Raw genomic sequence first — 49,845 nt, forward strand, 5'->3', positions numbered from 1 at the left:
TCGTGATTCCATTCGACTAAGGAAATATTGTAATTTTCACCTAATCGTACAAACATATCTTTCGCGTAGTCAGATATGGCATCGTCAATCACTTTTCTGCGATATTTTACGACCAGAACAAGATGATAATACAACAAGAACACTGAATGATTATTATTGTCTGATTCCATTGATATAACAACCTTTCTTTTATCTAAGACTGATTATATCATAGTACAAAAAAAGAGACAACTTTAGGCTACGCCTAACCGAAATTCATCTCCCACTTTCACTGGTGCTGGCGCACCTTCACGTTTAGAAGTAGGAGACTTCTTTCGGAGGGAAGTTAAAGTTGAAAGGTTTAATATCATATTGAACATAAAAAAACCGTTTCACAAAAAGGAATTTTTATACATTTAAGTTTCCTTTACAACAATCCCATACGCTCTTAACACCTTCATATGCTCCTCGATAATCTCCTCTTTCAATTCTATCGGTTCTATTACACTAACACTTGCTCCCATGCTTAAAATCCACTTTTTTACTGATTGTCGCCCCTTCATGACAGCTTCAAACAAAATACTGCCATCGTCGTTATACTGTACGCTTTGATTTTCACCCCAAATCGATTCGGGAACGGATTGAGAAAATGGAGGAGAAATATGCAGCTTGACATGCAACACTTCATTTCGCATGATGCCTAGACTTGGCCACTCCTTACGAATATCGAAGGTGGCTGGGATGGTATAGCGCTCCTGTAATACGTCTACTTGCTCTATTCTAACAACCTTAAACGTTCGCAGTTCTTGTTTAGATTCACAAAAAGCTGCGCAATAAAAGAAATCATTATAGTATACAAATCCATAGGGACAAATGATTCGTTTCTTATAGGAAGAAGAATTACGATAAACAATTTGGACCTTACGCCTGCTTGCGAGCGCTTCCTGCAGCTGCATGTACTTTTTACTCTCGCCGGACTGCAGGCGGTTTGGCTTTGAGCGCTGCACAAAATGAATATAGCGATTCTGCTCCTGCTCCTTGCGCTGTGCGGCACGCAGTTTATCTAGTGCAACCTGTGCCGTTTCTGCCTGTGCGACTTCTTTTGCAAGCAGCTGCTGCACCGCAAAAATGAGAGCACTGAGTTCAGACTCCTGTAGCTTTCTTGTCGGGAAGAAAGAAGCCTGCGATAAGGAATACCCGCCATCCCTTCCCTTCTCGCCTTCTACATAAATACCCGCCTTTTCTAGATCTTCTTTATAATTGCGCACCATTCGTTCTTTGACATCTAGCTCCTGCGCTAGTTCGCTAATTTTCATCTTACCGCGCGCATGAAGGAGCTCAATCATGCGCAGGCAATTGCTTATTTTGCTCATGGAAGCACCTCGCTTTATCACTTTGTTTGTTTCATTATAAGGGGAAATCAGGTAGTATGATTGTCACTATAAAAAGAATTGGTGGCTTAATATAAAAAAGAAGAGAAGAACGCATGCCCTTCTCTTCTGCTTGTGAAATAGGATTCACAGTTATTAGGCTTCAGGTAGATTCACCCAGATGACAGCACCTTTCTTCTATTTTTTATTATAACTTACAGGCTGTCCGGTTTCTTATGGGTTCAGTATAAAAGTTACATATATAGTATATAAAAAGAGAAATTCTACTCTTCCTCTCTTTCAACTATATTTAATAACTTTCTGGTAGTCCATAGTGCAATCATAGATATGAATTTTTTTATTTTTAATTCAATGCAAATCCTTTTAAAATTTCCTCTTCTATTCTCAAATTCTTACTCGGTACAATTACACTCGAAGCCAATGACTGCTTTTCCTCTAAAATTCGGTGTACAATTTGCTCTACCGTTCCTTCCTTTAATACACCTTGTTTATCGATAACAATTGGATAATAAACCGTTACAGGTTTGTTTTGTCCTATTCGATAAACACGGTCAGTCGCCTGGTTTTCAACCGCTGGATTCCACCATCTTGTATAATGAATAACATGGTTGGCAGAAGTTATTGTTAAACCTGTACCCGCTGCCTTTGGCGATAAAATCATTACGTCAAACCCGGAATTCTGATTGAACATATCCACAACCTGCTGTCTTCTATTTGTCACTCCATTTATTATCATCGGATTTATATCGAACTGTTCTCGAATATATTTGCGCAGTAAATTTTGCATCTGTATATACTCTGTAAAAATTAAGACTTTTTCCCCTTTTTGACGCACCTCTTCTATGATTTGCAGTGTTTCTTTTAATTTTGGAACGTCTTGAGGTGTTAGATTCATATACTTTTCATTTAATAGCGCTGGATGTGAAGAAAGGGATTTTAATTTTTGAATAGCTTCCAATCCACTTAGCATTTTTTGTTTTACTAACGTTATAACTTCTTTATAAAGTTCTAATTGGATTTGTCCCATTGGAATTTCTCTGACAGCAATTGTTTTAGACGGCAACTGATCTCCAAGTTCTCCAGTTTTAGTCCGACGTTTATACACTTTTGAAATACGTGCCGTCAGCTTCTCTTCTATATCTGTTTCTGTACCTTCAAACTTATTAACAAATTCTTGCTTAAACTGACTTAAACTTCCTAAAAGACCAGGTTGCACAAAATCCATAATGGACCATAACTCATTCAAACTGTTTTCAACTGGTGTTCCTGTTAAAGCTAATCGAAATCTTGCCTTCATCGCTTTTATAACTTTAGATGCAGCTGTTGTAGGGTTTTTAATCGCCTGTGCTTCATCACAAATGACCGCTTTATTAAGGAAATATGAACGATTAAATTTTAAGACTTTGAGAGGAGAACGTATTGGAGAAGATCGTAACGTATCAGGATGTGATGAAGCAAACGGTTAATGAAACGTATACAAAGTCTTATCGTGAAAGCTTATTGAAAGCTTTAGAGCATGCGCATTACATTCGTTATTCTATGACCTGTTTTAATTGTGCAAGCAGGATAAGAGGAAGGCCCTGCTGATGAATGGGTTACAGAAGTTGTTTCGTTTTCGCCATGTAATATAACGGGGACGATCTTTAATTTTTGTTGCGGCATAGAAAAAGCACCTCCTTATATTGATACGTTTATAGTACAGGAGGTGCAGATATTTTTATAGGCTTCGTTTGAATACGGGCTTACATTTTTCGATAAAATGGATCTGTTATGCAATCAGAAAGCTCAATGGCTTCTGTGACGGTATTTTTCTTTATAGATCTTATAGATAATGATGAACTTATCCTTATCCTTGTCATTGTATTTTTTCGAACGATCACCTTTAAGTCATTACGAACTCGGTTTAAAATCAAGAGTGTATACTTGCAAAACTCCATCATGCCTTCTTCATATTCCAGCATTTCTTCATTTTTCATGTTTACTTCTTCAATAATTATTGGAACCAAAATTCCTCCATGTTGTTTTAACACCAAAGCCATTAGTGCTTCTTTTGACGTATCAAATAAATTATTTGTATTCAAATTTTTTATAGGAAAAATAAAAAATAGCAACACATCTCTTCCCCCTATTGGCAGGAGATATATCGCTTATCGTCCTAAAAAGAATTAAAAACAAAAAAAAGAAACCTTTTCTGATGCTGACGTTTATATTTTAAAGATTTTTCTTGCGTTTTCGGTTACTTTTTCCTTAATATATTCAAAAGGTTCTTTTCTAACTTCTGAAACGAATTTAGCAACATCTAATACTCTACTTGGATTGTTTCGTTTAGTCCTGTTAGGTTCGGGAGAAATATATGGACTATCTGTTTCGAGAAGCAATTTTTCAATTGGAATTTTTTCTATTACTTCTAATAAAAAACTATTTTCCTTATAGGTACAAATTCCTGATAGAGATACATACATTCCTAATGATAAATATTTTTTAGCTGTCTCCCAATCTTCATCGAAACAATGAATGATCCCTCCTGAACGTGGAATACCTTCTTTTGTTAAAATTTCTATTACTTCATTATGGGATAGCCAACTATGAACGACAATAGGGAGATCTCTTTTTTTGGCAATTTGAATTTGTCCTATAAAAATACGACGGGCAAATTCATCGTTTGCTTGACCATATTTGTGGTCAAGTCCCGCCTCCCCAATTGCCACTACTTTGGGGTGTTTGGCAAATTGTTCAATCTCATTTAACACACTTTCATCTAAAAGTTGATTTACACATTGGGGGTGAATGCCAACACTCGCATAAATTTGTGGATATTTTTCTGCTAACTGTATGGATTGTTTAGATGACTCGACATTTATCCCAATTGTAATAATTTGTTCAATTCCTTTTTCTATCGCATTATTTATTACTTTATCTTGGTCACGCAAATAAAATATATTATCCATATGAGCATGGGTATCAATCATTTTCATTGTCACTCCTATTCATTTGTTTTTAAATTATTAAATTCTCTTGAATTGAAAATAAGAGACTTGTTTAAAAGGTGTCCCAAGAAAAACAAGAAAAGAATGCCACTACTTAATAGGAATGTTGCATTTAAATTAATTTTGTACAGCTTCTCAATGAAAGGAATACTGAAAAGCAGAATAATGGACAAAGCTAATTGTCTCAATGAGGACACCTTCCCTTTTATTTCTTTTTCGCTAAATTGTTGTGTTAAAGTCATAGAAAGTGAAATAGAAGAAGCATTAGTAGCTCCTAATAAGATAAAGAGTATAGTCATAATAATTAGAGAGTAAGTCACAGAAATTAAAGCAAAAGAGGTAGCTTGAATCAAAATTGAAAGCAGAATAGTTCTATAAACCCCTATTTTTTGCTTAATTTTATATACATATAGACTAAATACACTGGCTCCCAAAGCAAAGCCTCCATCCAATAAAAACAGCCAGTTATAATGCCCACTTAATTTATTGTTAATAATAGGAATGGTTAAGAGGTTAATCACATTTACCATAAAAAAATCTCCGCATGATAGTAAAACCAGAACAAATAATGCTTGTTTGTGTCTCAATTTTTTGATAAATTCCTTCCAATCTTGAAGAAAAAAAGTGAGGGTAATTTTTTTCTTTTGATTCTCCTTCCCATGATGAACGTCGATTTTAGTAATACAATTAAGGAAAAACGCAGAAAGTAAAAATGTTAAAGCATTAATAAAAACGCCCCATAACGGATTCAACCACATTAATACGATACTGGCAATGCCACTTCCTAAAAGTTGACCTATTTGAAGAAAGGTTCCGAACACAATATTTAGTTTTAGCAATTCATCCCCTTCTTCAATTCTACTGGATACAGCAAATAAACTGGCATTGTAGAAAGGTTTTACTGTGTTTATTACTAATGTTGTGACAATTAATCCAATTATCATCCAATCATTACTCCAAAAACAGAACAATAATAACAGCAAAATAATTCCTCTTATCGCATCAGATGCGATAATGACATTTCTCGGATTCCTACTATCTACGTAGGAACCCGAAAATAATTGTAGAATAAATTTGATTAGCTGTTCGGACAATATTACAAACCCAAACGCTCCTAGCGAACCTGTTTTATCATACAGAACTTTTCCAACAGTCAATAATTGAATGCCATTTCCAATATTAGAAATTAAAACAGACAACAAAAGAAATTTAGAGTTACGGGATAAAGTCATAAAGTCGTTTAGAGGATTTAATAAACGCTTCACTATTGAATCTCCAATTCTATTGAATTAATTGCTTCTTTTGCTCGTTGGAGCGATTCTTCCGCAGTTCCTCCAGTTGCAATAGCAAATCCAAGTCGTGAAAAGGAATTTTGCAAATCTGTCACTTCATCTCCTTCTTTCACAAACAATTGAAGTTCTTTTACCCCGTCTTTTTCTTTTGCTTCCGACAACCCTGAGATTCTTTTTACTACACCTGATTTTTCAGAAATTTTATAGTAGATAGAAGCAAACACTTCTTTTTCTCCTTTTAACTGTTCTACAAATTGATCCATTACATTTTCCTGTAAAGTATGTCGTGTTACTAAATCTAAAATATCAACTTTATTATTTACTGAATAAGCATATAATTCAGGAATCATATCTCCACCCAGCCGAGTGTGGGTTTCAATAACATGAATTCCATTTTCACTTACCATAATTTCTGTATGCGTTGGACCATTCATTACCCCTAAACAAGTTAAGACGTTTTCCACAAAAGACTTGATTTCTTTTTCTTTTGCAAAAGGTAGATTAGCGGGAACAGTATGACCAATCTCAACAAATCGTTCTGGTTCCTTGTATTTTTTTGTGATTCCATAAATATAATGATTTCCGTTTTTAGAAAAAGCCTCCACGCTATATTCTTCCCCATCAATAAATTCCTCTAAGCACATCTGTAAATGTGGGAATTTTGATTGAAAGTGGGAAATTTTTTCTCTCAATTCTTTTTCGTCCTCAATCTTATAGATTCCTGAGCTTCCAGTGGAATCAGTCGGTTTGAGGATTACTGGATAAGAAACTTTTGATACAAAAGAAAGAGCTTCTTCAATATTATGGATAAGAGTGTTTTTGATTTTATCTACACCAAATGCTATCAATCTGTCTCTCATTAAATTTTTATTTTCAACCAACTTTACAACATCCACTGTATTATCAAACGGAATATTTAATGCTTCTGCAACCCAAGAAGCTTCTTTTTGTAGATAATCCTGAAAAGCCCCTATAGTCTCCACTTTTTCGATTTTATCAATAGCTTTTGCCATTTCAATCCAATCTTCTCTCTTGGCTCCTTTTTCTAAAGTTACCACTCTCTTGTATAATTTAGGATAATGTCCTTTAATCTTATCTGTTGTTGTCAAAATTGTTAAACTTGCTCCCATATTAACTAATTTTTCATGAAGAAGAGGAAATCCCCCAAAAACCATAACATGTTTACTCACTCTTCATTCCCTCCTTGTTAGTAAGTTTATAGGAAATTTTTAATGACCGTAGGAATTGTTCAAACTTTTCCAAATCCTTCGTTTTTAATCCATTATTAATAATAATAGTCATTTGATTTTCTTTATAATAACCTAATATTGGATATGACAGACTGTGAAAATTAGAGGCATTTTCCTTGTAATACCTATCTTCTTCATCTGTTAGTTCTCCTAAAAAGTTGTACGTAAATGGGCAACTCAAATAAATAACATTGAAGATTTCAGAATCATCTCTGAAACTTTTTAAAGCTATTTGATTATTGGTTAGATAGTCGTTATTGTCTTTGTATTGCTGATAATATAGTTCTCCGCTTTGCAATTTTGCATCATAGACTACAGGAATTGTTTCTGAAAAATCACCGATAGTATTATAGAAATTGAGTTTTTCATAATTTCTTTTATTTACAAAAATTCTCATTGGAATTTTCTTTAATTTGAACGCAATACTTAATAAATTTGTGCAAATATAGAAGAAATAATGAATAGGAATATTTCCAACTTTCCTATCAATCGTTCGCATATCAATTTCCAATATTTGTGTACTTGACAATATTATCGGGTTCCCTCTTGTATAAGATGGATTTTTCTGATAAAAGATATCAATTTCGTCACGAAGAGAACGATATTGAGATGAGTTCTTGTACTTTGTCAATTTTTCATTTTTGTTTAATCTATAGATTTTTTCCAAAAAAAGTCTAAAATCATCGGTTTGAATAATATAAGAATCAGAACCTGGTGATTTAAAATAGGCGTTCAAAATCCTTCCTGTTTCTGTATCTGAAATAAGATGTTCAAACACAAACAGCAGTTTATGTTTTGTATCATTGATTTTTAGTAAACACACCCGATAATACAATTGAGGATTTGCCCAATTTTGATTAATCGAATCTCTCATCTCATTCAATAGGAATTTCTCTATTTTCTTTTGAGATTCTTCATTGTAATCCGTAAGGTCAATAGAGTTTATATTCGCATGAGAGTATGAATACTCATTACAAATAAATCCTTTTCCATTTTCTTGTAATGTCGTTCGAAGAAGAGATTGACTTTCTAAAAGTTTATTGAACATCATTTGAATCTCTTGTATGGATGTGTTATCCAAGAAAATTTCATGAACAAAATGGTAAATATCAGATTTTTTCCCTTTAAAACCGTTTTTGTTTTTTCGGAAATACGGAAACGGATATTTATGTTTAATGTTCGAGTTAATCACTGTTTGAAATAGGTTTTGATTAATCTCCTGACATTTTAACTTTATTTGTTGTAAATCTAACTCAGATACTTTCCGAACAACATTGACTCCTGTTTGTTGTAAGTTTTTCTCAAACTCTTCAAAATGATCTTGTGACATCTTTTCTTTGATTAGCTTCGAAAGTCCTAATACTGTAGGATTTTCATAAAACTCTTTCATTGTAATTCTTACTTTAAATGTATCATATAGATCATTAAGAATAGCATATGCGCTTAAAGAATCACCACCAACATGAAAGAATATATCGTCTTTTTTTATATCCGTATAAATCAATGCCTTCCATACTTCTTTAATTTTTAATTCTAATTCGCTCCACTCTTCTTCCTTTTTTATGTCAGTCTTAACAAGATTATATTGGTGTAAAGATTTTCGGTCAACTTTTCCGTTTTTGTTCAATGGTATCTTCGACACTTGATACAAAAACGATGGAACGCTATAACCAGGAAGTTTTTTTCTTAAAAATGAGCGAATTTCTTCTGGATTTAAAATTTCTTTTGAAAAATAGTAGAGTGTCAAACAATTTTTATCAGAATCAAAAGTAATCGAACATTGGAGAATCCCTGGATAGAGAAGTGCTATGTTTTCTATTTCCTCTAATTCAACTCGTTGACCTCTTAATTTCACCTGGCTATCCAATCTTCCAATATATTGAAGGTTTCCGTCTTTTAAAATTCGCACCAAATCTCCCGTTTTATATATAATTTCATTTTCCTTGAACGGATTCTGGATAAACTTGCCTTCATTCAATGACTTGTCGAAATAACCGTTTCCTACACAGATTCCACCAAGATACAACTCACCAATTTCTCCTATATCGGCTAATTGATGATTCTTATTTAATACATAGGCATTTACATTAGGAATAGGTTTTCCGATAATAGTTCCTTCATCGTCTTGGAGAAACGCATATGAATTAAATTTTCTTGCGATAGAAATATCTGTGCATTCCGATGGACCGTAAAGATTGTAAACCGTTGCATGGCAATAATAAGAACCCAACCAATTTTTTAAGTTCTTTACATTAGTAGTTTCTCCATTTAAAGACAAAATCCTTAAACTTCGCAAAGGTTTAAATTTTTCTTTTTCGGACAGATACAAAATAGGATAAAAAGAACTTGGCGTAGCAATAATATGGTTTACTTGATAATCCTGAATATATTTCAATAAAACCGATGGTTCATAAGGATCAGAAGATGCCAACAATAATCTTCCGCCTGTTAATAATGCTGAAAAAATACTTTTCTGTGTAGCATCAAAACTAACAGGAGTATAGACCAGCGTGGTTTCACTCTTGTCTAATTTAATCTCCTTGGTATACCATTCGAGCAGATTTATAAACGAATTATTTCTTAATATTGTTCCCTTTGGAAGACCTGTTGTTCCTGATGTGTAAATAGCAAATAGCGAGTCATTGGGCGATATACGAGAACGAAGGTTTTCACATTCTTCTTCATTGCCCTTTTCTTCGTCTAAAAAAATAATTGGAATGAAGGAAGGTGTTTTTTCTTGATATTTTTTATACGTGAGAAACAACTTTGCTTTGCTGTTTTTTACCATGTATTCTACTCTTTCTAAAGGAGTGGTTGATTCTATTGGTAGATAAACGCCTCCTGCTTTCATGATCGCAAGGATTCCAACCAATAAATCGAGAGACCGTTCAGCACAAATTGCCACAATATCATTTGGAGCAATTCCTTTATTCCTTAATGTTTTTGCCAAGTGATTAGCCCTATTATTTAAGGATTGATACGTCAGGCTATTTCCTTCATATATAACCGCTGTTTGGTCTTGGTATTGTTGAAATTTCTTTTCCAATAATTCAATTAAACTTACTTCATTCCAATAATGCCCTTTCATATTTTATTTTACCCCTTTCTTGTTTCGTCTATAAAGTCTCTGCATTTACCCGTTTTTGGGTCTGGCTGAATAGAATCGACTATCTTAAAGTGAAGAACGATTTCATTTCCTATTATTTTTCGAATTTCTGCTTCCAATCGGTCAATAAATAATTGTATACTCTTAATGCATTCTTGATTCATACATAACTTTATGATTAATTCGTTTTCTGCTGTTTTAACGACTTGGTATTGATAAACCACTGAACAACCTTTGATATTGCTAATTCCTCGTATAATGCCAGAGAATGTAATAGCATTGATATATTTGTTTCCTGCAAGTGTAAAGTAATCAGCTTTTCTTCCTTTCTTTAGATGAAGTACATAAGAAGATGGGTGAGATTTACAACTACTTCTTTCAATTGTTCCTATGTCCCCGATTCTGTATCGAATCAATGGCCATGAAGCGTTGCTCAGAGAAGTGACAATCAGTTCATAATCTTGCAAAGATTCATTATATATAGACTCAATGAAAAGGCTTTGTTCTAATACATGTAAATGACCTTCTTCGCAACTAAAAGCCATTGCCCAAAATTCTCTGCTTCCGTAATGATTAGCTACTTTACACCGAAAGACTTCTTTAATTAAAGATAGTTGGGCATCTGTAACAAATTCTCCGTTAAGTTCTATGAATTCAATTTTTAGATCATTTATTTTTTTCGATTTTGCATGTTTAGCTAAATTAAAAATAGCTGTAGACGGTCCATGTATCCATCTTGGTTGAAATTGAGATAATTCACTTAAATATTCTTCTATTCTATTTTCACTATAATCGAAAAGAGGGATATGAAGTTCATTATCTCTGTACAATACTTTGTTAATGATTAAATGTTCTTCATTCATACGAAAAGCATAGAAACGAGCAAATTTATCATTCACTGATAGGTATGGAACAAAGTGTTTTCGTTGCTTCCAAAGTTCATTTGCTCTTTTTAACCTTTCCTTTTTAGACTTGTAGCAAATGAGAGGATTTCCTGTTGTTCCACTTGTTACATCAAATGTAAGTTCTTTTTTGTCGTATCTGGAAGAAATAAATTGGTCATTATGGGTTCTAACCTCATCTTTTTCTAAAATCGGTACATATTTTTGGAAAAAGGAATAATCAAATTTTTCTATTGAAGGTAATTCGAAACTCCAATTTTCACGATAATATGAAACGTTTTCCATTGCGTGTTTCAGGGCTGAATAAATTTTATCTTTTTTTTCATTAAAAAATACTTCATTTATCATTTGTTCCTACTCCTTTACAAACCAAATTGAACGATAGGATTTTCTTTTTGTTTGCGTTTGACAATAGATGAATAGGTGTTTGAGAGAAGTTTGATTGTCATTTCATGGTCTAATATATCTGAATGAGTTGTAACATTGTTCAAGAAATCCATCAAACAATTTTCTCTTGCTCGTTCATTGTAGCCAATAAAAGAGAAGGATTGCTCCTTCACAATATCATCGATAGAAATTTTTTCAAAAGGCTTTCCACCAATTAAATCGACATTTCGGAAAATATAAATATCAAAATGCTCTAATGCTCCTACATCATTATGGTTGAATAAGCCTCTATCCCTAATCTCTGCAGATTGATAACTGTGAACTTGTACATTCATTAATGGTCCTACTTGTATATTTACTCTCTCATGACGAACTCTTCCGTTACCTTTATAGGTGTCTTCTGGGAGATCAATCCAAGAACGACGGGAAAATCCATTTTGAATAAGGTTTATACTACATATCGAAATTGGTGTTTGAGCTTTATTGAACTGAATTAAACTATAACAATCAATTTCTCCAAAACTGTCTAAATTTAGTTCTGTTTTATTATCAAATAAGTTGTCAAATTTATTTGTTCCAAACAAACGGCTGTAATCCTCTTTATTAATAATTTCAAAAAAGTGATTTGGTCTTACCACTGTTGAATATAATTCAGCACTATCCATTTTCTTTTCTTCAATAATGTTATTCAGTGAAATCATCCAACTCATTAAGTCGAAAAAATGATACCCGCTATGAAATAACTTCCCATAACCATATTTATAAGGATGGTTTTCTCTAAATAAAAATTCATCGGGCATATTCCACATTCCATCGCAATGATATACCTCCATAGAAGTGATATGTATATGATATTTAGAAATTGTTTCTTTTAACAAATTGCGTATAAATAAATATCCTTCATGCCATCTTCGTTGGCATTGAACTTGACAGTTTACCCCCTTCTTTTTCTTTTCTTTGTAAATATTTATTATAGTGTTATAATCATCTAATATTTTATTTGCCATTATTTCATTATTCGCAACATCTACAGGCGAAGTGATTGGTTTGTCTACCAATGTGTGAATATCCGATTGTAAAAAAAATTGGATATAGGAAAAGTGAGCTTTTGGCTCTGTAGAAATAATGGCGTGGGTAATGAGGTTTTCCGACAAGATGTTTTTTAATTCGGATTGAACCTTTTCGGGCAATACTTCACTGTATTTAACGGAATCATCTACGTAATAAACTAAAGTATCATTTAATCCCTTTTGTTTTAAAAATGTTTCAACATCTTGTTTCTTAGAAGATAATTCAATGATTATTTTGGGAGCCAACCCACGTTTGATTAAATAATGAATATAGATTCGTTTAGAATGAGGTCCTAATCCAACCAACACTAATGGAATATACTGTAAAAATTGTTTTGTTTCAGTTTCATTTTTATTATTATTCAATAAGATTATTGGACTATTTTTCAAACATATCTCTCCCTCTATAAATGTTGATGTACCAAGGGTTTGAGCCCTCCGTGGGGTGTCAAAAAATATTTTTCGACACGTGTAATTAACAATATTTTTTAGATATGTGAAACTATGACAGAGCTTGGATGCGCTGCGCGGCCACCACTGGGTAAATTTGGTGGTGGGGGATAGATATGTGATGCACTGTGGATCTCTGCGCAGCTTATGATGACGTACCCTCCCATGTCTCTGGGCATCAAGTGCCTACATTCCTTCGTTCGGTCTAGTCATAAGGCAGAGGTTGACGAAGCTCCTTTAGAGACTCAAGGTCTGATGGTGTGTATATGGCCAACTTCTCCGTGTCATCCTGTTGTCTAGGGAATGGTGGGAACGGGCGTTAGACTGCCTCTCCGAGTCTTGGAATGTCCTTCACCATACGCTGGGCGTCAAAGGCCACATGCTTTGTACTGAGCGTGTGGAGCATCTTGAGGAGCTTGCCGCACAGTACTACAATAGACTGCTTCTTACGCAACGGGTTTTGAGCCCGTGTCGTGTAATACTCATGTAACTGACGAAATGCTTCGTTATGGCGTATCATTGGCATCATGACGCGGAAGAGAAGAGCGCGCAAGTGCTTTCTTCCCCGCTTGGAAATGCGCTTTTGTCCTTTGTGCTGTCCGGAAGAGTTTTCACGCAGCGTAAGCCCCGCAAGCTTCAGTAGTTGGCGTGGGTGCTGGTAGTGAGAGAAACTCCCCACTTCAGACAGTAATTCTACAACAGTGGCGTCTCCCAGTCCTGGGACAGTCGACAGCCACTCGTACTCAACTGAGGTTCTGACGAGCTCTGTCAGCTGGTCGCTCAGCGTGGCAATTTCTCTCTCCAACTGACGGTAACGGCGAACCAATGTGGCAATCTCGATACGGGCCATCACAAGTCCTTCTGTTACGCCAATTGAGATACGGGCGACTTCAGCCAGCTTTGCCACCTTCGGCCGTTGGGGAGACTTTACGCCTTCTACCTGTCGGTACAGATGTAAGAGGTCCTCCGTCGTCGATGTGACGAGTTCATGCGGAAACGGTGTGCACTCCAAGGCAGCCAGAGCCGTTTTACCGAAGGTAGGAAACACCGTGCTAAACTCGGGGAAATAGCGATCGAGCCAACGAATGAGCTTGTTTCGCACCGCACCCTGTTCTTCCACCAGTTGACTCCGCAGCGTAGCACCTACGCGGAGTTCTGCCTCCATGCCGGTCAAAATGCGAGGATAGCTAAAACGGCCATCCTTTACCAAACGGGCAATGGTGAGGGCATCCTTCGCGTCGTGTTTCGTCGGCAGGTTATCATCTAATTCTTTAGAACGCTTTACGTGCATGGGGTTGACCATGACCAGCGGTATGCCTCGTTCCGCAAGGAAGTAGGCCAGGTTCAGCCAATAGTGGCCGGTAGGCTCGATGCCTACGATGACATCTGTCTTACCAAACTCCTTCATGGCTTCCAGCACGCGTTGATAGAAGGTTTCAAAGCCAGTTCTGGACTGTGATACAGGAAATGCCTTTTGGAGTATGCGGCCGCGTACATCTGTCAAACTTGCATAATGAGTTCGTTTGGCAATATCCATCCCAATCACAAGAGTGGCTTCGGTGACTTGATTTATTTTGATATTTTGAGTAAAATCCATAGGGAGTCCTCCTTGGTTCTAGGTTAGGGGTCAATTCGGCCGAATTTGACACCCCGCATCATACCAAGAGGGCTCTTTTTGTTCAAGTCCCCGAAAAACCTTCTAACAGGAATGCTCCTTTCTTAATAATAAGAAGAGCGTGTCGCAAAACTACAATAAATATCCAATATTATGCATAAGTAAGACAAGCTGAACATGAAAATGATACCGATTATACCCGAACATACGGGGGCATTCTAGCCCTTTATCTTTTAAAGTATGAAACAAGCGTTCAATCTGATTTCGTAGGTTGAAAATGGCTGCACCCATCGCTGTTTGTAAGAAATCTGACATCACGCGGCCGTATCCATCTTTTCTCACACCATTTCGTTTATTGATCGCTGTTAGCATCTGAATCCCTAATGAATCAGCTGTTTCTCGAATTTCGCGACTGTCATAGATAGCATCGCCAAGTACACAGGCAACTTCTAGCCCAAGATCTTCAGAAGTACGAAGCAACGCTGGAGCAATCGCACTGTCATGACGGTTTGCCGGAACAAAAGCATACGTGAGTGCAACCCCTTCAACGGATACATACAAATGAAGCTTGTAGCCTTTGAACATATGAAGACGGGTAGACTTTCCATAAGCAGCTTGTGAATCATAGAGACTACTTCTCAGAGCTGTACTGTCAATGACGGCTAGCATGCCGTGCTGAAGTCCTAAGCGATGAAGCGTTTCCGTATGAATCTCCTCGTATCCTTCTTCCCGAAACCAAGCTGCCACTCGGGCAAACGTGGCAAGATGAGGAAGAGTGGGAAAGCCGCAGAGATGTTGGAAATAAGGAAATTCTCGCAGATAGCGGACCAGTTTTCGCAACGAATCCAATCGGAAGTATGTTTTGAGAAAGAAGCTTTTCAAGAATGCTTTCCGGCACAGAGAAGGCCGTCCTGTGTTCCGAACGGTTTCTGTGAGATTAAGGCTGTCAATGTAATGAAAGAAAGTTTGTAAAACATGCGTATGTGTATGAGCATTTTTGGTCACCATAATGATAGTCCGTCTTCCTTTCTATGTTGGATTGGTGTCTATCATAGGATGTTAGGAAGCGGACTTTTTTATGTACATTTTCTGCATGAAGATGAGTTTTGCGACACGCTCAAGAACTCATTTAAGAGTTCTTATTATTAGCCACATTTGTTTCTACTTTCATCTGAATAAATTTGCTCAATTTCCCAAAATTACAAATTACGTCAAAGTCAATTTCATCATCTTCAAAGACAAAATCAAAATGTTCTTCAAGGTCTGCCATTAGCTGAACGACATTAATTGATTGATAACCAAGGTCTTTCAATAGATCGGTATTTTCTGTTAATTCTATTTCATCTCCCTTATTTTTTGCGTTTTGAACAACAATCTCTTTCAGTTTTTCAAACACTCTTGCTATCCCCTTTCGTCATGATTTCTTTTAATTTTTCCTGTATAGGTTTTATCTAATGAGGAAACAATGTCGATTCTTTTCGGAATTTTAAAAGAAGAAAGGTTTTCTCTGCAGAAATCTTTCAATATTTTTTCTATTTCAGTGTTTGATATTGAACTGGAAGGAACTACTTTTGCAATGACAGCTTCTCCCAAAAGTTCATCTGATTCACTTGTTACATACATTTCTTTTACTAATGGATGATTCAAAAACACTTTTTCTATTTCTTCTGGGGATATATTGATTCCCCCACTTATAATAATGTTTTTCTTTCTTCCAACAATATATAGATACCCTTCCTCATCAAACTTTCCAATGTCACCTGTGTAAAGCCATCCATTTCTGATTGTTTTTCGAGTTGCTTCTTCGTTTTTATAGTACCCTTTCATGATGTTTTCACCGAATGCAATAACTTCTCCACATTCTCCTGCTTTCTTTTCGTTCCCGTCTTCATCTACCACTTTCACTTTAACGAAAGGAATCGGTTTTCCTACTGAACCTATTTTTCTAAGTGAGTCATGGGGAAGTAAACAGGTTAATCGAGGCGATGCTTCGGTTTGACCATACGTATGAACAAATCCAACAGTTGGAAATGTTTCGATTAAACTTTTAATGGTTTCTTCTGTAATAATTCCCCCTCCAAAGCAAACCTTTTTTAGAGAAGACAAATCATATTGGTCTTTTCTTTTAAATCGCATTAACATAACCAATATACTTGGAACCGCTGTGAAATTTGTAATTTTCTCCTTTTGAATTGTGCTTAAAAGCGATTGTGGAGTAAAAGGAGGTTCATTAATAACAACGGTTGCACCTACATATAGATGAGTGAGAAATTGAGCAGTATTACAATATCCAAAATACATAGGAAGAATAATCAAGGAAATATCCTCTTGGTTAAAACCTAAAGATAAAATGTTTGATTTAATATTGGTAATTAAATTATGGTGGGTTAGCATAACCCGTTTAGGAGTATTTGTCGTTCCAGACGTATATAACATAATAGCAACGTCATGTTTACTGGATTTAGAAGTCAAAGAAACACTGTTTTCTTGTTCCGAATTCTTATTTTTACTTAAAAGTTCTTCTATGGTTAGAATCACAATCGATTGTGACAAAGCCATTTTTAATGGTTTAAGTTTTTCTAAATTGGTGAGATTAGTAATAATTACATTTAATTCACAATGTAAAATAGTGTCTTGAATTTCCTTTATCGTAAACTCGATTGGAATTGGCACAATACATTTTTTCGCTAAAGTAATTCCAAAATAAGCTATGGCATACTCAATCGAGTTAGGTAAACAGATACCAATATTTAGTTTTTTTGATTTTTGTATTTTTCTTGAAACAAGAGTTGCTTTTTTATATAACTCTGAATAGCAAATTGAACGGTTTTTTTGTTTTATTGCTATTTTATTACTATCTTTCCACTTTGTTAAAATATCTCCAATATACATAGACATCCTCGTTCTTTTGTTAAGAGATTTTGATTTGTAAGCCTTCCATTATTTCTTTTATTGTTATAAACTTTACATCATTGGAAAACTCACAACTTTGAGAACATACGGATAATTTGTATTTTTCTTCCAAATGATAATCTTTTATATAATAGGTAAACCCGTTTGGGTCGCAGATCTGAGAACCTCTCATAGGAGCTACACTAAAATGATTAAATGGAATCATTAATCCTTTTCCAACTGCTTTGACATAGCTTTCTTTTCTTGTCCAAATTTGAAAAAAGCGCTCTAATCGTTCAGCTCCATTTTTCATATTGATGTATTCAACTTCTTCGATAGAAAAAAAACGATTAGAAATATTTGTATTTATTTCCCTAATCAACTCTACATCTATTCCAATTGGAAGAGAGCTAATTCCACAAACAACATAATCCTGAGAATGAGAAATGTTAAAATGAATACCCTCAAGACCCCAAATACAAGGTTTTCCCCAATCATTTCGAATAAAATGTAAGGGAGATAGAAATATCCCTTTTTTGTTTTGTAAAATAAATTGAAGAAGTAATTGTCCAACAAGTTTCCTTATTCGTTCGGCTTGAAGTGAAAATTGCTGAATTTCTTTTCTTCTGACAAGAGAAACGAACTCTAAGAGTCGTTCCTCTTGAATAGAAGTTTCCAGCTTTACGACATATACTTCATTCATCTTTACTTAAACACTTTCGTTAAAAGAATATTTCGTATATCATCGTGAAGCGTTCCATATCTTGGATTGTTGAGTTCTTCTTTGGTAATCCAAGATAACTCAGAGTGTTCATCATTCAGTGTGAGTGAAGAAATATCATTGTTTTTAGGTTTAACAAGATACGTAAAAACAACTCGATAGATATCTTCATCTTCACTTTTACTTTTTAAATTTCTAACTGATAGTTCTTCCAGCAATTCCACATCTAAATTGATTTCCTCTTTTGCTTCTCGATACAAACCCTCAGTAGGAATTTCCTCATATTTTATTTTTCCTGCAGGAACATTCCAGACATTCGGGGCAACCTTACAATGTTCTGCACGTTTGGTCAAAAGAACTTTGCCCTCATGCAACAAAATGATTTCAACAGAAATTCGATAATTAGGATACATAAAAAAACCTCCTGTTTTATTTGTTTACCTTACCTCATTGATTATATTGGAGAATACATGTTTTCAACACGTTCACTCCAAAAAATTGAACCCACTAAATCTGTGTATTTTCGACCTTTTCTTGTAAGAGAGATTTCATTGTCTGCAATCTCAATTAAATCATTTTGAAGCAAAGCACCAAGCTCTACAGGAAAATCTTTCAATGCATCTGTACCGTATTTTTCGAAATAAATTTTTCGGTCAAGTTTTCCCATAAAGAAGGCATAAATCATTGTTCTTCGTTTGTTTTCATCTTCGTTCATTTCAAACCCATATAATTGAAGGTCTTTATAATCTTTTTCGATATATTCGTCTATAAAATTACGAGCAATAAGACCATTTTTGGTATACGCTGTTGTGTAATGCACTTGTTCATTGTAACTTCTTGCACCACAACCTAATCCTAAAGTTGGAGTTCCTTGGTATTCATAGATTTTTTGTTGGTGTGTTGAATGTTGATTTTTCTTTATAAATTTAACGTGAGATTCACAATCGTAACCATTATTGGTCAAATAATCATAAAATACGTCAAATAGTTGGTATTTTTCTTTCGTGGTCATTAAATTATCCTTCTTTTTAAACATACTACTCTTTGAACCCGCTAATGGATATACAGAGAAGGTTTCGGGAGCTAATTTTACCAATTCCTTTAACGTATCCATGAAAGTTTCTTCTGTTTGTCCTTCCAATCCATACATGACATCGAAATTAATATTCATGTTGTATTTCCTTAAAATATCAACAATATCATAGATGTTTAAGTTTTCCTTACGGTTGATACTATTTCTTAGTTCCTCTTTTAAACTTTGAACCCCAAGACTTACCCGCTTAATTCCTATATCTGCCAATCGTTTGATATACGGCTCGTCAATAATCTCTGGGGATATTTCCATCGAAGGCTCTAAATCTTCATGGAAGATAACATTTCCCTTTCGTAAGGTATCGAATATTTTTTCGTATAAATCAACAGGGATGCTATTTGGAGTTCCTCCACCAAAACAAATAGATTTTACAATCATAGGCTTTTCAAAATAAGAATTGATAAAGTGAAAATGTTCATTTACTTTATCTATATACTTAGCAGAGAGCTCATCATCATGATTAAGAGTCATAAAGAAAGTGCAGTAAGAACATTTCCATTTGCAAAATGGAATATGATAGTACAGATTAACTTCTCTCACCTTTCTCCAAGAGTTAAAATCGACATTCATTGACTTGTAAGCAAATTGACTTGGATACATTCCAACTACAAATCCATACCAAAAGCCAGTTTGAATCATTTTGTCGATTTTTTTTGATAACGCATTTATTTTTGTTTCTAAACTCATGTTATTCCTCCTTTTTATAAACAAAATTATCATTACAACATTTTTTATTGGTTTCAAATATAGATGAGCAAATTCACTAACATAAATTTACATCCGAACAAAAAAGGAGACATGAACCCGATTCCTTGGTTAATCAACACGCCTGGTTCATCAGTAATGTATTCCACAAACCAGTTGTAATACGACAGCAAAGATGCATCAAGTACTTCCCATTGTTTTTCGTATTGTACTCTTTGCATAATGTGGTGGTAGATGTTTTCCGCTGTTTTGGCGCCTAGACCGCGAATGCGCATAAGCTCCTCTATGCGGTTTGGCAAGTCTTTGTAGTATACATATCCCTGACGAATGAGTTGCTGGGCCATTTGGACACAGGTTGCAAATTCAAATGGATGAATGTCGACAATTTTCCGCTTCCTTTATCTGTCGGTCCTGAAAGTAAAATCATACTCGCTATATCTGCGGATTACCTTGCTTCCCAAATCATTCACTGCAATTAAATACTGAAACAAACGCTCAATCTTACCCGCGCTCATTATTTCACCTCATTCTAACAATATCTCTTACTATATCAATATATTATAAAATTTATTTTACAGATTTTTATGAAGTTTCATTATCGAATTTTGTCGAAACAAAAAAATTGATATTATTCCCAATGGTATGTATAAAAATAAGCATGTTACCTCAAATGAAGAGATATACAATCTTTATCCTATGATGACGCATATTCTTGCCAGTTCTTTCTTATTTGAAGTACAAAATCGTCATGTTATGTCAATTTATATTTTTAAAAGAAAATTCGCCACCATACTGAGGTAGGAAAAAGTGAATCTAGCGAGTTTCAAAGATAATCTGGCGACCGCACAAAAAAGAGCCGATGACTCGGCTCTCTTTTGCTATTCGATTGCTTGAAATGTTGCACCGCCGTGCGTTTCGATAATGTCACCGTCTGCGAGGTCGGCGACGTAGCTTTCTATGCCCCACTGGCTACCGAGGATGGTGTTTACTTTTAATTTGCCAGATGCGCTGAATGTGACAAAGTTACTGTTACCAGTGATTTTGTAGCGTCCTGCGGGGATATCTTTGCCAGCGTACCATGTGCCGGCCCCTAATTTTTTCGGCTCCTGCTTTTTAAGCGTGATGCCGTCTGTCAGTTTTTGAAGTTCGGCTTGCTTGGCCTCGACTTCACTTGCAAGCTTCGTGAGTTCCGCCGCTTTGCCGCTCACTTCATTTTGTTTTGCGGTAATTTCAGCTTCTAAGCTCGCTTTACTCGCCACTAATGCTTTGGCATCTGCAAATTCCTTTTCACGCTGCTTCCATTCGATATTAAGTCCTTCTAGTTTATCCGTTGTTTTCGTAACTTCTTGTTTCAAACTAGCGAGTGTCTTTTCTTTTGCAGCTGTATCTGTAAGTAATTCTTCGTACGTAAATGTGGCGTCTTTTACTTTTACATCGGCCGGAATGGTGCCAAGTTGATAAGCGATACCCGATGAAAGTGCGACAGCTCCAATTGCTCCCCAAAGTGACTTGCTTTTCCATATACGCATAGCCTCTCCTGCCCTTCGTTAGAAGTATGTTCACTAAAAGCGTAACAGAGATTGCGGCAGTATATATGTCACATAAAACAAATGGTTACTGGTGCATTGCACTGATTTTAGTGTATGCGGCATTTGTATCGAGGATAACACGTTATTCTCTCTTTGTTCCTTGTATCACTACCTATCGTTTATCCTTTCAACAAACTCCTTCATCACCCGATAATATCGCTTGTGTGCACCATTCATCCAAAAGTGGCAAGTGTGTGTGACTCTGTTCGAAGCCATCCGCTTGGTAACGAGCCCTCTGTAAACTCCAGCATTTCATCCCACGTTGCACAATCTACGTTTGTCCATATTTTTTCGTTATCCAGTCCATTTAACAAGCCTTTTGCAAGTAAACTATGACAAGCCGTTCGGAATATAACTCCTGCCGCTACAGCATCTTTTCATGGATTTCGGCTACTTTTGAGGATATTCCGGTCACTTTCAGAGTTATTTCAGCCACTTTTGTATATAATCCGGTCACTTTTAGAGATATTTCAGCCATTTCGTTATTTCATGCGCCGCTACCTACAAATGTAAAAGAGCCATGCGACGCATGGCTTTTACGAATTCCGCATCCTCTTTTCCATCACCACCGCTAATATTTGCAGGATAAGCCAAAAGAATACGCTGATGGTGAAAAAGACGCATCGCTGGGCACCTTTCATAGGAACAAAGATGGATAGAATAATAACAATAAGAATGGTAATTGTTGATAATATTCTCGTTGTTTTAAACAATGTAGATTCCTCCGTACGGGCTAGTTATATATTGTGATTGTACGGTGCCTTGCGGCAGTATATCTGTCAGTTTTGCAATTTTTTCATGTGCGCGGCAATAGTTTGTTCATTTTCGCGCGGTATTTCCTCGAGTGCCGCAATTACGCGCTGCTTTCGCTCCGATGAGTGATTTTGGCTGAGCTTTGCTTTTCCTTCTATAGATGTAATAGGGATTTCGAAGTTGACGATGCCCTTTTTCAGATCTTCTATGTAGTCTGTTGGTACGTTATGAAAATGGTAGTCACCTGTCTCGTACTTGTCAACGAGTGCCGCAAGTCCGCTTTGGATGCGCTCGTTGTCTTCGACGATGGTAAACGTACCATACACATGCACGGCAAGATAATTCCATGTCGGAACTGTATCTTGTGTTTCGTACCATGACGGTGAAATATAGCAGTGCGGCCCTTGGAATACAACAAGTACTTCTTGACCGTCAAGCTCCCGCCACTGCGGATTACCGCGGGCGATATGACCGCGCAGGCAATTGTTTTCCTCATCAAGAAGCAGTGGTAAATGCGTTGCTACCGGCTTATCAGCATGTGTGGAAAACATGACTGCAAAGCTGTACGCATGAATGATATCATACATTTCACGCTGCTCCGTGATACGAAACGATTTAGGTATGTACATAATCTCTCTCCCTTTTTGTTCTATTATATAACGTGCATGTTCTTAGTAAAAGAGAATATGCTAACAAGAAAAATGGAGCCGACCGTTTAACACAAGACTGTATCTTTTACCACCTGAGCGCTACTCATGCGTTTTTTAGTTTCTTTTTACCAGGATTGTTGCATGCGCCTTGGCACATGTAAAGGCGGGATGACGGTGGTAATGTGTAAACTTACCAATGCCATTGAGGAGCGTGGCGTCTTGATAACACAAGGATAAGGAAACAGCGGAAAACATATTGTTGGCAAAGCATGTTGTGGTGGCGATAACGCTACTGACGGTTACTACAAAAAAGACCGCCCCAGCAAACGCCGATTAACGGTCTCTTTCTTGCTGAGTGCGGTGCTAGGCTACTGCTTGGACTCAGCTTCCGCCACCTGCTTGACGCGCTCTGTGAACGCAGTGACAACAGTTTCGCTCGCAAAAAATAGCATAAGTCGTACAAACCATTTTAATGGCTTATTGGTCGCTGTATATGTGAACTTTGTTGTGTTTACATCCATTTTTTCTAAATCGTATTGCGCAGTAATTTCAAACATGTTCGCTAGCGTAAAGCCGACTTTAAGCCTTTTGAAATGTGGTTTGTTTTCATACGCTAACGTTTCTACATCATATTCCTGCACGCGGCTTCCTTCTTTATATTGCTGGCGGTAGATACTCCCTACCTCTTCTTCCGTCACTGTAACCGGAATATGTGAAACGACCTGCGGCATAATTTTATGTAAATGTTCAGGCTCAAATAAGCGCCATACTGTTTCAATTGGGGCAGAAATTGTTATTTCTCTTGTCCATTGCTTCATGGTATCCCTCCTAAACAAACGTATGTTCTTCTATTATACGGTAAACAAAGCGCCGTGGCAATGGTACAATACAGATACCCGATTTTTCACATAAACATCTCGTACAGCTACATCCAAAGGTGTTCATGTTGTTTTTATGTCGCATTCTGTGAGTCAATCCTGGTTATGTGAGAGTCTACATCAGTAAACAAAAAGAGGTATATACAATGGAATTTTTTATCGTAATGGATATTGAACGTAACTTCCGGCCGTACGAGTCGGATGCACCGTCCGATATTATTGACATCGGCGCCGTGAAGATAGAGGCCGCTTCTATGAAAGTGATGGATACATTTTCTTCCTTCGTAAAGCCAAATGCCTCCATTTCACGGCACACCACAAAGCTGACCGGCATTACCAAGGATGATGTAAAAGGGGCAGAGCGCTTTCCGCAAGTACTGGCACGTTTTCGTAAGTTTGTTGGTGAGGATGTGATATTTGTAACATGGGGCAAAGAGGATTATGCCTTTATGGAGGCTGATTGTAGAAAATATGGCTTATCTTTTCCGATGAAGCAGCGTTTTGATTTACAACGCTTTATTTTTAATGCCTATGAAGAGGTGTTCCCGCAGCAGCCAAACTTAAAGCTTGCAACCGAACAGCTCGGCCTTATCTGGGAAGGCGAGCAGCATCGTGCTTTGTCTGATGCGATAAATACAGCAAATTTACTCATGCTGGCCGCAAAGCAAAAAGACTTAAGTAAAGTGTATAAACGCACTATACCGTTCGTACTGGTAAAAGATGCAAAATTAACTGATAAAGGCCGAAAAACAGTGAAGCGCTGGGTGTTTAAAGCGATGAAGCGCAAAGAGTTCCGCAAGCTGTCTTGGTCTGATTTTCTCGCTTCGAAAACGTGGGTCCTCATTGAGGAGCAGTATGAGTTTGACGAGATAGCCATGAAACTAATTGAAGCGTATTTTCCGGTCGCTTGGAAAAAATCTAAACAACAGCTCGAAGTGCTCGCCCAACAAAAAAAAGACGCAAATGCGTCTATTTCCACCACACTTCATTCGGATACGTCTCATCAACAATAACCGTTTGTCCGATTTTTGGTGTTGTGATGCTTACGCCGTGCTGCCGTGCAGCTGCCGTGGCGCGTTCGATTGGGTCAGTCCAGCTGTGTAGCGACAGCGTAAAGCCGCCCCAGTGAATGGGCATGAGCACCTTACCGCCTACGTCCATATGCGCTTGCACCGTTTCTTCCGGCACCATATGAATACCGGCCCAGCGCGCATCATACTGTCCGCATTCCATAAGCGTTACATCAAATGGACCGTACTTGGCGCCAATTTCTTTAAAATGCGGGCCATAGCCGCTGTCACCGCTAAAGAAAATAGATGCGTCATGTCCGCGAATGACCCAAGAGCACCAAAGTGAGGCATTGCGGTCAAATAAGTTGCGGCCGGAAAAATGGCGTGCTGGTGTACAGACAAATTGAATATCAGCAACCGTCAGCTCCTCCCACCAATCATGCTCCGTAATGCGCGTCGGCTCTACACCCCACCTTATCAAATGATCACCCACACCAAGCGGGACGAGAAAGCGCTGTGTTTTGCCTTTTAACTTTTGAATTGTGCCGTAGTCTAGATGATCATAATGATCATGTGAAAGGACAATCACATCAATGTCAGGTAAATTCTCGATTTCGACCGGCAATGTGCCGTAGCGCTTGTTGCCAAATGGAAACGGCGTCGGCGCCTTACCGAACATCGGATCTAACAGGAGCACTTTCCCGTCCAATTCTAGCAAGAAGGCGGAGTGACCGAACCACGTGATACGTGTTCCTGCCCCTTTTGTCCAGCGCTCTGCTTGTATGCGTGCAGGCGGACGACGCGTAGGATCGCCTTTGATGAAGTCGCGAAGCAGGCCAAAACTTGTTTTGATGTCCATCTGCATTGTCGTCTCTATTTGATTTTGAAATGTGCCGTCCTTAAAGTTTCTAGAACGGGTATGGTCACCGCGAGTTTTCCGTCCAAGCGGCGGGTAAAATCGTACCACAAGTATGGTAAGTACAAGTATTGCAAGCAAGAACCACATAGAATATACCTCTATACATAGATTTTACCTTAAGCTTATCTCGCATCCGTGCAGAAATCAACTGATTGGCTTGCGCGGTCTTCTCACCAGTTCGCCGCCGCAATTTGGGCAGATATGTTCCATTGTAATGGTACACGGCTGGCAAAACGTGCATTCATACACGCAAATATACGCGTCCTTGCTGATCTGCTCTTGGCATCGTTCGCAGGTTTTTCTCATCTCAAGCGCCATGTGCCTTTCCCCCTTTCCTCTACCATACTCCTTTTCTTTTGCTTTGGTAAGTGGCAGCTTTCAACCTTTTTATGAGGACAGCTGTTAAAACAATAAAAATTGCGGCTGCAGCGCTGTTTCTATTCATATTTCCGATACCGCTGGACAGCCTCAAATAGAGGGGTGATTCGATGTTGATTCAAGATATATTTTCTGTGCCCGTCTTTCTTGTATTATTGTTTGCCCTTTATATCACCTTGGCGCTGTACCTAATTCGGGTTTAGGGTAAAATGAATCGTAGGAAAAAGCCGCGTTGCTGCGGCTTTTTTGTGTAGTTGCCAAATCATTGTGAAAAGTTGCCAGATACTCTCGCAAACTCGCCCAATTATCTAAAGCAGCGGAAATAGCACCAGTAAAAACAGGTCAAATACTAGATGTGAGAGCACCGCAGCTTGTAAGCTGCCTGTGCGGCGGTATAATTCTCCCCAAACAAAGCCCCCAATGAGCGCGGCGATGACAAGAAGTATGCTGCCGCTTGCCACATGTGCGCCCGCATAAAGCAATATGCTAGGCACCATCCCCAGCTGCGCGCCGACGAAGCCGCGCCAGAATAGCTCTTCTCCTGGGATAATAATTAAAAACAAAACAAGGTAATGCCACCACGTAGCCGGCGACACTGCCGCGTACAACTCCGTTAAGCTAGTCAGAAGCGGCAGATCTAGTATCACGATAAGCCATTTACCAAGTGCAAATACACTGTAAAGTAGCACACCTGATAAAACAGCAAGCCAAAACGTGCGCATCTTCATGCGCACGTATAGAAATCTTTGTTTGCTACAAGCCGTAATAATGAGCGTCAGCATACTGACAGTGAATACCGGCCAAAAGTACGATGTTTGGGAAAAGCTAACTAGCAAAAGCAGATAAGCGATGATTACATACAAAACAAAGACCTTCTTTCCAAAACGAGTTGCTTCTATTGTATCACCGCTTCGAGCTGTCGTCTTGCGCGCTTGGCGGCCTGTACCATGATGCACAGCCCCGCTACCGTTTCATCGATGCCTCTTGTTTTTAACCCGCAATCCGGATTAATCCAAATTTGCTTAGGATGCAATACCTGCAGCGCGCGGGCAATATTATGTTCGATTTCAGAAAGCTTCGGTACGCGCGGGCTGTGGATGTCGTATACACCTAGTCCAATCCCCTTTTCATATGTGTGTGTTTCAAATGCGGCGATGAGTTCACCATGACTTCGTGACGTTTCAATCGAGATCACATCGGCGTCAAGCGCAGCGATTGCTTCTATAATGTCTTCAAAATTCGAATAACACATATGGGTATGAATTTGCGTTGTATCGCGAACGGCTGTCGTTGCTAGCTTAAATGCATATACCGCATCAGCAAGATAGCTATCCCAGTGCTCTCGCTTTAAGGGTAGTCCTTCTCTGAGTGCAGGCTCATCAATCTGAATCATACGGATGCCATGATCTTCGAGTGCTTCTACCTCTTCACGCAAGGCCAAGGCAATCTGATTCGCAACATCGCGGCGCGGTATATCATCGCGGACAAACGACCAGTTTAAGATGGTAATCGGGCCTGTTAGCATGCCTTTGACCGGTTTGCTAACAAGAGATTGTGCGTATAGAGTTTCCTTTACTGTCATTGGTGCTACAAAGGCCACATCGCCGTAAATGAGCGGTGGCTTTACACAGCGCGAACCGTACGATTGCACCCAACCGTTTTTGGTAAACTGAAAGCCTGCTAGCTTTTCACCAAAATATTCGACCATGTCCGTGCGTTCAAATTCGCCGTGCACCAGCACGTCCAGTCCTATTTCCTCTTGCATTTCAATCCATTTTTTAATTTCGGCACGAATGTACGCTTGATAGGTAGCATCCGGCAGTTCGCCCCGCCGCCATGCCCGGCGCTTTTGGCGCACCTCAGCAGTTTGCGGAAAGCTACCGATGGTTGTGGTTGGCAGAAGCGGCAATCCGAAGCGGACTTGCTGCAGCTCGCGGCGCTCGGTGAATGGAGAATTTCGCTCTACTTGTGCAGGCAAGTTCTGCATTGCTTTACGTACCGCTTCCTGATTACGTACAGGTGACGCAGAGAGCGCTGCAAGAGCTGCATAGCTTGCTTCTAGCGCAGCTTGATTGGCACCCTTTGCTAACAAGACAACCTCAGCCAGCTTTTCATCGGCAAATGCCAGTGCGTTTTGCAGTATGGGCTCCAGCGCTTCTCCTTTGCTTGTCACAGGCACATGAAGCAGACTCGCGGACGGCTGTATGATTACACGTTCTTTTGGTACCACAACAGTGATTGCTTCAAGAAGCGCTTGTTTGTTTTCTAAATCCGCGCGCCACACATTGCGTCCATCGATTACACCCGCCGCCAAGTATTTCTCCTGTGGAAATCCATACTGCTGTAGTGACAGCAAATTTTCACCGCGGTCATGTACAAAATCAAGACCAACAGCATCAACTGGCAGCTTTACCACCTCTTTGTAGCGCGTTATGCTGTCAAAATATGTTTGTAAAATAAGCCGGCTATTTGTTGCCTTTCGCAACCTTGTATAAGCAGCGCGCAACACCGCAAACTCTTCATCAGAAAGATCGGTTGCCAAAATCGGTTCGTCGATTTGAATCCACGCCGCTTCCTCGAGCTCAGAAAGTACCTGTTCATATAGAGGAATCAGCGCTTCCACCGCGCCTTTGAAGCTTTCATATCCCTTTGATAGCTTCACTAGCGTAACTGGGCCTAGCAGCACTGGCTTGCCGTGAATGCCAATTTCTTTTGCTTCCTCATATAAACGAAGCGGCCGGTTTTCCATTAGCTTTGGTGCTTCATGCCATTCGGGTACGATATAGTGATAATTGGTGTTGAACCATTTCGTCATTTCCGCCGCCACCGCCGTGTCATTACCACGTGCGATATCAAAATAAGTACGTAGTGACATCTCTTGCTGCGCAAAGCGCTTTGGCACAATGCCGAACATGAACGCCGCGTCCAGTACATGATCGTAGAAGCTGAAATCACCGACCGGGATCAGGTCGATGCCAATCTCCTGTTGTTTACGTAACTGATGAAGGCGCAGCTCCTTCATTTCCTGTAAAAATGCTGTTTCTTCCAGCTCGCCAGCCCAAAAACGTTCGAGCGCATGCTTCCACTCCCGCTTCTCTCCGATACGCGGATAACCTAAGTTTGAACTTTTCATATTTCCCCACTCCTTTGAATTGTGTTCTCAACAAAAAATCTCCCTTTTCGCCGAAAAGGGAGATTCATACGCACCGCTAACTAGAGTTGAGACCTGGTTTTCCCAACACGTATGCATCACTCCTCTCTATTCATCCGTAGAGCACAAGCGCATACAACAGGCAGGTCTCCTGGCTTAGGTTCATCGCTTCTTATTCCTTCCCGTTTTTCACAGTGGTTTTAATAAGTCGCTCCCCATCACAGTGGCGGGACCGCGCCGGATTGTCACCGGTCTTCCCTTTTAAGCCGCACGATATGTGCGTCACCTGATGCATTTGATTATGAAATTAAAAAAGCCTCTCAAAGGAGAGGCGGAGTTCCGTGATCCTCTCTTATCTTCCAAAGCATGACGCTTTGCTGGATTTGGCACCTTTTCTTTTGAATGGTTGCCGGGCTTCATTGGGCCAGTCCCTCCGCCGCTCTTTATAAGAGTTTTATTTTTCTGAATTTAACGACTATATTAACACGCCTTCTTATCCATGTCAAACACTTTTTTGGAACAATTTACCTGGTTTCCAAATTGTGTGAATGCACACACTCATATTGTAATGCCAAACATATACATAGGAGGAATACACATGAAAAAAATATGGTCTTTACTCGTTTCTGTGATGATGCTTGCATTGTTCACAGGCCAAGCATTAGCTGGCAGTTCTCAGGCAATGGTTCGCATTGTACACGCTTCTCCGGACGCACCAGCTGTTGATGTAGTTGTAGATGGTAAAACAGCGGTACAAGGGGCAAAATTTAAAGATGCGACAGATTATTTGAAATTGGCACCTGGGTCACATAAAGTTGAAATTTATGCGGCAGGCACAGTGGCACAAGGAAAACCTGTTATTTCACAAAATCTATCTGTAGAAGCAGGCAAATCTTACACAGTAGCGGCGATTAACAAGTTAGCTGATTTAGAGCTTTTGGTTATAAACGACGAAACGATGACAACGCCAGGCAAAGCAAAAGTACGTGTAGGTCATCTGTCTCCTGATGCCCCGGCTGTTGATGTAGCGGTAAAAGACGGCGCAGTCTTATTTCCGAATGCTTCATTTAAAGCAGTAACAGATTTTAAAGAGGTAGATCCGGCAACACTTGATTTAGAAGTGCGCGCGGCTGGTACAAACAATGCGGTATTAAGTCTGCCGTCTACAACACTAAAAGCAAATACATTGTACACGGTTCTTGCGGTTGGGCTATTAAACGGTACACCGGCGCTTGATGTCATCGTGTTGACAAATACAGCGGCACCAAACATGCCAAAAACAGGTCTTGGCGGTATGGATACCATGAAAAATGTTGCGGCGATAGCGGCTGCAGGTGCGGTATTTTTCTTATTTCGCAAAGCGAAAAAAACTTCTAAGTAGTCTTATCATCTTCTTGCTGGTGCCGTCGGTCGTACATGCGGCACCTACAAAAATCAGTATTCCGCGCCTTTCCCTAGAGGCGCAGGTCGTGCCCGTACAGCTCACAACGGACGGCGCAATGGAAGTTCCAAAAGACGTGAAAAAGGTCGGGTGGTACGCACTTGGTGCTGCACCTGGCGAGATTGGTACCGCTGTGTTGGCCGGACATGTGGATAACTATATCGGACCGGGTATTTTCTTTTATTTGAAACGGATACGGCTCGGTGATGAAATTATGGTATACGGAGAAGATGGTAAGAAGCTCACATTCACCGTCTTCAAAAAAGAGGTTTATCCCTTTAATCAAGCCCCCGTCGAAGAGATTTTCAGTGCGGCGGACGGAAAGTACTTAAACATTATTACCTGCGACGGAAGATACGACCGACGGACGGAGAATCACGAAAAACGGCTAGTCGTATATACGAAGCTAAAGGAATAACCGGTCCTCTTGGAGGGCCGGTTTGTTATATTTCGGTCAGTTTTATACATATTTCAGCCAGTTTGAGATTTTTCCGGTCAGTTTCCCTAGCCACTTGTCTCACCTTATGCTTCTTACATTTTCCTTTGCATGACCATCAATACTGGTATTTCTCTCCATGTCGTATTTCGACTTGTGATAAGAAGCCATTCCTTATACTGCGCCATGACGATTAGAACAGCCACGCCAAGTAGCGTAAACATGATATTTCCGTAATCAAACACTGCCAGTAATATTTTGTTCACACTTACGTGCATATACATAATTGCTGAATTCCTGAAAAAAAGAGCCCCGCTATTGCTCTGCGGAGCTCCTTTTCTTATTTCACGTCGTAGCCTTGTTCTTCGATTGCTTCTTTCAGCGCTTCGACTGTTACTTTTGCTTCATCGAATTGCACGTCAACTGTGCCTTCCTGCAAATGTACTTCTACTGCGGTAACACCTGCTAGCTCTTCTAGGGCGTTTGTGACCGCTGCTTTGCAGTGATTGCATGTCATACCTTCTACATGTAACGTAATCATGTTTCTCCCTCACTTTTTCGCAAATTGTTTAATAACTGTCATAAGTTCTTGCATGGATTGCTCGCCGTTTCCTTCGCTAATCGCCTTGGCAACGCAGTGACTCGCGTGACGCTCAAGCAATTGAAAACCAACGTTATGCAGCGCTGCATTGATGGCGGAAATCTGCACCATAATATCCACGCAATAACGGTCATCTTCAACCATTTTTTGCACCCCGCGCACCTGCCCTTCAATGCGCTTGAGACGCTTTAGTAAATCCTGTACTTCTTTTTCGGTACGCGGCACCATGCTGTTTTCACAATGATCCATAGTTTATCACCTCACTTCTACAACAAACGGATAGACAAGAACCTCATCAAATTGAAATTCAGCCCAAATTTTATACACACCCGGCTTATCAAACTTTGTTTCAAACGCTGTTTCTTTCGCGGAAAGTGGGTGTACATGTACATACTTCTCTCCTGCTTCATCTAAAATGACTACATGACCAAGCGCCCCTAAATACGGCTTTGGCACACTGCCATCTGCAAACGAGAAGCGCAATGTAACAGCTTCACCTGCTGCAAACGTATCTGGCTTCATCGTCACTGTTTTTCCGCTTACCGTTTTCGTAAAGTTTGTCTCTGGCTGTAATGCTTCGTGATGCATATGACCGTTGCCGATTGTTACATCAATTGGCGCGACAGCGTAAGAAGCATTTTTGGGCTTTATATCAACAAACACCTTGTATGCCCCCGGCTCTAGGTCCTGCTTTACAGAAAACGTACCGGCACCCGTTCGTTCTGGGTGTATATGATAATATTGACCTAAATCATGGCTCACGACAATCATATGCATGATTTTTTCGTGATTGATTTGCAAATCATCGATTGGTTTGCCATTCTTATCTTGTACTAACACGTTAAATGTTCCATTATCATACGAAACTTTTGCTGTAACGTCTCCTTGCGTAGCAACCGTTCCATGATTGCCGTGATCACCATGATGACCACTCTCTTGCTTAGGCGCTTGCATAGTATTCCAAATGAGATAGCCGCCCATTATCACAACTAACAGTACAACTGCTGACACAATCCACTTTTTCATGATCCTGCCTCCTTTGTCTACAATAATACTATACCCCCCTAGCGTATGCAACAATATAAAAAAGATTGACAGAAAAAAATTCCACTACATATAATAAACATATGAACAATTGCTCACATATTCATAATTGAGGTGAATCATGATGATTGAAGAAAAAGAAGACGCATGCTTGGAAAGCTGTAGCCAAACGATCATCCATAGAGAAGTAATTGAAGAAGTCAAATCATCCATTCCTGATGATGATAGCCTCCAGAATGTGGCGGAATTATTTAAGGTACTGGGCGATCGCACCCGAACGCGCATTTTACACGCGTTATTTGCCAGTGAAATGTGTGTATGCGATTTGGCGTATTTGCTGGGTATGACGCAATCCGCTATCTCTCATCAGCTGCGGGTGCTAAAACAGGCCAAACTCGTTAAAAACCGCAAGGAAGGCAAGGTTGTCTACTATTCCCTTTTAGATGATCATGTAAAGGCAATTTTTGAACAGGCTTTTGCGCATGTTAAAGAAGAGAATTGAACGCACCAAATAGCGGAATGCACATACCTATGAAACAATAGAACGCCTCTTGTTAAAGGAGAGAGAAATATGGAGAAAACAGCGAAACGGCAGCTTGTGCTGGATGGACTCGATTGTGCGAACTGTGCAGCCAAGATTGAAAATGGGGTTGGACAATTAGATGGCATTTCTTCCTGCGCAGTGAATTTTGTCAATAAAACATTAACGATTGAAGCGGACGCGGCGCGGGCAGATGCTGTAGTCACAGATGTCAAGCAGCTTGTTCACAAGCTCGAGCCGCATATTACCGCAACCGAACCGGGCCAAAAGGCAACCTTTTTCTTAAACGGGCTTGACTGTGCGAACTGTGCGCTAAAAATTGAAACGCAGGTAAAAGAGCTTCCACATGTTGTTGACGGTCATCTCGATTTCATATCCAAAAAGCTCACGATTTCCGTTGCCGATAAAAGACAGCTTAGTGCAGTAACCGATGAAATGAAGGCTATTGTAAAACGACTAGAGCCAGATGTACAGGTAACAACGGTTGAAAAAACAGAGGAAGCAAGCGACATCAAGAGTATTATTGCAAAGCTTGCGATTGGCGGTGCGCTCGGCTTGCTTGCATTTACCCTACCCGTTCCGGACTGGATGGCGCTTATTTTGTTTGTAACAGCGTACTTTATTGCCGGCGGTGATGTCATTTTAAAAGCTGGTCGCAATATCGTCCGCGGGCAGATATTTGATGAAAACTTCTTGATGGCGCTGGCGACACTTGGTGCTTTCGCAATCGGTGAGTATCCCGAGGCAGTTGCCGTCATGCTGTTTTATCAGCTTGGCGAATTGTTTCAAAGCATTGCGGTTAACCGCTCCCGTCGTTCTATCAGCGCATTACTCCAGATTCGTCCTGATTACGCTAATGTACAGCGCGGCGACGACGTACTACAAGTAGCGCCGGAAAGCGTTCGTGTCGGCGATATTATTATCATTAAACCAGGTGAAAAAGTACCGCTTGACGGCAAGGTACGAAGCGGTATGTCTATGCTCGATACGTCTGCTTTAACAGGTGAATCCATGCCGCGAGAAGCAGTGCCTGGTAATGAAGTGCTAAGCGGCTTTATCAACAACAGCGGCGTGTTGACTGTTGAAGTAACAAAGGAATTTGGTGAATCGACCGTCAGCAAAATTTTGGACCTCGTTCAAAACGCCAGCAGCCGGAAAGCTCCAACGGAAAACTTTATCACCAAATTCGCCCGTTATTACACACCTGGTGTTGTTATCACAGCCGCCGCGCTCGCGTTACTCCCGCCGCTTTTATTAGAAGGTGCAACTTTTTCTGAATGGATTTATCGCGCGCTCGTGTTCTTGGTTATTTCTTGTCCATGCGCTCTTGTTGTCTCCATTCCGCTCGGCTTTTTTGGCGGCATCGGCGGTGCATCCAAGCACGGCATCTTGGTAAAAGGCAGCAACTATTTAGAAGCGCTCAACGATGTAACACATGTTGTCTTTGATAAAACTGGTACGTTGACAAAAGGTAAATTTGCAGTAACAACCGTTCATCCTATTGATATGACGAAGGAAGAGCTATTGCAGTACGCTGCTTACGCAGAAGTGCATTCAAATCACCCGATTGCTCTTTCGATTCGAAACGCTTACGGTACAAATATCGATGACGCGCTGATTTCGGATTACACAGAAATCGCCGGGCACGGAATTACGGTCAAAGCGGATGGCCGGACTATTGTAGCCGGTAATGCAAAGCTCATGCAAAAAGAGAACATTGCCTATACGGAGCCAACTGAAATTGGTACGGTTGTACATGTGGCTGTGGATGGGCGCTACGCGGGCTACCTCGTGATTACTGATGCCATTAAGGAAGATGCAGCGAAGGCTATTTCCGAACTGCGTGCTCTTGGTATTACGAAAACGGTAATGCTGACCGGTGACAGCAAGGCGGTCGGTGACGCTGTCGGCCGTGCGCTTGGTCTTGATGAAGTACATGCGGAATTGTTGCCGCATGAAAAGGTTGATGAAATGGAAAAACTGTACGCGCAAAAAGGAGCGAAAGAAAAGCTTATCTTTGTCGGCGATGGTATCAATGATACACCTGTTTTAGCAAGAGCTGACGTTGGGTTTGCCATGGGCGGTCTTGGCTCTGACGCCGCAATTGAAGCTGCGGATGTAGTGATTATGAACGACGAGCCTTCTAAAATCGCAGCGGCCATTCGCATCGCAAAACGCACACGCCGCATTGTGTGGCAGAATATTATTTTCGCACTTGGTGTGAAGGCTGGCTTTTTATTACTCGGCGCCTTCGGTATCGCAACGATGTGGGAAGCGGTTTTCTCCGACGTTGGTGTGACCGTACTAGCCATTTTAAATGCCATGCGAGTGTTACGTGTAAAAGATCTATAAAAAAGGGAGAGCTTGATGAAAAACCAAACCAGGGGGAACGATTTTAGTGTTTGATAAATTTCTCAAGGAAAACCGGTCCCCTGGCATACTGCGTTCCTTGTTTAATATCGTCACAAGTCTGATTGGCACGGACATTAACCGCTCATTCAGCACAATCCGCCGCGATTTGCCTGTACGTATTATAAAAGAACAGGCCGTTTTGGGCAGCGCTTATACAATTTTTGTATGTAAAAAGCCGGTCGCATGACCGGATTCTTTTGTTGAAATGCTCTGTTAATTTCGCCCGCACATTATTTTTTGCTTCATCCGCTTTCGAAGCGTACCGTCCCCCATTCTAAAAATACGGAAAAAGGGGGTGCTCCAAAAGGGTGGTAATGCTCCTATCTGAGGTAACATGGAAAAATAGACCACCAGTGAAAACCCAGTAAAATCTAAGGTTTCAGAGGTGGTCTATTTCACATAATTCGGTTAAATTTCATCAAAAAGGGGCTTTTGGGTCAGCCCCTTCGTATTAAATCCATACAATTGAAATTGTGCCTTCTTCGTCTGGGATAAATGAAATGCGCCCTAAATCGATTGTGCGATTTTCATCAATTGCTTTTTGTGCGTATTGTTGAAGCTGCGCTACTTCTAGCGGACAATCAAATGCTTTCGCAATCTCAGCGACAAGCTCTGCTTCTGGGAAGAATACCATCGCAAGCCCTTCTGTACCGATAGCGACATCACCCTCACTATCAGCAAGTACAGCTACGTGATCTTCCGTATATGCATCTAAACCCTCATACAGACTCGCAACACTTTGCATGCGCGCTATCATTTCTTCCTGTTCCATCGTAGTCTGACGTAACAGAGCACCTTCATCGTCAAAGGCATACTCCTTACCGTCAATTACAAACGTTTTACCAACTACCATTTCACCGCTCGGAACAAAATAGTAAGCCTCATAGCCTTTTTGCATCCAGCCTGTTTTCATTTTGCCGTTATCAGCCAAGTAGTATTTTGCACCGCCGTATTCAAGCCAGCCTGTTTTCATCGCACCATCGCCCGCCAAGTAATACCAATCGTTTCCATCTTTCAGCCAACCCGTTTTCATCGCACCGTCGCCTGCCAAGTAATACCACGTGCTTCCATCCTTTACCCAGCCCGTTTTCATCGCACCAGTTGCTGCTAGGTAGTACCATTTGTCCCCATCTTTTAGCCAACCTGTTTTCATCGCACCATCGCCTGCCAAGTAGTACCACGTTGCGCCATCTTTTACCCAGCCTGTTTTCATCGCACCGCTTGGCGCCAAATAATACCACTTACCACCATCAAGCAACCAGCCCTTTTTCATCGCGCCAGTTTGCTTGTCCAGGTAATACCACGTGCCTCCATCTTTTAGCCAACCTTTATACGGTGTACGCGTTCCAGGCGCATAGTAATACCAAACTCCATTTTGCGCAACCCAACCACTTGCCACAACATTTTGTGTTGGTTTTGGTTTTGTTTCAGCAGCCACAAACGATGCTGGCATCAGCATCATAGCTGCTAAAGATGTACATACTAACTTTTTCATACTTGCTCCCCCTATGTATCTATGTTACTACCTACCTATCATATCATGAAATCTTGTTATATATCAGAATAATCCTACAATCATTCCTTTTCAGATGAAGATTTTGTCAGCAGCAGCAAAATTGTAATCAATGTAAACGCCACAAGCGCCAAAAATGGAATGGTGATAAAGCCAAGCCAATTGATATACTGTCCGGTACAAGGCACACCTTGCACACATGGCTTAATTGCCGCAAAGCCAGGAATCTTTTGCATCATATAATGAAAGATTGAAATGCTACCGCCGATAATGGAAAGCGGCAGCACATACTTTTTAATGCGCGTGTCTTGGTAAATCGTCGCAATGCCGAGAAAAATTGCAAGCGGATACATCATGATGCGCTGATACCAGCACAGCTCGCACGGAATAAAGCCACGCACCTCACTAAAATACAGACTGCCGAGCACGGCCGTCATGGAGACGAACCATGCCATGTACAACGTGTAATTGCGCCAGTTCATTGCAGTGCCTCCTCAATGAGCTCTGTCAGCTTTTCATAATCGTAAGGGTCCTCTAACACCTTACCGTTTACGGCAATCGTCGGTGTTAGCTGCACATTGTACGCCTGCACGAGCTTTTCATCTTCGCCAATTAAACTAGTAATCTCCCTACTCTTCATATCAGCCGCAAAACGCATCTCGTCCAAATTAGGAACCGTTTCCTTTGCGATTTGTGTCAGTAAGTCTTCATTGATCCACACATCATCGTGACTTTCCGGCTGCTGCTTGTACACTTCTTTATGGAAGTTCCAAAACGCCTCAGGATTTTGTTTATATACCGCTTCGCTCGCAAGCGCTGCAAGCAAGGATTCATCACCATGAAACAAAACGTTTACATATGAAAACTTCACTTTTCCGCTGTCGATATAATCCGCCTGTAGCTGCGGGAAAATGCGCTCTCCCCACGCCTTGCATGCTGGACATTTATAGTCACCAAACTCTGTGACAGTTACCTTTGCCTTCTCATCCCCGAGCACAGGCTGCCCGGTAACAGGCGGCAAAGATTTCACCTCTTTCGCTTCTTCTTTTCCCTTCGTTCCCCATGCAACCAACGCAACGATTGCCGCAATTACAATCGTAATCAATACTAATATAAGTGGTTTACGTTGTGCCTTCATGTTGTCACCCCTATTGAATGGTTTGAATATCTTTTATGATTTCTTCATAAGGCACATTCAGTGCGCTGTATTTTTTCACAACTTTACCGCTTTGGTCCACAAGGTAAAAACTTGTACCGTGAATGACCTGCGAATTGTTCTTCGGCTTGCTTACCGGTGTTTGAAAATTCTTCATCGCAAACTCCTGAATTTCTTGCTGTGAATAGTCACCAAGAAAATGCCATTTCGCTTTTCCAAAATCATAATTTTTCATAAAATCCTTCCGTACATCCGGCTTGTCCACCTCTGGATCTACGCTAAACGATACGAACGTGACATCGTTGATTTCTTCCTTCGCGAGCATCTCCTGTAGCTTCATCATATTTGCCGTCATCGGCGGACATACGGTTTCACAGCTTGTAAAAATAAAATCCGCAATCCACACTTTATCCTTTAGTTCCTTTAATCCCACCGTTTTCCCATCTTGGTTGCTGTAGGAAAAGGCTTCTATCTCCCAGTTCAGCGGATTCTCAAGCTTCCCGCCGCAACCGCTTACGATTAACATTGCTGTTATGCTCACGCATAAAGTCAGCATACGCCATGCTTTCATATGTATCCCCTCCCTATTCTTTTTCTACGATAGCACCGAATAATAGCGTTTGCTTGCGTAAAATGTGACAGTTTTGTGACTGAGGAATAGAAGTGCCTAGCCCGCACAGCAGCAGGTGCTGTTGCTGTACAAAATGTGTTGCACCCATTTTTACCTACATTACACAAAAAAAGAGTGCATGTCAGCACTCTTTAGCTTTTTGTCGCACCTGCGGTCAAGCCAGATACGAAAAAACGTTGTAAAAAGATATAAGCAATAACAATAGGTAGCGATGATAAAATAACACCTGCAAAAAGGACAGGATAGTTGGTAATGTACTCACCTTGGAAGCCGAGCAAAGCGAGCGGCAAGGTTTTCTTTTGGTTATCCGTAATGAACAACAGCGGATACAACAAATCGTTCCAGTGCATCACAACAAGAAAAATCGCAGTGGAGGCGAGCGAAGGCAATGATAACGGTATAACAATACGCGCATACATGTGCCAATAACTTGCACCGTCCATGATTGCCGCCTCAAAGAGCGATTTTGGAATCATCTTCATAAATCCCGTCAGAATGAATACTGCAATTGACATGGTCGAGGCAATATTTACAAGCACAAGACCTGTTAGGGAATTTGTGAGCTGAAGTGATGTTACAACCTGGTATAACGGAATCATGCTAACCTGCGCTGGTACGAGCATGCCAAATACAAATAACACAAACACAAGTCGGGCAGGCCAGGGCGGCAACTGCGTAATTGCAAAAGCAATAAAACTTGCGAATAACAAAGTAAGCAGCATTGAACTTACTGTCACGATAGCGCTATTTTGCGCATATAAGCCCATTTCTTGATGAGATAACAAATCACCGTATGCTCCAAAGCTCAAACTATCCGGTAAGGAGAATGGCGTCTTATAAATCTCTGCTTCGTCTTTAAACGTTGCCCCCACAATCACACCGATTGGTATGATGATGAGCAAAGCATATAAAAAAAGCAGCAATGTCCGAAGCATTTCTCTACCTCCCTAGTAGTGTACACGATTTACGCGAAGTATCTGGAATTGCAAAAGTGTCACAAGCGCAACAACCAGCATAAATACCACCGACAGCGCCGATGCATAGCCGAAGCTGTAATTTTGAAACGCGGATGCATATATGTAAGTCGACAAGATTTCTGTCCCATAATTCGGACCGCCGCGTGTCATTGCAAAAATTAAATCAAATGCCTTAAAGGACTGCAGTATCGTATACGATACTACAATTGCCGCGGCCGGCGCAATGAGAGGCCAGGTGACCCACCTGAAGCGCTGCCAGCGATTGGCTCCCTCAAGCGTTGCAACTTCATGTAGCTCGGCTGGCACCGCTTGCAAACCGGATACGAAAATGACAATCATCTGACCAGTATGAAACCACACCTGCACAAGTGCCACCGCATATATGGCAAACTCCTTGTCACCAAGCCAGTTTTGACGAAGAATTTTGCTGATCAGTCCAATGCTCGGGTCATACATAAACAGCCAAATAAACGCAACGGACACTGAAGATAAAATGGTCGGAAAAAAATACAGTGCGCGTAGCACAACATTTGTTTTTGTGTGCTTTACTAGGTACAGCGCGAATAAGAGAGACATGCCTGATTGCAGCAGTACGACGACCACCATAAACTTCAAATTATTTATCAACGCGGTATGAAAAACAATATCTGAAGCAAGTCGTTTGTAATTTTCAAAGCCGACGTACGCGTAGCTCGGTGTGAGACCATCCCAATTTGTAATGGAATAATAGAACGCGCTACAAATAGGAAACAACTGAAAAACGGCATATAAGATAAAGCCGGGAAGTAAAAACCAAAGCAGCTTATAGCGCCTCATTTCACCACATTTTGCTCCACAATTTTTTGGGCTGCTTCCGCCGCTTGCTTAGGTGCAGTTCCTCCTAATACCTCTTGAATAGAGCCTGTCACCGCTTTTTCCACATTTGCGTTAGTAATGGTAAAACGCGGCTGAAACACCGTCTTTTTATTTGTCCAAGTAGATAGCTCTTTTAGAATAGGAGATTCGTAGCTTACACCTTTCACTGTCACATGCTGCGCTGTTTTATTGGCATATTCTGTGGCAATTTCCTGCTTACTTAAAAATGCTAAAAACTTCTTTGCAGCTCCCTTCTTTTTCGACTTGCTGTTAATAGCCAACATAAAGGTTGACGTATGTACGCCTTCATATTTTGCTTGTGATGCCTGAACAGTAATCGGTGCTAACAAGCCGAGACGAATGTTCGGATTTTGCTTTTGAATACCTGCAACCGCATACGAGCCGGTCGCCAAAATTGCCGCTTTTTCCTGAGCAATCAAGGCAATGGCGCTATCATGTTTGGCACCAAGGGCATCTTTTTGGAGATACGGCTGTAGTTCTTTGAATTGCCCTAGCGTTTTCACCCACCATTCATCTGTCAGCTTCGTTTCACCTTTTTGTAAGGCTGATAAGCTTTGGTCGCTCGGTGCATTGTTCATGACCATACTGTTCATAAATTGACCTGGTCCAATGTCGGCACCTGGAAAGGCAATAGGGATATAACCGTTCGCTTTCAGTTTTTCATTTACTTGTAAAAAACTTTCCCAATCCTTTGGCGGTGTTAAACCTAGCTTTTCAAATATCCCCACGTTATACACTGGGATATTAAAAACAAGCTGATATGGAAGTGCAAGCTGCTTACCATCTTTCTTCCCATTTTCAATTAAATGCGCTTCAAAATTTGTTGTAAATGATTCCTTTGTAAGGTCTGTAAATAATCCTGCTTTTTGCAATGTTTCAAACTGCGCCCCCGGAAACGATGTAAACACATCTCCTGCTTGCCCATCTCGAAGTACAGTTTGCACTGTTGATTGATATTGATCAGATGGATACACATTCATCTTTACTTTAATTTCCGGATTTTCTTGTTCAAACTTTTGAATAAGAGTATGAAATACCTCTACATCCTCCCCGCGCCAGTGCACAAAGCTGATTGTCGTCGGTTCTTTCTTCGCTGATGTTTTGGATGATGAGCACCCTGTCACAATTCCTGCAAATAAAGTCGCTGCAATTGCACCTGTAATCCACTTTTTCATATGTACTCCTCCTTTTATTTTGGATGAATGCTATCAGCTAATCGTTCGCCTGCAAAAGCTACATCGTCGCTTGGAAAAAGCAGTGGAAACAACAACTCAGCAACGCGATACGCTTCTTCTAAATGTGGATAGCCAGATAAGATAAACGTATCAATGCCAAGTGCTTCGTACTCCCGAATTCTCTCAACCACTGTTTCTGGGTCACCCACAAGTGCCGTTCCTGCACCGGCACGTACAAGACCAACACCCGCCCATAAATTTGGACTAATTTCCAAGTCGTTGCGATTTCCGCTGTGGAGGGCTAGCATTCGTCTTTGCCCTTCTGATTCGTGTTGTTGTAGCGCTTTTTGTGCTGCAGCCACCGTTTCATCATCAACATGACGAATAAGCGCATGAGCCGCATCCCACGCCTCGTCTGCTGTTTCACGTACAATCACATGCAGTCGAATTCCAAACCTAACCGTTCGCCCGTATCTTGCCGCAAGTTGTTGTACATGTGTGATTTTCTCTTTAACTGCCGCTGGTGGCTCTCCCCATGTTAAATACACATCTACATGCTTAGCTGCAACTTCCTTTGCGATAGCAGAGGAACCCCCAAAATACAGGGGTGGATATGGAGACTGTACAGGGGGATATACATTTTTACCGCCCTTAATATGAAAATGCTCTCCTTCAAAGTTCACCTCTTCGCCGTTTAACAAGTTACGCCACACACTTAAAAACTCGTCAGTAACGAGATAACGCTCTGCATGACTCAGGTGAATCCCATCTGCCCCATGCTCTGCTGGACTACTGCCAGTCACCACATTGACAAGTAAACGACCACCAGACAACCTGTCAAAAGTGGATGCCATCCGGGCCGCAACCGTCGGGGACATAAGGCCGGGACGAAGCGCGACCAGAAACTTCATCCGCTTTGTCACACTCAGTAGAGAAGATGCTGTAATCCACGCATCTTCACATGACTGCCCTGTCGGTAGCAATGCACCGTGAAAGCCTAATTGATCAACCGCCTGCGCAATTTGTTTTAAGTACACATACGTCGCAGGCCGACCTCCCTTTTTCGTCCCCAAATACCTGCTGTCCCCACTTGTCGGCAAAAACCAAAGCACTTCCATCGTTAACTCTCCCTTCCCCCAACAAAAAAGGCGCACGTCATCCACAAAGTGAATGCTGTGCGCCTTCAGTTGACTGATAAGCAATATATAAATCTAGTTTCTCTTATTTTATTTATACTATTCCTATATGTCAACTACGCTTTTGTGTATGTAATAAATAATTTACAAATAAGAAAGAGGCAATCACAAAGATTGCCCCTCTAGATTACCGCAACACATACGCTGCCAAAACACTCTGCAACTCATAAATGTTCAAGTTCTTGTTAAACTGCTTTTGAATCATACCGCCGCCGGAAATCCAGATTTTCAGTTCTGCGTCAAGGTCGAAGCTGCCGGCTGTTTCAATGCTAAAATGCGTGATGCTTCGATATGGTACGGAGTGATACTCTGTTTTCTTGCCCGTAATGCCCTGCTTGTCGACTAAAATGAGGCGCTTATCTGTAAAGATAAACATATCGCGAATTAAGCGGTATGCCTTTTCCACCTGCTCACCTGCAGCAAGAATGTTGCTAAATTCCTTTTGTACATCCTGTACACTCACCTCTGACGCGTTGCCCATGATACCATCTAAAAATCCCATATGTATCGCCTCCTTCTATAATTATAGTACCTTATAACTATATGCCGGTACGAAAATAGATTTGACGCTTTTCGCTGTGAATGCTAGAATTTTAGTTAATTGAATCATCCGTTAGGTGAGGCTCCTGTATAGAGACACGCTGCTGCCCAAAAATGTCGAGAGACGCCAATGGGTCAACAGGAAAGATCGGACTAAGGTCTTTTTTAATGTAGCTGGTTTGTAACCTATGCTATACAGTGCTAAAACTCAACGAGGGAGAAGCGCAGACTGCTTACGATAAGTAGTTTCTTTTTGTTGCACAAACAGCCTTTACTCCCTTTAGAGTGAAGGCCTTTATTTTTTAGGAGGTGAAATACATGGACCCAGATAGTCCAACACATTCATATAGCAAGCGAGGTCCATGTTTCATCTGAGCATGTGCCTCGTATACGAGAGAGGTGCATATATATGATTAAAACATATCTATATAATGAAAAAACACAAAGCATGCAGCAGGATATTGCACTTGATGACATTCCATTCTACCTTGCGCATCCGCAAAACCTGCTGTGGATTGACTTATACGATATTAAAACTGATGAATTATATTTGATCGCAAAAACATTTGGCTTTCACCCGCTTGCAATTGAAGACTGTCTCCACGACAGTCCGCGGGCAAAGGTGGATGATTATGATGCCTACAAGTTTTTCGTGTTCCACGCGCTCCGCTACAACGAAGAAAGTGATAATGAGATTACAACGCTTGAGCTAAACGTATTTCTTGGCTCAAATTATGTAGTGACGATTCATAAGAAAAAACAGCGCTGGCTTGGACAAATGGATGCCATTTGTTCCGTGAGTCCGAAATATATGAACCGCGGGGCTGACTTTTTGCTGTATACATTGATTGACGGCATTACTGACGAGTACTTCCCGATTTTAGATCGCATCGGTGTTCGTATTGACGAGCTTGAGGATGAAATGTACGATGAAGGCGTAAAAGAGGTGACAGAAGAGTTCTTGGCGCTTAAGCGAACCATTATCTTAATTCGCCGTGTTATTTTGCCGCAAAAACGAATCTTTTTAACGATGAACGGGCGATGGAAATTCGATATTCAAGAGCATAACATTCCCTTCTATGTGGACCTAATGGATCATATGGAACGAATTGTGGATTCCACAGAAACATACCGCGATCTCGTAAACAGTGCCCTGGATACGTATTATTCCATCATCAGCGCTAAGGCCAATGAAAAAATTAACGTACTGACGATGATTTCCACGATCATGCTGCCGCTTACGTTCGTAACTGGCTTTTTTGGAATGAACGTACCGCTTCCGTATCAGGATTCACCGTTTGCTACTGTAGTTATCTTTTTGAGCCTAGTGCTGCTCACCTATGGTATGTGGCGCTATTTTAAAAAGAATGAGTTGTTGTGAAGACCTGAGACAAGCCGCTCAGGTCTTTTTGTATGTATTTCATTTTTTCGAATGCAGCATCACTGACTTGTACCGGTTGAATTACGATATTCATTTGAACCCTCTTACGTTTCTTCATATCTTCTCCTCCGGATACTTCAATTATCAATATATCCTAAAGATATAGCTTCCTCTCGCAGCAAGCCCATTCGAATAGAATCATAGTATGCACCGTCATAATAGCGGCATTTCCGCATACGTCCCTCCATAGTCATGCCTAACTTTTCACCAACCTTCATCATGCGCTCGTTACCGGACCACGTTGTGTATCCAACGCGTACAAGCGGCATCGTTGCAAACAGATGAGAAATCCACATCCGCAGCGCCCTCGTTCCGTAGCCCCCGCTCCAAAATGCCGGATCATAGATACCGATGCCCATCTCAAGCCAGCGTGACGGCTCATGCTCCCAATAATAGGACACTGTTCCGATTACTTGGTCGCGTACCGTAATCACCCAGCGCTCATCCTTACCAATCCACTTCTCTCGATCTGCGATGAACGACTCGTACGGTACATGGACATGCGGAAAATACGGTGCGTCCCATTTTTTCCACTCAGGTTCTTGTTCCTCATATAAAAGTGTCCAAAGTATATCCATATCACCTGGTTCAACAGGTCTAATCGTAACTTCATTGTCTTGATACATCTTATTCTCCTTTCGTTGATTACTTATCAAATTAGCAAGTTTGACAGGTTATTTGGCAAGTTTGAGGATGAATCTGGCGAGTTTGATGATTTATTTGGCGAGTTTTCACATGAATTTGGCAACTGTCCTATAGGTTTCTTACAAGCACAGGCATAGCTTCATATATTTCATCAACCATACGCTCAATACTCTTCAAGTATGTACCAGCTGAGTCTGGCGGCGGCACCGTGACCGATTGTGATTCATTTTTGTAAATTTCATAAAACAGTGGTACCGAGCGGTTGTATTGCGTTTTGATATAATCTTGATGCTCGCGGCCCATGGCTACGACCACGTCATACTTATCTAGCATGTCTTCAGAAAATGGCGTTCGTGTAAAAGCGGATGTATCAATGCCCAGCTCCGCCATACGCTTAAAATGAATGTCTGAAAAGCGGCTTACATCGCTGTCTGCTTTAAAGCCCGCAGCAGCAACTGTAAGAGGTAAGTTATGCTTTTGCATATAATCACGCAGACAAAACTCTGCCGTAATGCTGCGCGTGTAGTTATCGGTACAAAGAAAAAGAATATGTTTCATGTTAACAGCTCCAATCCGTGATTTAAGGAAGAACGCGAACGGAGTAAGCGCCATTTTTTGGTGCCCGCTCCACTAAGATTTCAATGTCTTGCCCGTCTTCTGTTTGCACCGTGCCTTGCATAGAAGCCGATGCATCACTATCATTTCTGATACCAATATTTTGCTGTCCCTTATACCATTTCAAGTGTTTACCTTTTGTATAGATGCTACCAATGCCTATGCTATCCTCACTTTTATAAAATACAAGTAAGTTATCGTCGACCTGCTGTGTTTCTATAACATCCGCTTCTGTAATCTGTTCTGCACGAAACCCTTGCTTCATTGCATCTTGAAGGGTATTTGGTTCTTCGGAAACAACTTTACAGGCACTTAGTAGTAAGAGAAGATTGAGCATCCATTTCTTTTTCATTTAACCACCCCTTTTTACTGATTATACAAAATTTTTAAAATATATTACATAAAAAAGCAGAAGCCTACTCGGGCTTCTGCTTTCATATCCTTATTTGATCTCACTGTATTTCTGCAAAGCGTCCTTTACCTTTTTCGAATCAGCTTTAACTTGTTTAACTCTTCCTGCTGCTCCGAAGAGATCTTGTAGTGCTGCAGCGCATGCGAGTACGAAATTTTTAACTGCTTATAAATGTCTCGCTCTCCCAATACATCTGCTAGCATATTGGTGTACGCTGGATATGTATCAAACAGCGTTCCGTCAAAATCCCATAAAATATTCATATCAGCACTCTTCTCTTGTTAGTTGACTTGATGAAACACCCGCAAAATAAATGCCCGGTCTGGCACCCCTAATTGCTCATACGATGCCAAAAATTCCTCTTTCTCATATATCGCGGCGCACAGCTCTACTTCAATCGTAGCTCCTACGGTCACAATCGCATAGGGCGCGAACCCGCCGCAGCCGAGCGCACCTGGATTAATGTACCTCGGACTTGTGCTTCGAAAATCATGTACAGGATGGTGGTGACCAAAACAGATGCAATCGGCCTCGCAATTAGCAAAGAGCTGCCGCATGTTTGCGAGCGTGGGCTCGACAATTGCACTGAACGGATCGTCGCTAATGGGCGCATCTGGTTTCGCGAGCTGATAGTGCATAAATAAAAAACGATGCCCCTGTATCTCCTGCTGAATCGTGCGCGGTAAAGCGGCTAGCTTAGGAATGAACACCGGATTCAGCCGCTCTGCAATCCACTGATGATGCTCTCTCGCCTGCGCATGACTTTGAGGGTACATCTCTCCTTTTACAAGTGCCAATACGGCTTCATCATGGTTGCCGGTCACCATCGTCACATCATGTCGCGCAAACAACATGTCCAGCACTTCATTCGTATCAGGCCCAATCGCAATCATATCACCTAAGCAATATATATGCTCAATATCTCTCATCCTATCAATCTCATGTAAAACGGCACGCAAAGCAGGTGCGTTGCCGTGAATGTCTGTCATGACTGCAAATCGCAAGACTTCACCTTCTTTTTTATCAATCAATTCACTTACATATTTCAACATAAATAGCCAATTCCCCTGCTATTTCGTGCTATAATTGCAATATTACAAACATGCTATACTGAGACTGAAGCAAATACAGTCAGGAGTGTTGTAAGTGCTGCAAGCAACTTTGATATTTTTGTTAGCTGGCTTAGCTGAAATTGGCGGCGGTTATTTGATGTGGCAATGGCTTCGTGAAGGTGCCTCAGGCTGGCTGGGATTGTTGGGCAGCATAGCACTTGTGCTGTACGGTATTATTGCCACCTGGCAGGCGTTTCCTAGCTTTGGTCGCGTGTATGCAGCCTATGGCGGCGTATTCATTGTAATGAGCCTGTTTTGGGGCTGGCTGATCGATAAAAAAACACCAGATACATACGATTGGCTGGGCGGCGTGATTTGTATCGTTGGCGTCTGTGTGATGCTGTGGCCAAGAAACTGATGGAAAAAGCACTGTCGAGGGACAGTGCTTTTTCTTATGCGATTTCCTCTACTGGGTGCTCCTGCGGCTTGGCGAAATAATAGCCTTGAAACAAGTCGTAGCCCAGTGCTTGTAGATACGCAAGGTCCTCCTCTGCTTCTACCCCTTCCGCTAAAGCGAGAGCATGCATACCGCGTGCCGCTTCTAACACGCGCTTTGCCATATCCTGCTTGCTTGCATCCGTGCTGACGCCGTTAGTAAACTCAATTGCTAGTTTGACAATATCTGGCCGCAAATCCTCCAGCAGCTCGATATTGTTATAGCCAGTGCCTACGTCATCAAGCGCGTATTTAAAGCCGTGATCTCTGTAGTAGCGTAAAATTCGCTTAAGATGGGCAATGTCTTTCACTTTGTCTGTCTCAACGACCTCAAATACAATTTGCGCGGGATCCATGTTTAATTCTTCAATTAACTGAATTGTCGTCGCTAAACAATGCTCAGGTACGTAAATCGATGTTGGAATAAAATTAATAAACAATAGTTTATCTGTCACACCGCTGGCATTTTGAATAGAAGCCAAGCGACACGCTCTGTCCAAAGCAAAAAGGCGATTGCGCACGCGCGCCGCTTCAAATAAGGTAAATGGCGGAATGAGACGATCATCCTCTCCAATGCCCCGTGAAAGCAGCTCGTGACCGATAACTTCTCCCTGTCTGCTGACAATGGGCTGATAATGCGTGCAAATGCGACGCTCTTGAATGATATCATCAATCCAAGCTGCTTCTCTTTCTGCGACAAATTCACGAATGGGCTTATACGCTTCTCCTTGCCCTTGCGCAAACACCGTATCAGCACCGCCGTGTATGTCTAAATAATCCATGACACTAAAAAAGATATGTTCTTCCATCCACATGGTTTGTGTATCTATATGTATAAAATCAGTAGCCGCAAAACTGCTAAAATACACAGCTAGTTTTTCTGCTACTATGTCGTCCTTTATATGTACGCGATAACCACGCTTTGTAATCTGGCAGACGTCACATACTTGTCTCATCTTAGTATTCCTTTCTCTTAAAACATTATATTTGTATTATAAGATTATAAGACTGTCATTGTATAGAGGATGTTTTTTACTTCTATTGAATAACATAACAGGAGATGTTATATGAAACCGTTAGCTCTACTGCTTATCTTGCTTACCGGCTGCACCTCACAAACGACCACGCCCATGCAAACAAATCAAACCGCCTTAAGCATCTACAAACACAATGATTCTATTGTACTTTTCCAATTCGGGCAAATTGTTCATCTTATGATAGGCTAACTTCATACTTATATCATTAGTGCTGAGACCCCCCTTGCTTCAGCTATGGGGATGAAAGGTACTTAGGATGGGCGTTGGCTTCAGCCAATGTAACCATCCTACATTTTCACTCTGTTCGTTAGATAAATCTATAAAAAAATAACATATTTTTGATAAAACGTTGTTAGAGGTGATAGCAGTGAGTAGAACTGTTCAAAGCAACTCTAACATCACATTTGATTGCAAATATCATGTCGTGTTCTGCCCAAAGTA

The 49,845-nt window shown here is 40.6% G+C and carries 52 protein-coding genes, 1 pseudogene and 3 riboswitches; of the genes and pseudogenes, 7 read left to right on the forward strand and 46 right to left on the reverse strand.

Annotated features, from left to right (window positions below; translation table 11 throughout):
• The 22 genes from EEJ45_RS15120 to EEJ45_RS15220 form a co-directional block, all read right to left on the reverse strand.
• Nucleotides 1-170, reverse strand: a 170-nt coding sequence (locus tag EEJ45_RS15120) for a transposase (RefSeq protein ID WP_187695362.1), incomplete at its 3' end; no start/stop codon positions are given.
• A 225-nt stretch (nt 171-395) separates the two neighbouring features.
• A complete protein-coding gene (locus tag EEJ45_RS15125; RefSeq protein ID WP_124565643.1) occupies nt 396-1,352 on the reverse strand; it encodes a helix-turn-helix transcriptional regulator in 957 nt (318 codons plus the stop codon).
• A 361-nt stretch (nt 1,353-1,713) separates the two neighbouring features.
• Nucleotides 1,714-2,790: a DEAD/DEAH box helicase gene (locus tag EEJ45_RS15130; protein WP_342769380.1), complete on the reverse strand. Its 1,077-nt coding sequence runs from the start codon at nt 2,788-2,790 to the stop codon at nt 1,714-1,716.
• 322 nt (nt 2,791-3,112) lie between these two features.
• Nucleotides 3,113-3,484 (reverse strand): hypothetical protein, encoded by a 372-nt coding sequence (locus EEJ45_RS15135; protein WP_124565645.1) that lies wholly within the window; start codon nt 3,482-3,484, stop codon nt 3,113-3,115.
• A gap of 90 nt (nt 3,485-3,574) precedes the next feature.
• Nucleotides 3,575-4,345, reverse strand: coding sequence for a TatD family hydrolase (locus EEJ45_RS15140; protein WP_124565646.1), 771 nt, complete (start codon nt 4,343-4,345; stop codon nt 3,575-3,577).
• Between the two features lie 8 nt (nt 4,346-4,353).
• Nucleotides 4,354-5,622, reverse strand: a complete 1,269-nt coding sequence (locus tag EEJ45_RS15145; RefSeq protein ID WP_124565647.1) for an MFS transporter — start codon at nt 5,620-5,622, stop codon at nt 4,354-4,356.
• Entirely contained in the window at nt 5,622-6,839 is a 1,218-nt protein-coding gene (locus tag EEJ45_RS15150; RefSeq protein WP_124565648.1) for an ATP-grasp domain-containing protein, read from the reverse strand. The genes EEJ45_RS15145 and EEJ45_RS15150 overlap by 1 nt, the downstream gene beginning before the upstream one ends.
• Entirely contained in the window at nt 6,832-9,987 is a 3,156-nt protein-coding gene (locus EEJ45_RS15155; RefSeq protein WP_124565649.1) for a non-ribosomal peptide synthetase, read from the reverse strand. Before EEJ45_RS15155 ends, EEJ45_RS15150 begins: the two co-directional genes overlap by 8 nt.
• Before the next feature lie 8 nt (nt 9,988-9,995).
• Entirely contained in the window at nt 9,996-11,255 is a 1,260-nt protein-coding gene (locus EEJ45_RS15160) for a phenylacetate--CoA ligase family protein (RefSeq protein ID WP_124565650.1), read from the reverse strand.
• 14 nt (nt 11,256-11,269) lie between these two features.
• Nucleotides 11,270-12,754, reverse strand: a complete 1,485-nt coding sequence (locus EEJ45_RS15165) for a Gfo/Idh/MocA family oxidoreductase (RefSeq protein ID WP_164464301.1) — start codon at nt 12,752-12,754, stop codon at nt 11,270-11,272.
• A 379-nt stretch (nt 12,755-13,133) separates the two neighbouring features.
• On the reverse strand, nt 13,134-14,411 hold the full coding sequence (locus EEJ45_RS15170) for an IS110 family RNA-guided transposase (protein WP_124565652.1): 1,278 nt from the start codon (nt 14,409-14,411) through the stop codon (nt 13,134-13,136).
• Nucleotides 14,412-14,561: 150 nt separating this feature from the next.
• A complete protein-coding gene (locus tag EEJ45_RS15175) occupies nt 14,562-15,437 on the reverse strand; it encodes a transposase (protein ID WP_124565653.1) in 876 nt (291 codons plus the stop codon).
• Nucleotides 15,438-15,558: 121 nt separating this feature from the next.
• Entirely contained in the window at nt 15,559-15,825 is a 267-nt protein-coding gene (locus EEJ45_RS15180) for an acyl carrier protein (RefSeq protein ID WP_164464302.1), read from the reverse strand.
• A gap of 5 nt (nt 15,826-15,830) precedes the next feature.
• Complete coding sequence (locus EEJ45_RS15185; protein WP_164464303.1) at nt 15,831-17,321, reverse strand: class I adenylate-forming enzyme family protein; 1,491 nt, start codon at nt 17,319-17,321, stop codon at nt 15,831-15,833.
• A gap of 19 nt (nt 17,322-17,340) precedes the next feature.
• Nucleotides 17,341-18,024, reverse strand: coding sequence for a 4'-phosphopantetheinyl transferase family protein (locus tag EEJ45_RS15190; protein ID WP_124565656.1), 684 nt, complete (start codon nt 18,022-18,024; stop codon nt 17,341-17,343).
• Between the two features lie 2 nt (nt 18,025-18,026).
• Nucleotides 18,027-18,455 carry an NUDIX domain-containing protein gene (locus tag EEJ45_RS15195; protein WP_124565657.1) on the reverse strand — a complete coding sequence of 143 codons (429 nt, stop codon included), beginning with the start codon at nt 18,453-18,455 and terminating at the stop codon, nt 18,027-18,029.
• A 41-nt stretch (nt 18,456-18,496) separates the two neighbouring features.
• Nucleotides 18,497-19,822: a coproporphyrinogen-III oxidase family protein gene (locus tag EEJ45_RS15200; protein ID WP_164464304.1), complete on the reverse strand. Its 1,326-nt coding sequence runs from the start codon at nt 19,820-19,822 to the stop codon at nt 18,497-18,499.
• Nucleotides 19,823-19,875: 53 nt separating this feature from the next.
• Nucleotides 19,876-20,184: a hypothetical protein gene (locus tag EEJ45_RS15205; RefSeq protein WP_164464300.1), complete on the reverse strand. Its 309-nt coding sequence runs from the start codon at nt 20,182-20,184 to the stop codon at nt 19,876-19,878.
• Between the two features lie 534 nt (nt 20,185-20,718).
• Nucleotides 20,719-21,369: a hypothetical protein gene (locus EEJ45_RS15210; RefSeq protein ID WP_124565660.1), complete on the reverse strand. Its 651-nt coding sequence runs from the start codon at nt 21,367-21,369 to the stop codon at nt 20,719-20,721.
• Between the two features lie 561 nt (nt 21,370-21,930).
• Nucleotides 21,931-22,053 (reverse strand): hypothetical protein, encoded by a 123-nt coding sequence (locus tag EEJ45_RS18890; protein WP_281274465.1) that lies wholly within the window; start codon nt 22,051-22,053, stop codon nt 21,931-21,933.
• 155 nt (nt 22,054-22,208) lie between these two features.
• Nucleotides 22,209-22,811 (reverse strand): FMN-binding negative transcriptional regulator, encoded by a 603-nt coding sequence (locus EEJ45_RS15215; protein ID WP_124565661.1) that lies wholly within the window; start codon nt 22,809-22,811, stop codon nt 22,209-22,211.
• Between the two features lie 389 nt (nt 22,812-23,200).
• The gene (locus EEJ45_RS15220) at nt 23,201-23,650 is read right to left on the reverse strand and encodes an SRPBCC family protein (RefSeq protein WP_124565662.1); all 450 of its coding nucleotides are present in this window, start codon (nt 23,648-23,650) and stop codon (nt 23,201-23,203) included.
• Nucleotides 23,651-23,856: 206 nt separating this feature from the next.
• Between EEJ45_RS15220 and EEJ45_RS15225 the strand changes: the two genes are divergently transcribed.
• A complete protein-coding gene (locus tag EEJ45_RS15225; RefSeq protein ID WP_124565663.1) occupies nt 23,857-24,723 on the forward strand; it encodes an exonuclease in 867 nt (288 codons plus the stop codon).
• On the opposite strand, the gene EEJ45_RS15230 is transcribed toward EEJ45_RS15225, so the two are convergent.
• From EEJ45_RS15230 to metE, 4 genes are all read right to left on the reverse strand, one after another.
• Nucleotides 24,680-25,726, reverse strand: coding sequence for an MBL fold metallo-hydrolase (locus EEJ45_RS15230; protein WP_124565664.1), 1,047 nt, complete (start codon nt 25,724-25,726; stop codon nt 24,680-24,682). The genes EEJ45_RS15225 and EEJ45_RS15230 overlap by 44 nt on opposite strands.
• A gap of 57 nt (nt 25,727-25,783) precedes the next feature.
• On the reverse strand, nt 25,784-25,957 hold the full coding sequence (locus EEJ45_RS15235) for a DUF1272 domain-containing protein (RefSeq protein ID WP_124565665.1): 174 nt from the start codon (nt 25,955-25,957) through the stop codon (nt 25,784-25,786).
• Nucleotides 25,958-26,325: 368 nt separating this feature from the next.
• Nucleotides 26,326-26,973, reverse strand: a complete 648-nt coding sequence (locus EEJ45_RS15240; protein ID WP_124565666.1) for a CPBP family intramembrane glutamic endopeptidase — start codon at nt 26,971-26,973, stop codon at nt 26,326-26,328.
• Nucleotides 26,913-29,150, reverse strand: coding sequence for a 5-methyltetrahydropteroyltriglutamate--homocysteine S-methyltransferase (gene metE / locus EEJ45_RS15245; RefSeq protein WP_124565667.1), 2,238 nt, complete (start codon nt 29,148-29,150; stop codon nt 26,913-26,915). The genes EEJ45_RS15240 and metE overlap by 61 nt, the downstream gene beginning before the upstream one ends.
• Nucleotides 29,151-29,292: 142 nt before the next feature.
• Nucleotides 29,293-29,473: riboswitch (cobalamin riboswitch) on the reverse strand.
• 44 nt (nt 29,474-29,517) lie between these two features.
• A riboswitch (SAM riboswitch) is annotated at nt 29,518-29,620 on the reverse strand.
• 146 nt (nt 29,621-29,766) lie between these two features.
• Here metE and EEJ45_RS15250 point away from each other — a divergent pair.
• Together EEJ45_RS15250 and EEJ45_RS15255 are read left to right on the forward strand one after the other, a co-directional pair.
• The gene (locus EEJ45_RS15250) at nt 29,767-30,549 is read left to right on the forward strand and encodes a DUF4397 domain-containing protein (protein WP_124565668.1); all 783 of its coding nucleotides are present in this window, start codon (nt 29,767-29,769) and stop codon (nt 30,547-30,549) included.
• Between the two features lie 19 nt (nt 30,550-30,568).
• Nucleotides 30,569-31,027, forward strand: coding sequence for a class F sortase (locus tag EEJ45_RS15255; RefSeq protein ID WP_281274467.1), 459 nt, complete (start codon nt 30,569-30,571; stop codon nt 31,025-31,027).
• Nucleotides 31,028-31,140: 113 nt separating this feature from the next.
• Here EEJ45_RS15255 and EEJ45_RS15260 read toward each other — a convergent pair whose 3' ends face one another.
• From EEJ45_RS15260 to EEJ45_RS15275, 4 genes are read right to left on the reverse strand one after another with little or no spacing between them, the layout of a single operon-like run.
• A complete protein-coding gene (locus tag EEJ45_RS15260) occupies nt 31,141-31,329 on the reverse strand; it encodes a hypothetical protein (protein ID WP_124565670.1) in 189 nt (62 codons plus the stop codon).
• Nucleotides 31,330-31,385: 56 nt separating this feature from the next.
• Nucleotides 31,386-31,586 carry a copper chaperone CopZ gene (gene copZ, locus EEJ45_RS15265; protein WP_124565671.1) on the reverse strand — a complete coding sequence of 67 codons (201 nt, stop codon included), beginning with the start codon at nt 31,584-31,586 and terminating at the stop codon, nt 31,386-31,388.
• Nucleotides 31,587-31,595: 9 nt separating this feature from the next.
• Nucleotides 31,596-31,895, reverse strand: coding sequence for a metal-sensing transcriptional repressor (locus EEJ45_RS15270; RefSeq protein WP_124565672.1), 300 nt, complete (start codon nt 31,893-31,895; stop codon nt 31,596-31,598).
• A 6-nt stretch (nt 31,896-31,901) separates the two neighbouring features.
• Nucleotides 31,902-32,672, reverse strand: coding sequence for a hypothetical protein (locus tag EEJ45_RS15275; protein ID WP_124565673.1), 771 nt, complete (start codon nt 32,670-32,672; stop codon nt 31,902-31,904).
• Nucleotides 32,673-32,814: 142 nt separating this feature from the next.
• Here EEJ45_RS15275 and EEJ45_RS15280 point away from each other — a divergent pair, with 142 nt between their 5' ends.
• Complete coding sequence (locus tag EEJ45_RS15280) at nt 32,815-33,192, forward strand: ArsR/SmtB family transcription factor (protein WP_124565691.1); 378 nt, start codon at nt 32,815-32,817, stop codon at nt 33,190-33,192.
• A gap of 69 nt (nt 33,193-33,261) precedes the next feature.
• The gene (locus EEJ45_RS15285; protein ID WP_124565674.1) at nt 33,262-35,583 is read left to right on the forward strand and encodes a heavy metal translocating P-type ATPase; all 2,322 of its coding nucleotides are present in this window, start codon (nt 33,262-33,264) and stop codon (nt 35,581-35,583) included.
• Nucleotides 35,584-36,094: 511 nt separating this feature from the next.
• Here the strand turns inward: EEJ45_RS15285 and EEJ45_RS15290 are convergent.
• The 9 genes from EEJ45_RS15290 to EEJ45_RS15330 all read right to left on the reverse strand — a co-directional run bounded on the left by EEJ45_RS15290 (nt 36,095) and on the right by EEJ45_RS15330 (nt 43,669).
• Nucleotides 36,095-37,138: a cell wall-binding repeat-containing protein gene (locus EEJ45_RS15290; protein ID WP_124565675.1), complete on the reverse strand. Its 1,044-nt coding sequence runs from the start codon at nt 37,136-37,138 to the stop codon at nt 36,095-36,097.
• Between the two features lie 80 nt (nt 37,139-37,218).
• Nucleotides 37,219-37,638 carry a disulfide oxidoreductase gene (locus EEJ45_RS15295; RefSeq protein WP_124565676.1) on the reverse strand — a complete coding sequence of 140 codons (420 nt, stop codon included), beginning with the start codon at nt 37,636-37,638 and terminating at the stop codon, nt 37,219-37,221.
• Nucleotides 37,635-38,294 (reverse strand): DsbA family protein, encoded by a 660-nt coding sequence (locus EEJ45_RS15300; protein ID WP_124565677.1) that lies wholly within the window; start codon nt 38,292-38,294, stop codon nt 37,635-37,637. The genes EEJ45_RS15295 and EEJ45_RS15300 overlap by 4 nt, the downstream gene beginning before the upstream one ends.
• A gap of 10 nt (nt 38,295-38,304) precedes the next feature.
• A complete protein-coding gene (locus tag EEJ45_RS15305) occupies nt 38,305-38,883 on the reverse strand; it encodes an SCO family protein (RefSeq protein ID WP_124565678.1) in 579 nt (192 codons plus the stop codon).
• A 191-nt stretch (nt 38,884-39,074) separates the two neighbouring features.
• Nucleotides 39,075-39,878 (reverse strand): carbohydrate ABC transporter permease, encoded by an 804-nt coding sequence (locus EEJ45_RS15310; RefSeq protein WP_124565679.1) that lies wholly within the window; start codon nt 39,876-39,878, stop codon nt 39,075-39,077.
• Between the two features lie 12 nt (nt 39,879-39,890).
• Nucleotides 39,891-40,736, reverse strand: coding sequence for a carbohydrate ABC transporter permease (locus EEJ45_RS15315; protein WP_124565680.1), 846 nt, complete (start codon nt 40,734-40,736; stop codon nt 39,891-39,893).
• A complete protein-coding gene (locus tag EEJ45_RS15320; protein ID WP_124565681.1) occupies nt 40,733-41,971 on the reverse strand; it encodes an ABC transporter substrate-binding protein in 1,239 nt (412 codons plus the stop codon). Before EEJ45_RS15320 ends, EEJ45_RS15315 begins: the two co-directional genes overlap by 4 nt.
• Before the next feature lie 14 nt (nt 41,972-41,985).
• Complete coding sequence (ssuD, locus tag EEJ45_RS15325) at nt 41,986-43,089, reverse strand: FMNH2-dependent alkanesulfonate monooxygenase (protein WP_124565682.1); 1,104 nt, start codon at nt 43,087-43,089, stop codon at nt 41,986-41,988.
• Nucleotides 43,090-43,294: 205 nt separating this feature from the next.
• Nucleotides 43,295-43,669, reverse strand: coding sequence for a PH domain-containing protein (locus EEJ45_RS15330; RefSeq protein ID WP_124565683.1), 375 nt, complete (start codon nt 43,667-43,669; stop codon nt 43,295-43,297).
• 100 nt (nt 43,670-43,769) lie between these two features.
• Nucleotides 43,770-43,932, forward strand: a riboswitch (M-box (ykoK) riboswitch).
• Between the two features lie 184 nt (nt 43,933-44,116).
• Here EEJ45_RS15330 and corA point away from each other — a divergent pair.
• Complete coding sequence (gene corA / locus EEJ45_RS15335) at nt 44,117-45,088, forward strand: magnesium/cobalt transporter CorA (RefSeq protein ID WP_124565684.1); 972 nt, start codon at nt 44,117-44,119, stop codon at nt 45,086-45,088.
• On the opposite strand, the gene EEJ45_RS18500 is transcribed toward corA, so the two are convergent.
• The 6 genes and pseudogenes from EEJ45_RS18500 to EEJ45_RS15360 form a co-directional block, all read right to left on the reverse strand.
• Complete coding sequence (locus EEJ45_RS18500; RefSeq protein ID WP_164464306.1) at nt 45,066-45,206, reverse strand: hypothetical protein; 141 nt, start codon at nt 45,204-45,206, stop codon at nt 45,066-45,068. The two genes, corA and EEJ45_RS18500, sit on opposite strands and share 23 nt — an antisense overlap.
• Nucleotides 45,207-45,225: 19 nt before the next feature.
• Nucleotides 45,226-45,774: a GNAT family N-acetyltransferase gene (locus EEJ45_RS15340; RefSeq protein WP_124565685.1), complete on the reverse strand. Its 549-nt coding sequence runs from the start codon at nt 45,772-45,774 to the stop codon at nt 45,226-45,228.
• A 127-nt stretch (nt 45,775-45,901) separates the two neighbouring features.
• Nucleotides 45,902-46,351, reverse strand: a complete 450-nt coding sequence (locus EEJ45_RS15345) for an arsenate-mycothiol transferase ArsC (RefSeq protein ID WP_164464307.1) — start codon at nt 46,349-46,351, stop codon at nt 45,902-45,904.
• A 22-nt stretch (nt 46,352-46,373) separates the two neighbouring features.
• Nucleotides 46,374-46,760, reverse strand: a complete 387-nt coding sequence (locus EEJ45_RS15350; RefSeq protein ID WP_124565687.1) for a hypothetical protein — start codon at nt 46,758-46,760, stop codon at nt 46,374-46,376.
• Nucleotides 46,761-46,903: 143 nt separating this feature from the next.
• Nucleotides 46,904-47,083, reverse strand: a pseudogene (locus EEJ45_RS15355) (HAD family hydrolase); the annotation flags it as partial.
• 18 nt (nt 47,084-47,101) lie between these two features.
• Nucleotides 47,102-47,872 (reverse strand): metallophosphoesterase family protein, encoded by a 771-nt coding sequence (locus EEJ45_RS15360; RefSeq protein ID WP_124565688.1) that lies wholly within the window; start codon nt 47,870-47,872, stop codon nt 47,102-47,104.
• 97 nt (nt 47,873-47,969) lie between these two features.
• Here EEJ45_RS15360 and EEJ45_RS15365 point away from each other — a divergent pair, with 97 nt between their 5' ends.
• Nucleotides 47,970-48,290 (forward strand): YnfA family protein, encoded by a 321-nt coding sequence (locus EEJ45_RS15365; RefSeq protein WP_380018325.1) that lies wholly within the window; start codon nt 47,970-47,972, stop codon nt 48,288-48,290.
• A gap of 34 nt (nt 48,291-48,324) precedes the next feature.
• On the opposite strand, the gene EEJ45_RS15370 is transcribed toward EEJ45_RS15365, so the two are convergent.
• Nucleotides 48,325-49,323 (reverse strand): EAL domain-containing protein, encoded by a 999-nt coding sequence (locus EEJ45_RS15370; RefSeq protein WP_124565690.1) that lies wholly within the window; start codon nt 49,321-49,323, stop codon nt 48,325-48,327.
• Nucleotides 49,324-49,845: the final 522 nt, after the last annotated feature.

Source organism: Ectobacillus antri (assembly GCF_003852715.1).
GTDB classification, from domain to species: domain Bacteria; phylum Bacillota; class Bacilli; order Bacillales; family Bacillaceae_G; genus Ectobacillus; species Ectobacillus antri.

Coding starts and splice junctions, on each gene's coding strand:
- EEJ45_RS15125 (WP_124565643.1), bottom strand. CDS start 1,352: ATGAGCAAAATAAGCAATTGCCTGCGCATGATTGAGCTCCTTCATGCG.
- EEJ45_RS15140 (WP_124565646.1), bottom strand. CDS start 4,345: ATGAAAATGATTGATACCCATGCTCATATGGATAATATATTTTATTTG.
- EEJ45_RS15155 (WP_124565649.1), bottom strand. CDS start 9,987: ATGAAAGGGCATTATTGGAATGAAGTAAGTTTAATTGAATTATTGGAA.
- EEJ45_RS15160 (WP_124565650.1), bottom strand. CDS start 11,255: ATGATAAATGAAGTATTTTTTAATGAAAAAAAAGATAAAATTTATTCA.
- EEJ45_RS15170 (WP_124565652.1), bottom strand. CDS start 14,411: ATGGATTTTACTCAAAATATCAAAATAAATCAAGTCACCGAAGCCACT.
- EEJ45_RS15175 (WP_124565653.1), bottom strand. CDS start 15,437: ATGGTGACCAAAAATGCTCATACACATACGCATGTTTTACAAACTTTC.
- EEJ45_RS15185 (WP_164464303.1), bottom strand. CDS start 17,321: ATGTATATTGGAGATATTTTAACAAAGTGGAAAGATAGTAATAAAATA.
- EEJ45_RS15190 (WP_124565656.1), bottom strand. CDS start 18,024: ATGAATGAAGTATATGTCGTAAAGCTGGAAACTTCTATTCAAGAGGAA.
- EEJ45_RS15195 (WP_124565657.1), bottom strand. CDS start 18,455: ATGTATCCTAATTATCGAATTTCTGTTGAAATCATTTTGTTGCATGAG.
- EEJ45_RS15200 (WP_164464304.1), bottom strand. CDS start 19,822: ATGAGTTTAGAAACAAAAATAAATGCGTTATCAAAAAAAATCGACAAA.
- EEJ45_RS15205 (WP_164464300.1), bottom strand. CDS start 20,184: ATGGCCCAGCAACTCATTCGTCAGGGATATGTATACTACAAAGACTTG.
- EEJ45_RS15210 (WP_124565660.1), bottom strand. CDS start 21,369: ATGCGTATATGGAAAAGCAAGTCACTTTGGGGAGCAATTGGAGCTGTC.
- EEJ45_RS18890 (WP_281274465.1), bottom strand. CDS start 22,053: ATGCGTCTTTTTCACCATCAGCGTATTCTTTTGGCTTATCCTGCAAAT.
- EEJ45_RS15215 (WP_124565661.1), bottom strand. CDS start 22,811: ATGTACATACCTAAATCGTTTCGTATCACGGAGCAGCGTGAAATGTAT.
- EEJ45_RS15220 (WP_124565662.1), bottom strand. CDS start 23,650: ATGAAGCAATGGACAAGAGAAATAACAATTTCTGCCCCAATTGAAACA.
- EEJ45_RS15225 (WP_124565663.1), top strand. CDS start 23,857: ATGGAATTTTTTATCGTAATGGATATTGAACGTAACTTCCGGCCGTAC.
- EEJ45_RS15230 (WP_124565664.1), bottom strand. CDS start 25,726: ATGTGGTTCTTGCTTGCAATACTTGTACTTACCATACTTGTGGTACGA.
- EEJ45_RS15235 (WP_124565665.1), bottom strand. CDS start 25,957: ATGGCGCTTGAGATGAGAAAAACCTGCGAACGATGCCAAGAGCAGATC.
- metE (WP_124565667.1), bottom strand. CDS start 29,150: ATGAAAAGTTCAAACTTAGGTTATCCGCGTATCGGAGAGAAGCGGGAG.
- EEJ45_RS15250 (WP_124565668.1), top strand. CDS start 29,767: ATGAAAAAAATATGGTCTTTACTCGTTTCTGTGATGATGCTTGCATTG.
- EEJ45_RS15260 (WP_124565670.1), bottom strand. CDS start 31,329: ATGTATATGCACGTAAGTGTGAACAAAATATTACTGGCAGTGTTTGAT.
- copZ (WP_124565671.1), bottom strand. CDS start 31,586: ATGATTACGTTACATGTAGAAGGTATGACATGCAATCACTGCAAAGCA.
- EEJ45_RS15270 (WP_124565672.1), bottom strand. CDS start 31,895: ATGGATCATTGTGAAAACAGCATGGTGCCGCGTACCGAAAAAGAAGTA.
- EEJ45_RS15275 (WP_124565673.1), bottom strand. CDS start 32,672: ATGAAAAAGTGGATTGTGTCAGCAGTTGTACTGTTAGTTGTGATAATG.
- EEJ45_RS15280 (WP_124565691.1), top strand. CDS start 32,815: ATGATTGAAGAAAAAGAAGACGCATGCTTGGAAAGCTGTAGCCAAACG.
- EEJ45_RS15285 (WP_124565674.1), top strand. CDS start 33,262: ATGGAGAAAACAGCGAAACGGCAGCTTGTGCTGGATGGACTCGATTGT.
- EEJ45_RS15290 (WP_124565675.1), bottom strand. CDS start 37,138: ATGAAAAAGTTAGTATGTACATCTTTAGCAGCTATGATGCTGATGCCA.
- EEJ45_RS15295 (WP_124565676.1), bottom strand. CDS start 37,638: ATGAACTGGCGCAATTACACGTTGTACATGGCATGGTTCGTCTCCATG.
- EEJ45_RS15300 (WP_124565677.1), bottom strand. CDS start 38,294: ATGAAGGCACAACGTAAACCACTTATATTAGTATTGATTACGATTGTA.
- EEJ45_RS15305 (WP_124565678.1), bottom strand. CDS start 38,883: ATGAAAGCATGGCGTATGCTGACTTTATGCGTGAGCATAACAGCAATG.
- EEJ45_RS15310 (WP_124565679.1), bottom strand. CDS start 39,878: ATGCTTCGGACATTGCTGCTTTTTTTATATGCTTTGCTCATCATCATA.
- EEJ45_RS15315 (WP_124565680.1), bottom strand. CDS start 40,736: ATGAGGCGCTATAAGCTGCTTTGGTTTTTACTTCCCGGCTTTATCTTA.
- EEJ45_RS15320 (WP_124565681.1), bottom strand. CDS start 41,971: ATGAAAAAGTGGATTACAGGTGCAATTGCAGCGACTTTATTTGCAGGA.
- ssuD (WP_124565682.1), bottom strand. CDS start 43,089: ATGGAAGTGCTTTGGTTTTTGCCGACAAGTGGGGACAGCAGGTATTTG.
- EEJ45_RS15330 (WP_124565683.1), bottom strand. CDS start 43,669: ATGGGATTTTTAGATGGTATCATGGGCAACGCGTCAGAGGTGAGTGTA.
- corA (WP_124565684.1), top strand. CDS start 44,117: ATGATTAAAACATATCTATATAATGAAAAAACACAAAGCATGCAGCAG.
- EEJ45_RS18500 (WP_164464306.1), bottom strand. CDS start 45,206: ATGAAGAAACGTAAGAGGGTTCAAATGAATATCGTAATTCAACCGGTA.
- EEJ45_RS15340 (WP_124565685.1), bottom strand. CDS start 45,774: ATGTATCAAGACAATGAAGTTACGATTAGACCTGTTGAACCAGGTGAT.
- EEJ45_RS15345 (WP_164464307.1), bottom strand. CDS start 46,351: ATGAAACATATTCTTTTTCTTTGTACCGATAACTACACGCGCAGCATT.
- EEJ45_RS15350 (WP_124565687.1), bottom strand. CDS start 46,760: ATGAAAAAGAAATGGATGCTCAATCTTCTCTTACTACTAAGTGCCTGT.
- EEJ45_RS15360 (WP_124565688.1), bottom strand. CDS start 47,872: ATGTTGAAATATGTAAGTGAATTGATTGATAAAAAAGAAGGTGAAGTC.
- EEJ45_RS15370 (WP_124565690.1), bottom strand. CDS start 49,323: ATGAGACAAGTATGTGACGTCTGCCAGATTACAAAGCGTGGTTATCGC.